The sequence below is a fragment of the Pseudomonas sp. MDT2-39-1 genome (assembly GCF_054898085.1).
Genome location: NZ_CM142716.1, coordinates 5072454 through 5128923, shown reverse-complemented (window position 1 = coordinate 5128923; position 56470 = coordinate 5072454). Strand labels below are relative to the sequence as shown.

Sequence of the window (56470 nt, the reverse complement as noted above, 5' to 3'; positions counted from 1 at the left end):
GATTGCCGGGTCAGGCTTTTGTCTCGAATCGCCTGTCCCGGTGCTTTCTCCTACTTTGTACGCGGAATTGAACCTGCAAACGGCGACCACCTTGCTGATTCCGACCGAGCATGAAGAGCGGGCGCTGTATGTGCTCAGTGGCGAAGCGCAGCTTGATGGCGAGCTATTTGAGCAGAATGCGCTAGTGGTACTGCCTGCCGGAGAGGAAATGACGTTGTTCGCCGAAAGCGACTGTCATGCGGTGCTGTTTGGTGGGGCACCGCTGGACGGGCCGCGGCGAATCAACTGGAATTTTGTTGCGAGCGATCCGGCCGCGATCGATGAAGCGCGGCGACGCTGGGCGGCCGGGGATTGGCCGACGGTGCCCGGGGAAGTTGAGCGGATCGAACTGCCCTAGGACCTTCGACATCAGTTACACCGCCATCGCGAGCAGGCTCACTCCTACAGGGGGAATGCGTTCCAATGTAGGAGTGAGCCTGCTCGCGATGGGGCCAGCACTAACAGCAAAAGTGTCAGGGCAAAGAACAGCTGTCAGCCCTTGAACACTTCATCCAGCAAATTGTGCATCGAGGTAAACGCACGCCTCGCCGTCTTCGCGTCATACATCATCTTCCCCGGCACATTCGCATGCGGATCAGTAAACGAATGCACCGCGCCACCGTAGCTCAGCAGCTGCCAATCCACGCCCGCCGCATTCATTTCCTCTTCAAACGCCGGCAATTGCTCTTTCGGCACCAGTGGATCGGATGCACCGTGCAGTACCAGCACCGAGCCCTTGATGTTTTTCGCATCATTGACGTTCGGCGTATCCAGCGTGCCATGGAACGAAACGGCCGCTTTTACCGGCGCGCCCGTGCGGGCCAGCTCCAGCGCGCAGCAACCCCCGAAGCAGAAACCGAAGGTCGCCAGCTTCGAGGTATCAACCGCCGCCTCGCCCTGCCCTTGCAACTGGTCGAACGCCGCCTGCATGCGCTTGCGCAGCAACGCGCGGTCGTTCTTCAGCGGCATCATGGCTGCACCCGCCTCGTCGCCGTTCTGCGGTCGCACCGACTGGCCGTACAGGTCCGCGATCAGCACCACATAACCCTTGGCCGCCACCGACTTGGCGATCTCCTCGGCACCGGCGCTGACGCCCATCCAGTTCGGCGCCATCAACAAGCCAGGGCGCGGGCCTTTGTGGTCGGCATCGAACGCCAGACGGCTTTCATACGACTGGCCATCAATCTGATAAGCGACAGAACGAACAGTGATTTGGCTCATGACTAACTCCCAGTAAAAGACACCAGAATGAAAAAACCCGCCGAAGCGGGTTTTTGTACAGCGCCGTTAAACCGACAGTTCAACCAGCAGCTTGTTGAGGCGGCGCACATACGCGGCCGGGTCTTTCAAGCTGTCGCCGGCCGCCAGGGCCGCCTGATCGAAGAGGATGTGCGACAGGTCGCCGAAGCGCTCGTCGCTCTGCTCGTTGTCGAGTTTCTCGATCAGCGGGTGAGCCGGGTTGAATTCGAAGATCGGCTTCGAGTCCGGAACCTTCTGACCGCTGGCTTCGAGGATCTGACGCATCTGCATGCCCAGGTCCTGTTCGCCGATGGCCAGAATCGCCGGGGAATCGGTCAGGCGGTGGGAAACCCGTACTTCGGCGACGGAATCGCCCAGTGCAGTTTTCAGACGCTCAACCAGGCCTTCTTTGGACTTGGCGACTTCTTCCGCGGCTTTCTTGTCCTCTTCCGAGTCCAGGTTGCCCAGGTCCAGGTCACCGCGCGCCACGTCGACAAAGCCCTTGCCGTCGAAGTCGCTGAGGTAGCTCATCAGCCACTCGTCGATGCGATCGGTCAGCAGCAGCACTTCGATGCCTTTCTTGCGGAAGACTTCCAGGTGCGGGCTGTTTTTGACTTGCGCGTAGGTTTCGCCGGTCAGGTAGTAAATCTTGTCCTGACCTTCCTTGGCGCGAGCCAGGTACTCGGTCAGACCTACCACTTGCTCGCCTTCATCACCGTTGGTCGATGCGAAACGCAGCAGGCCAGCGATTTTCTCTTTGTTGGCGAAGTCTTCTGCCGGGCCTTCTTTCATGACCTGGCCAAAGTTTTTCCAGAAACCTTTGTATTGCTCAGGCTCGTTCTTCGCCAGTTTTTCCAGCATGTCGAGAACGCGCTTGGTCAGCGCCGACTTCATGGAATCGATGATCGGGTCTTTCTGCAGGATTTCCCGCGACACGTTCAGTGACAGGTCGTTGGAATCGACCACGCCTTTGATGAAGCGCAGGTACAGCGGCAGGAACGACTCGGCCTGATCCATGACGAATACGCGCTGTACGTACAGTTTCAGGCCTTTCGGCGCTTCACGCTGGTACAGGTCGAACGGCGCACGGGTCGGCACGTACAGCAGCGAGCTGTATTCGAGTTTGCCTTCGACCTTGTTGTGGCTCCAGCTCAGCGGATTTTCGAAATCGTGAGCGATGTGTTTGTAGAACTCCTGGTATTCCTCGTCCTTGATCTCGGTGCGAGGACGGGTCCACAGGGCGCTGGCGCGGTTGACGGTTTCCCATTCAACGGCGGGCTTCTCTTCGCCCTCGGCAGCGGCCACTTCTTTCGGCAACTCGATCGGCAAAGCGATGTGGTCGGAGTACTTCTTGATGATGTTGCGCAGACGCCAGCCGTCGGCGAATTCGTCTTCACCGGACTTCAGGTGCAGGACGATACGGGTGCCGCGCTCGGCTTTCTCAACGGTGGCAACTTCAAAATCGCCCTCACCCTTGGACGACCAGTGCACGCCTTCGCTGGCGGCAGCGCCGGCACGGCGGCTGAACACGTCAACTTTATCGGCGACGATGAACGCCGAGTAGAAACCGACACCAAACTGACCGATCAGGTGCGAGTCTTTCTTCTGATCGCCCGACAGGTGCTTCATGAAGTCGGCAGTGCCGGATTTGGCGATGGTGCCCAGATGGGTGATCGCGTCTTCACGGCTCATGCCGATGCCGTTGTCTTCGAGGGTGACGGTTTTCGCGTCCTTGTCGAAGCTCACACGGATTTTCAGTTCGGCGCCACCTTCCAGCAATTCAGGCTTGGACAGGGCTTCGAAACGTAATTTGTCGACAGCGTCAGAGGCGTTCGAGATCAATTCGCGAAGGAAAATTTCCTTGTTGGAATACAGCGAATGGATCATGAGGTGCAGCAGTTGCTTCACCTCGGTCTGGAAGCCCAGGGTTTCCTTTTGAGTTTCCACACTCATGGTCATCAAACTCCAATCAGATGGCAGTGGCCGCGACCTTCAGGGTCGACAGCGGGTTGTCATCAGAGTTTGGGGCTGAGTTCAGGATTTCAAGGGCTCTTCAATTTTGAAATGAGCCCGGGCCGTGGCAATCGGTTCGGCTTCGGTGGTTTGCCAGGCCGTAATCGCTACGTTTGCGACGCGTCGGCCCTGGCGGCAGACCTGACATTTGGCCCAGGTATCGCGAAACTGCCCGGTTCGCAGGTAATCGAGAGAAAAGTCGATGATCTTTGGTACACCGGGCGAACCGGTGAAAATCAGCAGGTGCAGCGCTGCGGACAGCTCCATGAAACCGGCGATCACCCCACCATGGATAGCGGGCAGCAAAGGGTTGCCAATGTTGTCCTTGTTGGCCGGCAAGCTAAACAGCAGCTCATCCCCGACACGCGAACACTCGACACCGATCAGTTTGGCGTAGGGAAGCAGGTGCAGCAGCGAGGCGTAGTCCCCCTGCTCATGGGCCTGCTGAAGTTGCTCCTTGAAAGTCTCAGTCATTTCGTACCTCCGGCGATCGCGCCACCAAAACCCTTGGTGCCTTTGACGGCTTTGCCCATGCGCATGAACGTGCCGACGACATGAGCGATGGGCTGCTCGGGATCGTCCTGGTAGGCAAAGCCTCGAGCGAAGATCACATCGGTGGTCACCCGGTAGCATTGGGCGAAACCGTAGACATCCTTGTGAGGCTCGGCGGCGTGCATGTAGTCGATGCGCAGATCGAGGGTCGGGCAGACTTCGAATTCGGGCAGGACGCAGAGGGTCGACATGCCGCACGCAGTGTCCATCAAGGTCGTCAGCGCCCCGCCATGGATCACTCCAGTCTGCGGATTGCCGACAATTTGCGGGCTGTACGGCAGGATGACCGTCAGTCCGTCGTTGCTGGCGCTGTGAACGCGCAAACCCAGTACCTGACAATGCCTGAGCGCCGAAAGAAATCGCGTCGCGCGCTCAAAAACGGGGTTTTCGGCCATGTGATATACACTCTTCTTAGTATTCGGAGATCGTATTCAGCGTATTCGTAAAAGTTCCCGTGGGAATAATCTTATATATCTGAACGAATTGAGGAACTTAACCCTATTGGCCGTGCTCGAAAGACCAGTAGATATTTTCCATAAGGAGATACACCCCATGCGTAAGACTTTAGCTATTGCCTTGATGTTGACCGCTTCCCTCGGTCTCGCTGCCTGCGATAAAAAATCCGAGGACAAAGCTCAAGATGCAGCCAAACATGCTGAGCAAGCTCAGCAAGACATGAACAAAGCTCAGGATAAAGTGAACGACGCTGCGAAAGAAAACGCCGAAGCCGCCAAAGCTCAGGCTGAATCGGATGCAGCTGCAGCAAAAGAAGCACCTAAAAACTAAAGCAGTTTTTAGCGTGATAAAGAAAACCCGCCAAGTGCGGGTTTTCTTTTGCCTGTGATTTGCTCGGCTAGAGCAAAATAGCTCTAAAAGTCGGACTAATCATCAGCAGCAATGAACACACTAATCCGACGAACCACACCAGACTCCGCTGCCAGGCAAGATCAGCCCAATAGCACAGTAAATAAACGACTCGGGTAATCACAAAGATGATTGCCAGCGAATCGATCAGCCACCCCGCCGTTTGCGTGGTGTGCGCCATCAGCACTCCCACCGCAAATAACATGAACGCCTCGAAGCAGTTCTGATGCGCCGCCACCGCACGGGCGCCGAAGCCTGTCAGTTGCGCCTGTTGCTGACGCGGCAGATGGTTGTCGTAACCGCCCTGCTCGTTCATCGCTTTGGCCACGGGAATCTTTGCCACGAAAATCAGCAAGGCACTGATAAACACACACCAGAACGGAATACTCATCAAACAGCCTCTTTGTTCGCCTCGGGCAATGGCGCCTCTGTAGGGGTATAGACCATCACATCGAGGACGTCGGAATGAAACTCCCGGCGATACAACACCAGCACCACGCCGGCACTCATCAACATGAACAGCCACGGGCTGACGAACCAGGCCAGCATGGTCATGCCGAAGTAGTAAGAGCGCAGGCCAAAGTTGAACTGGTTGGCGGCCATGGAGATCACTCGGGCCGCGCGGGCAGCGAAGGCTTTACGCTCTTGTTCGGAAACGTGGCGCTCACCGATCATCGGTGCCGAGCCAATCAGAATCGCGGCGAAGTTGTACTGACGCATGCACCAACTGAACGTAAAGAACGCATAGACAAACACCAGCGCCAGGCACAGCAACTTGATCTCGGACATGCCCTGTGACGCCTGCTGCACCATCGGAATATCCGCCAGCAACGACACGGCTCGCTCGGACGCGCCGAGCACCGTCAGAATACCGGCCAGGATAATCAGTGTGCTGGAGGCGAAGAACGAGGCGTTACGCTCTAGATTGCCGACCACGCTGGCGTCCGCGATGCGGTTGTCACGCAGCAACATGCGGCGCATCCAGTCTTCACGGTACAGGTGCAGCACACTGGCCAGGCACGCGGTGTCGCGGCCCTTCCACGAGGCATACCGGGTGTAACCGCCCCAGCAAATGACAAACCAGACGGCGGCGAGGAGGTGGATGATGTTGGCGTGGATGAACGACATGCAGGTCCTTGTGATGTGTTTGCGGGGAACCGCCCTCTGTGGGAGCGGGCTTGCTCGCGAAGACGGCTTATCATTCAACATTGATGTCGACTGACCCACCGCCTTCGCGAGCAAGCCCGCTCCCACATGTGATTTGCAGTGCTTCGACGTTAGCTGACAAAAAAAGACACTGCATCACGCGCATAAAAAATGCCCCGTATCGATTGATACGGGGCATTTCTATTGATGCTCAAGACCCGCTTGTGGCCGGTCGTGAAGCGGCTTAAGCCAGCTCTTCTTCGCGCTTGCCCAGCAGACGGTCGCACACCACCGCGACCACCAGGGTCATGACCGATGGCACCAACCACGCCAGACCCTGCTCGCTCAGCGGCAGATGGGACAGCTGAGTCGGCATCCAGTCCGCCAGACCCGCGCCCTTGAGCGCATCGATCAGGCCGAAAATGAACGAAACCAGCATTACCGGGCCAACGATGCGGCCATGTTCATGCCAGAAATCCTTGCAGAAGCTCAGCGCTACCAGGGCGATGCAGGGCGGGTAAATCGCCGTCAGGACCGGGATCGAGAACGCAATCAGCTTGGTGAGGCCCAGATTGGACACAAACAGCGAGAACACCGCCAGGATGATCACCAGTGTCTTGTAAGACAGCGGCAAAACACGGCTGAAGTACTCGGCGCAGGCGCAGGTCAGGCCGACAGCCGTCACCAGGCAAGCCAGCGAGATCAGCACGGCAAGAAAGCCGCTGCCCAACGAACCAAAGGTGTGCTGAACGTAAGCGTGCAATACCGCCGCGCCATTAGTAGCACCGGCCGCCACTTCATGGCTGCCGGAACCGAGACGGAACAGGCTGACGTACACCAGCGCCAAGCCCACGCCGGCAATCAGACCGGCAATGATCGCGTAACGGGTGATCAGCACCGGCGATTCGACGCCACGGGAGCGGATCGCGTTGACGATGACGATGCCGAACACCAGTGCGCCGAGGGTATCCATGGTCAGGTAACCATTGATGAAACCCTGGGAGAATGGTGCCGCCACGTATTCCGGGGTCGCCACGCCGATGTCGCCGGCAGGCAACGCGAACGCGGCGATGCCGAGTGCGGCCAGGGCGATGATCTTCAGGGGGGCAAGGAAACGTCCTACGGTATCCAGCAAACGGCCCGGATAGAGCGAAATGAAGAACACCAGCAGGAAGTACACCGAGCTGTAGAGGAACAGCGCGAGCGGGCTCTCGCCGGTCAACGGCGCCAGACCCACTTCAAACGACACGGTCGCGGTGCGCGGCGTGGCGAACAGCGGGCCAACGGCGAGGTAGCACGCGGCGGCCAGCAGGCCACCGGCGATTTTGCCGATCGGGCTGCTCAACGCATCCATTGCACCACCGACCTTGGCCAGCGCAACCACGGTGATCACTGGCAGACCGACCGCGGTGATCAGAAAGCCCAGCGCCGCCATCCAGACATTAGGCCCGGACTGCAAACCGACGATAGGCGGGAAGATGATGTTGCCAGCCCCGACGAACAGGGCAAACGTCATAAAACCAAGTGCCAGGATGTCCTGACCTTTCAAAACTTTCATTAAGGAAATACCACACTACTGAATCGGAATTTAGAGAGGGATTTCCCTTGTGGGTGAGGGAAATGCTGTCGGTCCGTATAGGACTGACCCTTTAGCGCGTCGCTTCCTTGTGGGCCGCGTTCGCAAAATGGCTGCTAGCCTAACGAATTTGCCCGACAAACGCACTGTTAAGGGGCGATCTATCCGATACGCGACATTTCTGTGTCGCGTTTACATATCTAATTTACCTGCACAGAACCCTGTGGCGAGGGGATTTATCCCCGTCCGGCTGCGCAGCAGACGTAAAACCATCGTATGCGGTGTATCTGATGTACCGCGGGTGCAGGTTTTGGGGCCGCTTCGCGACCCAACGGGGATAAATCCCCTCGCCACAAAGGCCCAACAGAAACACCAGAAACGACAAAGGCCACCCGAAGGTGGCCTTTGTCTGGTGAAGCGTCAGCTAAGCGCGAGGCTTACTTGACAGCCCAACCGGTCAGCTCGGACAAAGCCTTGCCGATGTCTGCCAGCGAACGCACGGTTTTAACGCCTGCGTCTTCCAGGGCAGCAAACTTCTCGTCTGCAGTGCCTTTGCCGCCAGAGATGATTGCGCCAGCATGGCCCATGCGCTTGCCTGCAGGGGCAGTCACACCAGCGATGTAGGAAACAACCGGCTTGGTCACGTGTGCCTTGATGTAGGCAGCCGCTTCTTCTTCAGCCGAACCGCCGATCTCACCGATCATCACGATCGCTTCGGTCTTCGGGTCTTCCTGGAACAGCTTCAGGATGTCGATGAAGTTCGAACCCGGGATCGGGTCACCACCGATGCCGACGCAAGTCGACTGACCGAAACCGGCGTCAGTCGTCTGCTTAACAGCTTCGTAGGTCAGGGTGCCGGAACGGGAAACGATACCGACTTTACCTGGCAAGTGAATGTGACCTGGCATGATGCCGATCTTGCATTCGCCTGGAGTGATCACGCCTGGGCAGTTAGGACCGATCAGGATTACACCCAGCTCGTCGCACTTGACCTTGGCATCCAGCATGTCCAGGGTAGGAATGCCTTCAGTGATGCAAACGATCAACTTGATGCCGCCGAATGCTGCTTCCAGGATGGAGTCCTTGCAGAAAGGAGCTGGAACGTAGATCACGCTGGCGGTGGCGCCAGTGGCAGCTACAGCGTCTTTCACGGTGTTGAACACTGGCAGACCCAGGTGCTCGGTGCCGCCTTTGCCAGGCGTTACACCACCCACCATCTTGGTGCCGTATTCGATGGCTTGCTGGGTGTGGAAACTACCTTGCGAACCGGTAATACCCTGGCAGATAACTTTGGTGTCTTTATTGATCAGGACGCTCATTATTTGCCCTCCGCAGCTTTGACAACTTGTTGAGCAGCGTCGGTCAGGCTGGTAGCAGCGATGATGTTCAAACCGCTTTCTGCCAATACTTTAGCGCCCAGCTCAGCGTTGTTGCCTTCAAGGCGAACAACAACCGGGATTTTCACGCCGACTTCTTTCACTGCACCGATGATGCCTTCGGCAATCATGTCGCAACGAACGATGCCGCCGAAGATGTTGACCAGTACTGCAGCGACGTTAGTGTCGGACAGAATGATCTTGAACGCTTCGGTAACGCGTTCTTTGGTAGCACCGCCGCCCACGTCGAGGAAGTTGGCTGGCTTGCCGCCATGCAGGTTGACGATGTCCATGGTACCCATGGCCAGGCCAGCACCGTTGACCATGCAACCGATGTTGCCTTCCAGCGCTACGTAGTTCAGTTCGAACTTGGCAGCGTGCGCTTCGCGCGGATCGTCTTGCGACGGATCGTGGAAAGTTTTCAGCTTAGGCTGACGGTACATGGCGTTGGCGTCGATGTTGATCTTGGCATCGAGGCAATGCAGATCGCCGTCAGCCTTGATCACCAGCGGGTTCACTTCCAGCAGAGCCAGGTCGTGATCCTTGAACAGCTTGGCCAGACCTACGAAGATCTTGGCGAACTGAGCAACTTGCTTGCCTTCCAGACCCAGCTGGAATGCCAGCTCGCGACCCTGGAATGGCTGAGCACCAACCAGTGGATCGATAGTGGCTTTCAGAATTTTTTCTGGAGTGTCGTGAGCGATTTTCTCGATGTCCACGCCACCTTCGGTGGAAGCCATGAACACGATGCGACGGCTCGAACGGTCAACGACAGCGCCCAGGTACAGCTCTTTAGCGATATCAGTGCACGACTCAACCAGGATCTTGGTGACTGGCTGACCATTGGCATCAGTCTGGTAAGTCACCAGACGCTTGCCCAACCACTGTTGAGCGAATGCTTTGGCGTCTTCTTTGCTGCGAACCAGCTTTACGCCGCCCGCTTTACCGCGACCACCTGCGTGAACCTGGGCTTTGACAACCCATTCGGTCCCGCCGATCTTGTCGCACGCTTCTGCTGCTGCTTCCGGGGTGTCTACGGCGAAACCCTGGGATACTGGCAGGCCGTATTCAGCGAAGAGCTGCTTACCCTGATACTCGTGAAGATTCATGCTTATTACCGTCTTCGTTAGGTACTGCGCATTCGGTGCTGCACTTGTTCAAGTGCCGCACCACCTGTGACTGCTGCTCGTGTAGCCTTTCCGGTCAACCGGTGCAACTACGCGAGACTGCGTCCAGCGGATATTCCGCGGTGAGTCTTGCATGCAAGGCTCACGACGGGCCATTCCGCCGTGGTTTCTTATTGTCTTAACGCTTCTTGCGGTTGGCGATGTGAATGGCGCCGCCATTCACTGCCAGAGCTGCTTCGTGCAAGGCTTCGGACAGGGTCGGATGGGAGAAAACCATCATGCCCAGGTCTTCCGCGCTGGTGCCGAATTCCATACCGATTGCGCCCTGCTGAACCAGTTCTGCAGCGCTCGGGCCAATCACGTGGACGCCCAATACGCGGTCAGTCTTGGCATCGGCAATGACTTTCACGAAACCACCGGTGTCGTTGGCTGCCATGGCACGGCCGCTGGCTGCGAACGGGAAGGTGCCAACGTTAACTTCAACGCCTTCAGCCTTCAAGACCTGCTCGGTTTTACCGACCCACGCGATTTCCGGGTGAGTATAAATAACAGACGGGATCAGGTCATAGTTGATCTGGGCTTTGTGGCCCTTGATGCGCTCTACAACCATGATGCCTTCTTCGGACGCCTTGTGCGCCAGCATCATGCCGCGAACCACGTCGCCGATCGCGAAAACGCCCGGAACGCTGGTGGCGCACTGGTCGTCAACGAAAACGAAACCACGTTCGTCGATGTTTACACCGCTGTCAGCTGCCAGCAGCTCGGTGGTCACTGGACGGCGACCGACGGCAACGATCAGCTTGTCGAAGGTGATGTTCTGTTCGCCATTGGCATCGGTGTAGTTCACGACAACTTCGTTGCCGTTCACTTTGGAACCGGTGACGCGAGCGCCCAGCTTGATGTCCAGACCTTGTTTGGTCAGGGTCTTGTAGGCTTCTTTGGAAACGGCATCATCAGCCGCTGGCAGGAACTTCTCCAGTGCTTCCAGGACAACCACTTCCGAACCCAGACGCGACCAGACCGAACCCAGTTCCAGACCGATCACGCCAGCGCCGATCACGCCCAGACGCTTAGGTACCGATTGGAATTCCAGCGCGCCAGTCGAATCGACGATCACGTTCTGGTCAACCGGAGCCGGTGGAATGTCAATCGGACGCGAGCCCGACGCCAGAATCACGTTCTCGGCTTCGATGATTTCAACGGTGCCGTCTGGCTTGGTCAGTTCAACTTTCTTGCCGGCCAGCAGTTTGCCGTGGCCTTGCAGGGAAGTGACGCCGTTCGCCTTGAACAGGGTGGCAACGCCAGAGGTCAGGCCTTTGACGATGTTGGCTTTACGGCCAACCATTGCCGCCACGTCCATGGTCACGCCAGCGTGATTGATACCGTGGATCGCGAAGCCTTCTTTGGCTTCCTTGTATTTCCAGGAGCTGTCCAGCAGCGCCTTGGATGGAATGCAGCCGACGTTCAGGCAAGTACCGCCGAGGGCCAGTTTGCCTTCCTTGTCGGTGTATTTCTCGATGCAGGCAGTGGAGAGGCCCAGTTGCGCTGCTTTAATGGCAGCCACGTAGCCGCCAGGGCCCGCGCCAATCACTACCACGTCGAATTTCTGAGTCATGTGTCATTCCTTCTCGAATCAAACCGGACACTCCCTTTTGGGGATTGTCGTGGGACGAAGCTGGTCATTACAGGAGGGCCGCCCATCATTGAACGGCCCGTGCAACGTAATCAGATATCCAGCAGCAAACGAGCCGGGTCTTCCAGCAGGTTCTTGATGGTAACCAGGAAGGTCACAGCTTCTTTGCCATCGATCAGACGGTGATCGTAGGACAGCGCCAGGTACATCATCGGACGGATAACGACCTGACCGTTGATCGCCATAGGACGCTGCAGAATGTTGTGCATGCCCAGGATGGCCGCTTGCGGCGGGTTGACGATCGGCGTCGACATCATCGAACCGAAGGTACCACCGTTGGTGATGGTGAACGTACCGCCGGTCATCTCGTCCATCGACAGTTTGCCGTCACGAGCCTTCTTGCCGAAGGTGGCGATGCCGCCTTCGATTTCAGCCAGGCTCATCAGTTCGGCGTTACGCAGAACCGGTACAACCAGGCCGCGGTCGCTGGAAACAGCCACACCAACGTCGGCGTAGCCGTGGTAAACGATGTCGGCACCGTCGATCGACGCGTTGACAGCCGGGAAGCGTTTCAGCGCTTCGGTGGCGGCTTTCACGAAGAACGACATGAAGCCCAGGCGTACGCCGTTGTGGGACTTCTCGAACAGGTCCTTGTACTTCGAACGCAGGGCCATGACTTCGGTCATGTCGACTTCGTTGAACGTGGTCAGCATCGCCATGTTCGACTGGGCTTCTACCAGGCGCTTGGCCACGGTAGCGCGAACGCGGGTCATCGGAACGCGCTTCTCGATGCGGTCGCCAGCGGCGAACACAGGAGCAGCGGCAGCCGGAGCAGCAGCCTTGGCAGGCGCGGCAGCCGGAGCGGCTTTCTTGGCAGCAACGGCTGCAACCACGTCTTCCTTGGTCACACGACCGCCTTTGCCAGTGCCGGCAACGGAAGCAATGTTGATACCGTTTTCTTCAGCCAGCTTGCGAGCAGCCGGTGCAGCAACAGGATCGTCTTCGCCTTCAGCGGCTGGAGCAGCAGCTTGTGCAGCAGCCGGAGCAGCGGCAGCAGCTGGAGCGGCAGCAGCGCCGCCCGCTTCGATGGAGCCCAGGACTTCGTCGGACAGAACGGTGTCGCCTTCGTTCTTGACGATAGCGCCCAGCACGCCGTCAGCGGTGGCCAACACTTCCAGTACGACTTTGTCGGTTTCGATGTCGACGATCAGATCATCGCGCTTGACGGCGTCGCCCGGCTTTTTGTGCCAGGTGGCAACGGTGCCATCGGCAACCGATTCCGGGAAAGTGGGGGCTTTGATTTCGATAGCCATTATCTGTGAGTCCTTAAATTCGGTTTCAGGTGCGCGAAGGCGTTAAACAGTAAAGGCGTCTTGCAGCAGTTTTTCCTGCTGCTCAGCGTGCATCGATGCATAACCACAAGCAGGTGCAGCAGAAGCATCACGGCCGGCGTACTCAAGTACGAGCGCCTTGTTGTGATTGCCAACGATGCGGCGCATGTGATGCTGGCTGCAGTACCAGGCACCCTGGTTCATCGGCTCTTCCTGACACCAAACGATATGTTTGAGGTTGGTGTACGGAGCCAGGACTTCGTTCAAGTCGTCCTCAGGGAATGGGTACAGCTGCTCGATACGCACGATGGCGATGTCATCACGACCTTCGGCACGGCGTTTTTCCAGCAGGTCGTAGTAGACCTTGCCGCTACACAGAACAATGCGCTCGACCTTTTTCGGGTCTTGGGCATCGATTTCCGGGATCACGGTCTGGAACGAACCTTCGGCCAGATCTTCCAGGGTCGAGATGGCCAGTTTGTGACGCAGCAGCGACTTCGGAGTCAGAACGATCAACGGCTTGCGCAGCGGGCGAATCACCTGACGGCGCAGCAAGTGGTAGATCTGAGCCGGGGTAGTCGGTACCGCCACCTGAATGTTGTGCTCGGCGCACAGCTGCAGGTAACGCTCCAGACGAGCCGACGAGTGCTCCGGCCCCTGACCTTCATAACCGTGCGGCAGCAGCATGGTCAGACCGCAGAGACGGCCCCACTTGTGCTCGCCACTGGTGATGAACTGGTCGATAACCACCTGGGCACCGTTGGCGAAGTCGCCGAACTGGGCTTCCCAGATCACCAGCGCCTCAGGCGTGGTGGTCGAGTAACCGTATTCGAACGCCAGCACGGCTTCTTCGGACAGGAACGAATCGTACAGGTCGAAACGTGGCTGGCCCTTGTACAGGTTTTGCAGCGGGACGTAGGTACCCGCGTCTTTCTGGTTGTGCAAGACAGCGTGACGGTGCGAGAACGTACCGCGACCGATGTCCTGACCCGTCATGCGAATCGGGTGACCTTCGAACGCCAGGGTCGCGTACGCCATGGTTTCGGCGTAACCCCAGTTGATCGGCAGGCCGCCGGCTTGCATCTTCTGACGGTCTTCGTAGATTTTCGAGACCTGGCGCTGAACCACGAAGCCTTCCGGAATTTCCAGCAGCTTGGCGGACAGTTCCTGCAAGGTTTTCAGATCGAAACGGGTGTCGTGACGCGCAGTCCAGGCGTGGCCCAGGTACGGACGCCAATCCACGAACAACTCTTTGTTCGGCTCTTTGACCAGGCTTTTTACAACATGCAGACCATTGTCCAGCGCGTTGCGGTATTCATCGACTTTCGCCTGAACACGCTCAACGTCCAGCACACCGCTCTGAGTCAGGCGATCGGCATACAGTTCACGGGTGGTGCGCTGTTTGGTGATCTGCTGATACATGATCGGCTGGGTGCCGCTAGGCTCGTCGGCCTCGTTGTGGCCGCGACGACGGTAGCAGACCAGGTCGATCACCACGTCACGCTTGAACTGCATGCGGTAGTCGATGGCCAGCTGGGTCACGAACAATACGGCTTCCGGATCATCACCATTCACATGGAGGATCGGCGCCTGGATCATTTTCGCAACGTCGGTCGCGTACTCGGTGGAACGCGAGTCCAGCGGGTTGCTGATGGTGAAACCAACCTGGTTGTTGATCACGATGTGCACGGTGCCGCCGGTCTTGAAACCGCGGGTCTGCGACATCTGGAAGGTTTCCATCACCACGCCCTGACCGGCGAATGCCGCGTCACCGTGGATGGAGATCGGCAGAACCTTCTCGCCGGTAGGGTCGTTACGACGATCCTGACGGGCGCGAACCGAACCCTCGACCACTGGAGATACAATTTCCAGGTGGGACGGGTTGAACGCCATGGCCAGGTGAACTTCACCGCCAGTGGTCATGACGTTGGACGAGAAGCCCTGGTGATATTTAACGTCACCGGAACCCAGCTCGACCTTCTTCTTGCCTTCGAACTCGTCGAACAGCTCGCGCGGGTTCTTGCCGAAGGTGTTGACCAGCACGTTCAGACGGCCACGGTGGGCCATGCCGATGACGATTTCCTTGGTGCCGTAGGAACCGGAACGCTGGATCAGCTCGTCGAGCATCGGAATCAGGCTCTCGCCGCCTTCCAGACCGAAACGCTTGGTACCCGGGTATTTGGTGCCCAGGTATTTTTCCAGGCCTTCGCCGGCCGTGACGCGCTCGAGCAGATGACTCTTGATGTCGGCGGAGTACGTCGGACGACCACGCACGCTTTCCAGACGCTGCTGGAACCACTGGCGCTGCTCGGAATCGGTGATGTGCGTAAATTCAGCGCCGATGGTGCGGCAATATGTCTGCTGCAACGCTTCGTGAATTTCGCGTAGGCTCGCCTCCTCTTTGCCGATGAACAGGTCGCCGGCACGGAAGGTCGTATCAAGATCGGCATTGGTCAAGCCGTAATGATTGATCGACAGGTCTGCAGGTGCAGGACGCTGCCACAGCCCCAGCGGGTCAAGCTGGGCTGCCTGGTGGCCACGCATACGGTAGGCCTGGATCAATCGCAGCACTTCAACTTGCTTCTTCTCGTGCTCACTGCTCACGCTCCCGGCGGAAACCGGTTGGGCGCGGCGCTGGTTCTTTGCCAGCAAGACGAAATGATCGCGAATTGTGGAGTGCGAAACATCGGTGGCAGTGTTGCCGTCAGCCGGCAACTTCTGGAAGTAGGTGCGCCACTCTTCTGGCACAGCGTTAGGGTCGTGCAGGTAGAGCTCGTAGAGCTCTTCCACATAGGCAGCGTTACTACCGGATAGGTAGGCGCTGTTCCACATGCGCTGCATCACGCTTTCTTGCATGCTTGGTCACCCTCGGTTAGGGGAACACCACCGGCGTCGACACCGAGCAAACTTGCAGAAGTCCGAATGCAGCGACCAAAACAAGCCACTTAGGATCACGCTGATAGTCCGGGTACCAGCCCGGATGCCCCTGCTTGTCTCATTTCTTCAAAATAAGAGCCGCAGCCTTATAAGCTGCTGCTCAGGTTAAGACTACGGCGCCGGTTGAAGCCTGCGCCGTAGCATCTACGGGTACAGCGGTCCTACCTTTACAGCTGAATCACACGCCGCTTTGCAGCAACATGTTACGTACGTGACCGATGGCCTTAGTCGGGTTCAGGCCTTTCGGGCAGACGTTGACGCAGTTCATGATTCCGCGGCAGCGGAATACGCTGAACGGGTCATCCAGCGAAGCCAGACGCTCGGCAGTCTTGGTGTCGCGGCTGTCTGCCAGGAAGCGGTACGCTTGCAGCAGTGCAGCCGGGCCCAGGAACTTGTCCGGGTTCCACCAGAAGGACGGGCAAGAGGTCGAGCAGCAAGCGCACAGGATGCACTCGTACAGACCGTCGAGTTTTTCACGCTCTTCCGGGGTCTGCAGACGTTCGATGGCCGGAGCCGGCGTGTCGTTCTGCAGGTATGGCTTAACCTTCTCGTATTGCTTGTAGAAGATGCTCATATCGACGACCAGGTCACGGATAACCGGCAAACCTGGCAGAGGACGAACAATCAGCTTGTTACCTTTTACGACAGCGGACAGCGGCGTGACGCACGCCAGCGCGTTTTTGCCGTTGATGTTCATGCCGTCGGAACCGCAAACACCTTCACGGCAAGAGCGACGATAGGAGAAACCTTCGTCCTGCTCTTTGATCAGGGCCAGCACGTCCAGCACCATCAGGTCTTTACCACCGGTATCGACCGAAAATTCCTGCATGAACGGCGCAGCGTCCTGATCAGGGTTGTAGCGATAAACACTGACTTGCAACATGGCGGCCACCCTTAATAAGTCCGAATCTTAGGTTCAAAAGTCGGAACAGTCTTCGGCGAGAAGTTCACGGCACGCTTGGTCACGCGCTTGTCACCCGGGAAGTACAGGGTGTGGCACAGCCAGTTTTCGTCGTCGCGATCTTCATAGTCTTCACGGGCGTGTGCGCCGCGGGACTCTTTGCGGATCTCTGCAGCGATGGCGGTGGCTTCGGCCACTTCCAGCAGGTTCTGCAGTTCCAGCGCTTCGATACGAGCCGTGTTGAACGCCTGGCTCTTGTCGTTGATCTTGACGTTGGCGATACGGCCACGCAGATCAGCCAGCTGGGCAATACCCTTCTGCATGTATTCGCCAGTACGGAATACACCGAAGTAGTTCTGCATGCAGCTTTGCAGCTCTTTACGCAGGGTGGCGACGTCTTCGCCTTCGGTACGCGAGTTCAGGCCATCGAGACGTGCCAGGGCAGCGTCGATGTCGGACTGGCGAGCGCGAGTGTAATCGACGCCTTCTTTCAGGGTCTGTTCCAGGAACAGGCCGGCAGCACGACCGAATACCACCAGGTCGAGCAACGAGTTACCGCCCAGACGGTTGGCACCGTGAACCGATACGCAGGCCACTTCGCCTACTGCGAACAGGCCCGGGATGATCTGGTCAACGCCGTCGGCGTCCTGAGTGATCGCCTGACCGTGAATGTTGGTCGGCACGCCGCCCATCATATAGTGGCAGGTTGGAACGACCGGAATCGGCGCCACGGCTGGATCGACGTGGGCGAAGGTCTTGGACAGCTCCATGATGCCTGGCAGACGGCTGTGCAGAACTTCCTCACCGAGGTGATCGAGTTTCAGCATTACGTGGTCGCCATCCGGACCGCAACCGTTGCCGGCGATGATTTCTTTAACCATCGAGCGAGCAACCACGTCACGACCAGCCAGGTCTTTGGCGTTCGGAGCATAGCGCTCCATGAAACGCTCGCCGTGCTTGTTGATCAGGTAACCGCCTTCACCGCGGCAGCCTTCAGTAACCAGTACACCCGCGCCGGCGATGCCGGTTGGGTGGAACTGCCACATTTCAATGTCTTGTACCGGCACGCCAGCACGCAGAGCCATGCCGACGCCGTCACCGGTGTTGATCAGGGCATTGGTGGTGGACGAGTAGATACGACCTGCACCGCCGGTCGCCAATACGGTGGCGTTAGCGCGGACATAGGAAGTTTCGCCGGTTTCGATGCAGATGACGATCATGCCGACAAAGGCACCGTCCTCGTTCTTCACTAGGTCGACGCCGTAGTATTCGTTAAGGAATACGGTGCCGGCCTTGAGGTTGGCCTGGTACAAAGTGTGCAGCAGAGCGTGACCGGTACGGTCGGCAGCGGCGCACGTACGTGCAGCCTGGCCACCTTTACCGAAGTCTTTCGACTGACCGCCGAACGGACGCTGATAGATGCGGCCTTGTTCGGTACGGGAGAACGGCAAGCCCATATGCTCGAGCTCGAAGACCGCTTCCGGGCCTACGGAACACATGTATTCGATAGCGTCCTGGTCACCGATGTAGTCGGAACCCTTGACGGTATCGTACATGTGCCAGCGCCAGTCATCGTTCGGATCTGCCGAAGCGATGGCGCAGGTGATGCCACCCTGGGCGGATACAGTGTGTGAACGAGTCGGGAAAACCTTGGTAACTACGGCAGTCTTGTGACCACCTTGTGCCAGCTGCAGCGCAGCGCGCATGCCAGCACCGCCGCCGCCAATGATGATGGCGTCGAACGAAAGCGTATTAACGGTAGTAGACATGAATCAGATACCCCAAAGAATCTGCACACCCCAGACGAAGTAGGCGAACATCGCAACGCCGCATACTGCCTGGAAGAGGAAACGTATTGCAGTCGCGGACTTGCCGAACGCCATTGGCGTCAGGTAGTCGGTCGCGATGGTCCACATGCCGACCCAGGCGTGAGCGCCGAGGGCAACGAGAGCCAGGAGACTGAAAATACGCATCCAGTTGCTTGCGAACAGTTCATGCCATTGGGCGTAGCCGATGCCAGGGTTGGCGACGACGTATCCGATCAGGAAAATGAAGTAAGCCGCGAGAACGACCGCAGACACACGTTGTGCCATCCAGTCATAGAGGCCCGAACGCGACAGGTTCGTGACGTTAGTTACCATATCCAAACTCCTGCCAGAACGATTACCACCACGGAAACGGCGATAACGATTTTCGAGCCCAGTTTGCCGCCCTCAAGCGACTCGCCGATGCCCATGTCCATCATCAAGTGGCGCACACCGGCAACCAAGTGATACAGCAAGGCGGACAGGATGCCCCATGTCACTAGCTTGGCTAGCGGACTGGTCAGACACGCTTTCACCTGGCCGAAGCCTTCTTCCGAGTCGAGCGACTTGTCCAATGCATAAAGCATGATGGCCAGGCTGACAAAGAGGATGATTCCGGAGATTCGGTGAAGAATGGACGTGTAAGCAGTGACTGGGAGTTTGATGGTCCTTAGGTCTAGGTTTACAGGTCGTTGGCTATTCACGGCTTTTTTTCACACTGAAGAGCCCCTAACAATCAGGGCAAAGTTGTTGGGGAGTGCACTGGTCAGGTACCCACCACCCAGGGAGTGCGACCCCCAATAAAGCAGGCCCAAAAGCCCCTGGCGGTCGGAGGCCGAGTATAGACAGTTAGGCTACTAATGACAACGCGTTCACCTTCCCCTAATAGCTCATTGCACAAGTTGGATAAAAGGCGTAAATGGCAGTCAATTTCGAGGAAAAAGTCCGGTTAAAGCCTTCTGGAGCAAGACTTTAGGCAAATTGACATTCGAATTTATCTCACTATAGTGGTGCGGGCCCTGCGTGGGGGGTCTGTCTGATGATTTCAAGCATAAATAGGAGGCCACATGGCTGACAAAAAAGCGCAGTTGATCATCGAGGGCGCAGCCCCCGTCGAGCTGCCCATTTTAACCGGCACCGTTGGTCCCGATGTAATCGATGTTCGGGGCCTGACGGCCACGGGCCGTTTCACCTTTGACCCTGGTTTCATGTCGACAGCTTCCTGCGAGTCGAAGATCACCTATATCGACGGCGACAACGGCATTCTGCTGCACCGCGGTTACCCGATCGAACAGCTGGCTGAAAAGTCGGACTACCTGGAAACCTGCTATCTGCTGCTCAACGGCGAATTGCCGACCGCAGAACAGAAGGCCCAGTTCGTCAGTACCGTAAAGAACCACACCATGGTTCACGAGCAGCTGAAGACCTTCTTCAACGGCTTCCGTCGCGACGCCCACCCAATGGCCGTCATGTGCGGCGTAGTCGGCGCCCTCTCGGCCTTCTACCACGACTCCCTCGACATCAATAACCCGCAGCATCGCGAAATCTCCGCGATCCGCCTGGTTGCCAAGATGCCGACGCTGGCAGCGATGGTTTACAAGTACTCCATGGGCCAGCCCATGATGTACCCGCGCAACGACCTGACGTACGCGGAAAACTTCCTGCACATGATGTTCAACACCCCGTGCGAGATCAAACCGATCAGCCCGGTACTCGCCAAGGCCATGGACAAGATCTTCATCCTCCATGCCGACCACGAGCAGAACGCATCGACCTCCACCGTACGCCTGGCCGGCTCTTCGGGTGCCAACCCGTTCGCCTGTATCGCCGCCGGCATCGCTGCACTGTGGGGCCCTGCCCACGGCGGCGCGAACGAAGCTGTTCTGACCATGCTTGATGAAATTGGCGATGTGTCGAACATCGACAAGTACATTGCCAAGGCCAAGGACAAGAACGATCCGTTCAAGCTGATGGGCTTCGGTCACCGGGTTTACAAAAACCGCGACCCGCGCGCTACCGTGATGAAGCAGACCTGCGACGAAGTGTTGAAGGAACTGGGCATCAAGCACGACAAGCAACTCGAACTGGCCATGCGCCTGGAAGAGATCGCGCTGACCGACCCGTACTTCATCGAACGCTCGCTGTACCCGAACGTCGACTTCTACTCGGGGATCATCCTCAAGGCGATCGGCATTCCAACCAGCATGTTCACCGTGATCTTCGCCTTGGCGCGGACTGTCGGCTGGATCTCCCACTGGAAAGAAATGCTCTCCAGCCCGTACAAGATTGGCCGTCCGCGCCAGTTGTACACCGGCTACGAGTCGCGTGACATTACCAAGCTGGAAGACCGCAAATAAGACCTGTCTTGCGATAACGTCTTAACGTTGTACCGGGAACGGCCTCTATTTATATAGCGGTCGTTTTTGTTTGTGCGGTCTCAGAAGTCTCAGCGGCCTGAGGGCCGACTGGGTTTTTGGTTGGGTACATATCCGTTTCTGCGGTAACGGCGGCTGGCGGTTTCGCTCTTACAGCGAGTCCCTTTTTCAAACGCCAAAAAGGAACCAAAAGGCTTCGCCCCGGCGTACGGCGCCTCGCCTAGGCTCCGCGTTCCCTCGCTACGGTGTCCATCAGGGGGCATCGCCTACGGTCTGCTTCGCGACGACCTCCTCTCGATGCGTGCGGCTTCGCCGCACGGCGCTGCGCGCCTACCCCCCTGATGAACACCTACGCTCGGCCTGCCGAAGGGGCGAGGGATCAAGATCAAAAGCCAAAGCCAAAGCCAAAGCCAAAGCCAAAGCCAAAGCCAAGCATCCTCACACCTGTAGGAGCGAGCCTGCTCGCGATTGCGGTAGTTCGATCAACATTGCTTTGCCTGACACACCGCCATCGCGAGCAGGCTCACTCCCACAGTGGATTGATGTACACCTGCAAGAAATCGGTCGGCTGTCAGGCCGCCTTCGCGGGCAAGCCTCGCTCCTACAAAAAGCAAGCAGAGCAGCGTACGGCTTTTGCTTCTCACCACTCATCAGGCCGAGCGTTAGCTCGCCTTCAGCTTTTGATCTTGATCCACCCGCCCCTTTCGGGAGGCTGAGTGGAGGTGTTCATCCGGGGAGTGGCGCAAAGCGCCGTTCGACGCAGTCGAACACGCTGCATGTAGGTCGTCGCGAAGCAGACCGGAGGGCAGTGTCCCCGGATGGATACCGGAACGAAGGAACGCCGAGCCTAAGCGAGGGGCCGGACGCTTGGGGCGAGCCTTTTTTTGCTTACTTTTTTTTGGCGTTTGAAAAAAAAGTGAGTCGCCGTAAGGGCTAAACCCTAAGCCGCCGTTACCGCAGGAATGGATATGTACTCAGTCAACAACAGCATGGTCGGCCCGAAGGCCGCCTTCGCGGGCAAGTCGGGACGCCGCACCGCTCGCCCCTACAAGGGCCGATAACCGCCCAACAAAAAAAATGCCCCGATCTCTCGACCGGGGCATTTTTCGTTTAACGCAACTTACACAGACAATCTCGAAGCCTTAGTGAGAAACCGCCCCACTCGCCCCCAACCCAGTCTGCGAACGAACAAACTGCGGGAAGAACAGCGCACGCTCTTTAACGCCAGCCGCGGACTTGTCAGTGATCGAGAAGAACCAGATCCCGATAAATGCAATAGCCATCGAGAACAGCGCAGGATACTCATACGGGAAGATAGCCTTCTCGTGATGCAGGATCTGCACCCAAATGGTTGGCCCAAGTACCATCAAACCTACCGCACTCACCAGACCCAACCAGCCACCGATCATCGCACCGCGAGTGGTCAGCTTCTTCCAGTACATGGAAAGCAACAGTACCGGGAAGTTACAGCTCGCTGCGATGGAGAACGCCAGGCCCACCATGAATGCGATGTTCTGGCTTTCGAACAGAATGCCCAGGCCAATCGCCAGCACCGCCAAAGCGATGGTGGTGATTTTCGAGACACGGATCTCGTCCTTCTCGTTGGCCTTGCCTTTCTTGATCACGCTGGCATACAGGTCATGAGACACCGCCGAAGCACCGGCCAGAGTCAAACCGGCAACCACTGCCAGAATGGTCGCGAACGCTACCGCCGAGATGAAGCCAAGGAAAATGCTGCCACCCACCGCGTTGGCCAGGTGCACCGCCGCCATGTTGTTACCGCCCAACAGCGCGCCAGCCGCATCTTTAAAGGCCGGATTGGTGCTGACCAGCAGGATCGCGCCGAAGCCGATGATGAAGGTCAGGATGTAGAAGTAGCCAATGAAGCCGGTTGCATACAGCACGCTCTTTCGAGCTTCCTTCGCGTCACTCACGGTGAAGAAGCGCATCAGGATATGCGGCAGGCCAGCGGTACCGAACATCAGTGCCAGCCCCAGGGAGAACGCGGAAACCGGATCTTTCACCAGACCGCCCGGGCTCATGATCGCTTCGCCTTTGGCGTGAACCTTGATCGCCTCGGAGAACAGTGTGTTGAAGTCAAAGTTGACGTGCTTCATCACCATCAGCGCCATGAATGAGGCACCGGACAACAACAGCACTGCCTTGATGATCTGCACCCAAGTGGTCGCCAGCATGCCGCCGAACAGAACGTACATGCACATCAGGACGCCGACCAGGATCACCGCTACGTGGTAATCCAGACCGAACAGCAACTGGATCAGCTTGCCGGCCCCGACCATTTGCGCGATCAGGTAGAACGCCACCACCACCAGCGAACCGCAAGCGGACAGCGAGCGAATCTGGGTTTGCCCAAGGCGATAGGACGCCACATCGGCAAAGGTGTACTTACCCAGGTTACGCAGGCGCTCGGCGATCAGGAACAGAATGATCGGCCAGCCCACCAGGAAGCCGATCGAGTAGATCAGGCCATCGTAGCCGGAAGTGAACACCAGGGCGGAAATACCCAGGAAGGACGCCGCGGACATGTAGTCACCGGCAATCGCCAGACCATTCTGGAAACCGGTGATCTTGCCGCCGGCCGCATAATAGTCAGCTGCCGAGTTATTTTTCTTGGACGCCCAGTAGGTGATATACAAAGTCGCGCCGACGAACGCCACGAACATCAGGATCGCGGCGACGTTCAGCGGTTGTTTCTGAACGGCGCCGGTCAGGGCTTCAGCCGCCCAGGTACCCGGTGCGAAGACTGCAACACTCAATAAAGCCAATAGACGCCGGATCATTGCTGAGCCTCCTTGAGAATCAGATTGTTCAGGTCGTCGAATTCGCCATTGGCGCGTCGTACGTAGATTGCAGTCAGCACAAAGGCCGAGAGAATCAACCCGACACCAATCGGTATCCCCCAGGTAATCGAAGATTCGGGGCTGATTTTCGCCCCCAGAATATGCGGCCCGTAAGCAATCAAAAGGATGAATCCGGAGTAAAGCCCAAGCATGATCGCTGAAAGAATCCAGGCGAACTTTTCTCGCTTACTAACCAGCTCCTTGAAGCGCGGGCTGTTTTGAATCGAGAGGTAAATGCTGTCGTTCATTGTTTTTATCCTCGCAGCACAGATTAAAGTTGGAACGTTATCCACTCTATGCGGCTGCGGAACAGGTTCCAGACGACCTTAGTATTAGAACGACATGACAGAATCGCCATTTCCCAGCATCCCCCTTAAACATTGTGGAAGCGGGCTTGCTCCGGGCGGCGTTCCGACGAATGCGGTGTGTCAATCAACATTATCTGTGACTGATACACCGCATTCGTCGGAACGCCGCCCGGAGCAAGCCCGCTCCCACAGGGGAAAAGCAAAAGGCCCCTTGGCAAATATGCCAAGGGGCCTTGAGAGGTACTGACTAGAGCCGTCAGCTCAAATCATTTGGTCCAGTCTGCAACGCGTTCCGGGTGTTTGGCCACCCAGTCCTTCGCGGCGGCTTCAGGCTTGGCGCCATCTTGAATCGCCAACATGACTTCGCCGATTTCGTCTTTCGACGCCCACTGGAAGTTCTTCAGGAACTTGGCCACTTCCGGTGCTTTGGTCGCCAGTTCTTTGCTGCCGATGCTGTTCACGGTTTCAGCCGCGCCATAAACGCCTTTCGGGTCGTCCAGGAAGCGCAGTTTCCACTTTGCGAACATCCAGTGCGGCACCCAACCGGTCACAGCAATGGATTCGTTTTTCTTCTCGGCACGGGTCAGCTCGGCAATCATGCCGGCGCCGGAACTGGCCTTGAGCTGATACCCGGTCAGGTCGTAATCCTTGATTGCCTGTTCAGTCTTGAGCATCACACCTGAACCTGCGTCGATGCCGACGATGCGTTTTTTGAAGCTGTCATCGGTTTTCAGGTCATCAAGGGTTTTTGCCTTCACGTACTCCGGCACGATCAAGCCGATTTTTGCATCCTTGAAGTTCGGACCGTAATCGACGACTTGATCCTTGTTCTTGGTCCAGTAGTCGCCGTGAGTCACCGGCAGCCAGGCAGACAACATGGCGTCGAGTTTGCCGGTGGCCACGCCCTGCCACATGATCCCGGTGGCGACGGCTTGCAGTTTCACGTCATAACCCAGCTTCTGCTTGATCACTTCGGCGGCCACATGCGTGGTCGCGACGCTGTCGGACCAACCGTCAACGTAACCGATGCTCAGGGTTTTGCTCTCGGCATTGGCCATCGTGGAGCCAATCGCAAGCACCAGAGCGGCACCTGCGCCTAAAAGTCGTCGCATCTTCATCGTTACTTCCCCGAAAGTGCTGCGCTCGACGGGTGCCGAGTCGCGTCAACGTATTGTTATGGTGCACAGCGCCCCCATCACGCTCACCGCAAACTCGTTCGAACATCAGCGTGATTTATCTTGGGAGCACTGATGCGTCGATAATCAACCTGACGACAACCACGACCTGTGCTGTCAGCGACCTCAAGGCATCGAGAAACGACATCAGAACGCCATTAATCACGACCGCCTCGGACGCGCCTGCCAATCCGCCCGAACTTTGCATGTCAAAATCATGCAAGGCCCCTAGCGCGGGGCAAATACAGGTAACATGCGCGGCTTTGCTCCCAGACGGCCTGACCATGCCCGCGACATCCCGCTTTCCTTTTCTGGCTTATCTTTTCGCTTGTCTGCTGGGGCTGTTTGCCCTTGGCGGCTTCTGGTACGGCCTCGGCAAACCGGTGATTCTGCCGGACGTAGCCAGCGCGACGCACAAGCTGCAATGTGCCTCCTACACCCCGTTCGACAAGGACCAGTCGCCGTTTGATGTGCCGTTCAAGTTGCGCCCCGAGCGCATGGACGCTGACCTCGCGCTGCTCGCCAAAAGCTTCGAATGTATTCGCACCTATTCCATGACCGGTCTCGAGGCCTTGCCCGATCTGGCGCGCAAGCATGGTCTGAAACTGATGATCGGTGCCTGGGTCAATAGCAACCCGGTGGACACCGAGAAAGAAGTCGACCTGCTGATCGCCTCGGCCAACGCCAATGCGGACGTGGTGACCTCGGTGATCGTCGGCAACGAAACCCTGCTGCGCAAGGAAGTCACGGGTGCGCAGTTGGCGAAGCTGATCAACAAAGTCAAAAGCCAGGTCAAGCAGCCGGTCACTTACGCGGACGTTTGGGAGTTTTGGCTCAAGCACCCGGAAATCGCCCCGGCGGTGGATTTCCTGACCATCCATTTGCTGCCGTACTGGGAAGATGATCCCTCGAACATCGACGCCGCGTTGCAGCATGTGGCTGAAGTGCGTCAGGTGTTCGGCAACAAATTCGCGCCTAAAGATGTGGTGATTGGCGAAACCGGCTGGCCGAGTGAAGGCCGTCAACGCGAGACCGCCCTGCCGAGCCGGGTCAATGAAGCCAAGTTTATCCGTGGTTTTGTCATCATGGCCGAGCAGCAACGCTGGCATTACAACCTGATCGAAGCCTTCGACCAGCCATGGAAACGTGCCAGCGAAGGTGCGGTCGGCGGTTACTGGGGGCTGTTCGATGCTGATCGTCAGGACAAGGGTGTGCTGGCCGGTCCCGTGTCGAACGTGCCGTACTGGTCGCAGTGGCTGGCCGTTGGCGGCTTGATCTTCCTGGGCACGCTGTTCCTTGGCGGGCGTGTACGCACCACGCGCGCTGCATTGGTGCTGCCGCTGCTCGGCGCGCTGGCGGCTTGCTCGATTGGTGCCTGGGGCGATCTGGCGCGTGTCACTACGCGTTTTGCCAGTGAATGGCTATGGGTGGCGTTGCTGACGGGTTTGAATCTGTTGGTGCTGGCCCACGCGGCACTGACCTTGAGCGCTCGTACCGGTTGGCGTGAGCGGGCGTTCAATGCACTGGAGCGTCGAGCGGGCTGGCTGGTCGCGGCGGCAGGTTTTGCGGCGGCGGTGATGATGCTGGAGCTGGTGCTCGATCCGCGATATCGCAGCTTCCCGAGCGTCGCGTTCATTCTGCCGGCGCTGGTTTACCTGTGCCGTCCGGTGAGCGTGCCGCGTCGTGAAATCGCCCTGCTGACCTTCATCATCGGCGCCGGCATTGCGCCGCAGCTGTATCAGGAAGGATTGCAGAACCAGCAAGCCTGGGGTTGGGCGCTGGTGAGTGTGTTGATGGTGGCGGCGTTGTGGCGCAGTTTGCGGGTTCGTAAGGGGTAAATTTTCAGCGCTGCTGCTGGCCTCTTCGCGGGCAAGCCTCGCTCCTACAGTATTGAGTCGTTCATCAATTTCATGAACGACTCAATACTGTAGGAGCGAGGCTTGCCCGCGAAGAGGGACTATCAGGCGCTACGAGACGCCCGAACCAGACGCAACCCCGCAATCACCACCGCAAACACCGCCAACGTCGTGTTGTACAACGCCAGCGCCGGAAACCCGAACACCAACGCCAGCACCGCCAGCCACCACCCGGCCCGGCCCGGCACGACAAAACCGATGATCGCGGCGGCCAATGCGGCGAAGCCCAACACCTTGAAGTGAATCATCAAGCCCAGGTTCGAACGAATCAGGCATTCCCAGCGGCTCGCCTCGTCCACGCAGAGGCCAACCCACTGCGCATCCTCCATAAAGCCATAACGCGCGCTATAACTGGCGGCCAGCCATAACGGCAGCAGAACGAGCAGCAGAATCACAGGCAGACGGCGGGACATGTAGCACTCCAGTAAACGAAAACGGCGGCCAGCTTAATCCCCCGACAGCGCTAAGCAAACGCGCTTAACAGATAAATGGTCACGAAATAGCTGCAAAGTGTATCGTCCAGCTACTATTGATCCGAAATTCGCCCTGATTGGTGCCGCAGCATGGCACTTTGGCGCAAACCCCGTGGTCATAGCCTGCGAACTTTATTCGACACCTTCCTCTAAGGGATCTAGTCATGCTCCGTTCCTTGCGCTTCGCCGCCCTGTTTGGCGGCCTTATTTTGAGTGCGTCCGCACTGGCGGTCGATATCGACGCCGCCAGTTATGGCTACCCATTGACCAACCCGTTCGAGGCGACCATCGCCACGACTCCGCCGGACCTGCGTCCGGAGTTGCCACTGGACGACGACATCGATCAGCAGACACGCAGCGTGACTCTGCGCCCGGAGCGTGCATTCGAACTGCCGGACAACTTCTGGCCGGTCAAAAAGCTGACCTACCGCATAGCCACGCAGGACAAGGCAGCCCCGCTGATCTTCCTGATCGCCGGCACCGGCGCGCGTTATGACAGCAGCCACAACGAGTACCTGAAAAAGCTCTACTACAAGGCCGGTTATCACGTGGTGCAACTGTCGTCGCCCACCAGCTTCGACTTCATGAGCGCGGCGTCACGTTTTGCCACGCCGGGGATCACCAAGGAAGATGCCGAAGACATGTACCGGGTGATGCAGGCCGTGCGGGCGCAAAACCCGAACGTCGCTGTCACCGATTACTACCTGACCGGTTACAGCCTCGGTGCGCTGGACGCAGCATTCGTCGCGCACTTGGACGAAACCCGCCGCAGCTTCAACTTCAAGAAAGTCTTGCTGCTCAACCCGCCGGTCAACCTTTACACCTCGATCACCAACCTGGACAAGTTGGTCCAGACCGAGGTCAAGGGCATTAACAACAGCACCACTTTCTATGAACTGGTGCTGAACAAACTGACCCGCTACTTCCAGCAAAAAGGCTACATCGACCTCAACGATGCCCTGCTCTACGACTTCCAGCAGTCCAAGCAGCACCTGACCAACGAACAGATGGCCATGCTGATCGGCACCTCGTTCCGCTTCTCGGCGGCCGACATTGCCTTCACCTCGGACCTGATCAACCGTCGTGGCCTGATCACCCCGCCAAAAACCCCGATCACCGAAGGCTCCAGCCTCACGCCGTACCTCAAGCGTGCGCTGCAGTGCGACTTCGACTGCTACATCACCGAACAAGTGATCCCGATGTGGCGTGCACGAACCGATGGCGGGAGCCTGCTGCAACTGATCGATCAGGCCAGCCTCTACGCCTTGAAGGATTACCTGCATGACAGCCCGAAAATCGCTGTCATGCACAACGCCGACGACGTGATCCTCGGCCCGGGTGACCTCGGCTTCCTGCGCAGGACCTTCGGCGATCGTTTGACCGTTTATCCACTGGGCGGCCATTGCGGCAACCTTAATTACCGCGTCAACAGCGACGCCATGCTGGAGTTTTTCCGTGGCTAAATACCTCCTGCTTATCGCAGCGTTACTCTGTGCAGGCGTCGCCAATGCCGACAACAGCAAAGCCAACGCACCGGTTGTTATCGACAGTGACGGCTTCAAGGAGCCGCTCAGCAAACTCAAATTCAACCCGGGGCTGGATCAGCGCGAGTTCGAACGCTCCACGCTCAATGCGCTGAACGTCTACGACCCGCTGGAAGAGTGGAACCGCCGGGTTTATCACTTCAACTACCGCTTCGACCAATGGGTGTTCCTGCCGGTGGTCGACGGTTATCGCTACATCACCCCGAGTTTCCTGCGCACCGGCGTGAGCAACTTCTTCAATAACATCGGCGATGTGCCGAACCTGATGAACAGCCTGCTGCAGTTCAAAGGCAAGCGTTCGATGGAAACCACCGCGCGCCTGCTGCTCAACACCACCGTCGGCATCGCCGGCCTGTGGGACCCGGCCACCGCCATGGGTCTGCCACGTCAGGCCGAAGACTTCGGTCAGACTCTCGGCTTCTACGGTGTACCGGGCGGCGCCTACTTCGTGTTGCCGATCCTCGGCCCTTCGAACATCCGCGACACGGGCGGCCTGGTGGTGGACTTCAGCGCAGAATCGGCGATCAACTTCCTGAACGTTTCGGAAGTCAGCTCCAACCATCCTGAGGTCTGGGTCCTGCGGGGCGTCGACAAGCGCTACCAGAACAGCTTCCGCTACGGCCAGCTGAACTCGCCGTTCGAGTACGAGAAAGTGCGTTACGTTTATACCGAGTCACGCAAGTTGCAGATCGCCGAGTAATTCCGGCGGTAACAAAAAAGGCCATTCGATGCAGATCGAATGGCCTTTTTTCATACGCGAAACCCCAAACACCACAAAACCAATGTGGGAGCGGGCTTGCTCGCGAAGGCGTCATGTCAGTCAACTTTTCAGTCAACTGACAGACCGCCTTCGCGAGCAAGCCCGCTCCCACAGTTGGTCAGTGCCAGGCTTTAGCCTTTAATCGTCTTGTAAATCTTGCTGACTACCACCACAACCGCCAACACCACCGCCCCCGCCACAATCCCCGCCACCGCATTCAGCAACGTCGGCACGATAAACCCGGCACCGCCAGCCCCCGCGCTGACACTTTCAATCCAGTGATGAACCACCGGCACGCCGTGAGTGAGAATCCCGCCACCCACCAAAAACATCGCCGCAGTCCCGATCACCGACAGGCTTTTCATCATGTACGGCGCCGCACGCAGAATCCCGCCGCCGATGCTTTTGGCCATCTGCCCGGGCTTCTGGGTCAGCCACAGGCCGAGGTCATCGAGTTTGACGATGCCCGCGACCAGTCCATAGACGCCGACGGTCATGACGATGGCGATGCCTGAGAGCACGATGACCTGCTGGGTCAACGACGCACCTGCCACAGTGCCTAGGGTGATGGCGATGATTTCCGCCGACAGAATGAAGTCAGTGCGCACGGCGCCCTTGATCTTGTCCTGCTCGAACGCCACCAGATCGACCGCCGGATCGGCCACCGCCTCGACCAGTTCAGCATGCTCGGCCTGGTCTTCAGCCTTGCTGTGCAGGAATTTGTGGGCGAGTTTCTCGAAACCTTCGAAGCACAGATACGCGCCGCCGATCATCAACAACGGCGTGACTAGCCAGGGAATGAATGCGCTGATGGCCAGGGCTGACGGCACCAGGATCAGTTTGTTGAGAAACGAGCCCTTGGCCACCGCCCATACGACCGTGATTTCCCGCTCGGCACGTACGCCGCTGACCTGCTGGGCGTTGAGCGCGAGATCGTCGCCGAGCACGCCGGCGGTCTTCTTGGCGGCCATTTTGGTCATCAACGCCACGTCGTCGAGAACCGCGGCAATGTCGTCAATCAGCAACAGCAAACTGCTTCCTGCCATTAATCAGGTGTCCTTCTGGAATGAATGCTGCGCAGCATAGCGCGACCGAGCGCCACACGGGGCATTCTTGAGCGCCGCGCGAGCCCGGTGCTACCATGCGCAACCGCCAGAACAGGCAAGGAACCCCCTGGTTTATGAGCACTATCCGCGAGCGCAACAAAGAACTGATCCTGCGTGCCGCCAGTGAAGAATTTGCGGACAAGGGCTTCGCTGCGACCAAAACCAGTGACATCGCAGCCAAGGCGGGACTGCCCAAGCCCAACGTCTATTACTATTTCAAATCCAAGGAAAACCTCTACCGCGAGGTCCTGGAAAGCATCATCGAGCCCATCTTGCAGGCCTCGACGCCGTTCAACGCCGACGGTGTGCCCAGTGAAGTGCTGAGCGGCTACATTCGCTCGAAAATCCGCATCTCCCGCGATCTGCCTTTCGCCTCCAAAGTGTTTGCCAGCGAAATCATGCACGGCGCCCCGCACCTGAGCGCCGACCTGGTCGAACAACTGAACGGCCAGGCCAAGCACAACATCGACTGCATCCAGACCTGGATCGACCGCGGCCAGATCGCTTCGATCGACCCTAACCACCTGATGTTCAGCATCTGGGCCGCGACCCAGACCTATGCCGACTTTGATTGGCAGATTTCTGCGGTTACCGGCAAGCCCAAACTGGATGAGGCAGATTATGAAGCGGCGGCGCAGACGATTATCCGGTTGGTGCTAAAGGGGTGTGAGCCGGACCGTTAAACCGCGGCGCCCCCTTCGCGAGCAAGCCCGCTCCCACAGGATCTCTGGTGTTCACAGTTTTTGTGTACACCAGAGATCCTGTGGGAGCGGGCTTGCTCGCGAAGGGCGGCAACTCGGTTTCAGATCAAACCCAGATAGCGTCCCACAACGGATAATCGCCAAGTTTCTCAACCAGCCCCGCCCGCAATGGGTTGGCGACAACATACCGAGCAAGCTTCACCAAATCCTCCTCCCGCCGCAATGCATGATCATGAAAACTCTGCTGCCAAAGACTGCCTGCCCGGCCAGTCGCCGTATTGATCGATCGAGTACTCAACGATTTGGTCTGGCACATCAATTGGGCCAGCGATCCTTTTTGTAGCTGAATCAACCAGTGAAAATGGTCAGGCATGACCACAAAGGCCAAAGAGTCGGCAAAACCCTGATCCTGTGTTTGCTTGAATTGGTGTACGACCAATCTGCCCAAGGCGTAATCCTTGAAAACAGGCTCGCGCTTCAGGGTGTTGGCGGTTAGAAGATAGATGCGGTTTTGTTCGCCATAGCGGCCGATGCGCAGGCGGTGTGAAGCTGACAGCTCAGGCATTCCTTTGCCTCTCTCATGGTTGAATTTATGAGAAGGCTAGATCAGCGAACGGAAAACTGAGTGAAGACTCTTAGCTGGATGTGTCTGTGAGATTGCCTTCGCGAGCAAGCCCGCTCCCACAGTGGATTGACGGTGTTCAGACATTTTGTGTCCACCACCGATCCCCTGTGGGAGCGGGCTTGCTCGCGAAAGCGGTCAATCATTCACCACAAATCAAGCAGTCACCCCCGCATCCGCCCGCAACCCCACCGCCTCGATCGCACTGATCGCACATTGCTCGTCAACATCCGACAAATCCCCGCTGATCCCGACCGCCCCCAGCACGTTCCCGTCCTGATCCCGAATCAACACACCACCCGGTGCCGGCACGACGCTGCCCTGTCCCAGGCTATTTAGCGCCGCGAAGAAGGCCGGACGTTGTTGGGCGTCCAGTGCCAGCAGGCGTGATCCCTTGCCGAGGGCGATGGCGCCCCAGGCTTTGCCGATGGCGACCTGCGGGCGCAGCAGGCTGGCGCCGTCTTCGCGTTGCAGGGTAATCAAGTGCCCGCCGGCATCCAGGACCGCGATGGTCAGTGGAGCCGCCGAGATTGCACGCCCTGCGGTGATGGCCTGATTGATCAGGTTGACTGCAACTTTCAAGGTTAAAGCGCTCATGGTGCCGTCCTCATTTTGTTATAGGGAAAGCCAGTGGACTGCGCGCTTGTGCCGCAGTCCGATGCAACAAATAGAACACAATGAGTTATTTTTTTGTATACAATAATTCTCGAAAAGCGCCACATGCGACGAAAAGCCACAGCAGCACGGGCTTCCGACGAATGAAACAGTCGCTTGAGAAAATGGATTGACCTGCGCCGTCCGCCGTGAATACACTCTGCGCAAAGCAACTTGTATACAATTACAAAACGTAAGAGGCACAAAACCATGAGCAAAATGAGAGCAATCGAAGCCGCCGTTCTGGTGATGCGCCGTGAAGGGGTTGATACCGCTTTTGGCATCCCGGGCGCCGCGATCAACCCGCTGTACAACGCCTTGCAGAAGGTCGGTGGCATCGATCACGTCCTCGCGCGCCACGTTGAAGGTGCCTCGCACATGGCCGAGGGCTACACCCGCACCAAGGCCGGCAACATCGGCGTGTGCATCGGCACCTCCGGCCCGGCCGGCACCGACATGGTCACCGGGCTCTACAGCGCCTCGGCCGACTCGATCCCGATTCTGTGCATTACCGGGCAAGCCCCCCGCGCCCGTATGCACAAGGAAGACTTCCAGGCTGTCGACATCACCGCGATCGTCAAGCCAGTGACCAAGTGGGCAACCACGGTCATGGAGCCGGGCCAGGTGCCGTATGCGTTCCAGAAAGCCTTCTATGAAATGCGCTCCGGCCGTCCAGGCCCGGTGTTGATCGACCTGCCGTTCGATGTGCAGATGGCCGAAATCGAATTCGACATCGACGCCTACGAGCCACTGCCGCTGGCCAAGCCGACCGCTAACCGCGTGCAAATCGAGAAGGCCCTGGCCATGCTCGATCAGGCCGAGCGCCCGCTGCTGGTTGCCGGTGGCGGCATCATCAATGCCGACGCCAGCGAGTTGCTGGTGGAGTTCGCCGAGCTGACCGGCATTCCGGTCATCCCGACCCTGATGGGCTGGGGCACCATTCCGGACGATCACCCATTGATGGTCGGCATGGTCGGTCTGCAAACCTCGCACCGCTACGGCAACGCGACGATGCTCAAGTCCGACCTGGTACTGGGTGTCGGTAACCGTTGGGCCAACCGTCACACCGGTTCGATCGACGTTTACACCGAAGGCCGCAAATTCATTCACGTTGACATCGAACCGACCCAGATCGGCCGCGTGTTCACCCCGGACCTGGGCATCGTTTCCGACGCCGCTGCCGCGCTGACCGTGTTCATCGAAGTCGCTCGCGAATGGCAAGCCGCCGGCAAGCTGAAAAACCGCAGTGCCTGGTTGCAAGACTGCCAGCAGCGCAAATCCAGCCTGCAGCGCAAGACTCACTTCGACAACGTGCCGGTCAAGCCGCAACGCGTTTACGAAGAGATGAACCAGGTGTTCGGCAAAGACACGTGCTACGTCAGCACCATCGGTCTGTCGCAGATTGCCGGCGCGCAGTTCCTGCACGTCTACAAACCGCGTCACTGGATCAACTGCGGTCAGGCAGGTCCTCTGGGCTGGACCATTCCAGCAGCGCTGGGCGTGGTCAAGGCTGATCCGACCCGCAAGGTCGTGGCGCTGTCTGGCGACTATGATTTCCAGTTCATGATCGAAGAGTTGGCGGTGGGCGCGCAGTTCAAGCTGCCGTACATCCACGTTGTGGTCAACAACTCGTACCTGGGGTTGATCCGTCAGTCTCAGCGCGGTTTCGACATGGACTACTGCGTGCAGCTGGCCTTCGATAACCTGAACGCTCCGGAACTCAACGGTTACGGTGTCGACCACGTCGCGGTCGCTGAAGGCCTCGGCTGCAAGGCGCTGCGTGTGTTCGAACCGGGTCAGATCCAGCCTGCCTTGCGCAAGGCTCAGGAAATGATCGAAGAGTTCAAGGTGCCGGTCATCGTCGAGATTATTCTGGAGCGCGTGACCAACATTTCCATGGGCACCGAGATCAACGCCGTCAACGAATTCGAAGACCTGGCGCTGGTCGGCAACGATGCGCCAACCGCGATTTCGTTGCTGGACTAACAGCTGAACGCTCCCCCTGTAGGAGCGAGGCTTGCCCGCGAAGGCGTCGTACCATTCAACATTGATGTCGACTGACACGATGCCTTCGCGGGCAAGCCTCGCTCCTACAGGGGGGCCCTCACAGATTTACGGGAGACCACCATGCCGCGTTTCGCAGCCAACCTGTCCATGCTGTTCACTGAGCAGGATTTTCTTGCCCGTTTCGAAGCGGCCGCCAAGGCCGGCTTCAGTGGTGTCGAATACCTGTTCCCCTACGACTTCAGCTCCGCCGAGATCAAGGCCAAACTCGACGCCAACGGCCTGACCCAAGTGCTGTTCAACCTGCCGGCCGGTGACTGGGCCAAGGGCGAACGCGGTATCGCGTGCCTGCCGGACCGGGTTGAAGAGTTCCGCGCCGGTGTCGATCTGGCGATCGCTTACGCACAAGTGCTGGGCAACACTCAGGTCAACTGCCTGGCGGGTATTCGTCCACAAGGCGTCGACGATGCCACCGTGGAAAAAACCTTCGTCGCCAACCTCAAGTACGCCGCCGACAAGCTGCAAGCGGCGGGCATCAAACTGGTGATGGAAGCGATCAATACCCGCGACATCCCGGGCTTCTACCTGAACAACACGGCGCAAGCCCTGTCGATTCGCGAACAGGTCGGCAGCGCCAACCTGTTCCTGCAATACGACATCTACCACATGCAAATCATGGAGGGCGACCTGGCCCGCACCATGGCTGCGCACCTGGGCGAGATCAACCACATCCAGTTGGCCGACAACCCTGGGCGCAACGAACCGGGCACGGGTGAAATCAACTACCGCTTCCTGTTCGAACACCTCGACCGCATCGGTTATCAGGGTTGGGTTGGCTGTGAATACAAGCCGCTGACCACTACTGAAGCGGGTCTGGGCTGGCTTAAAACCCATAACGCGATCTGATCGAACACCGCGTCATCGTTCTTCGCGGGCAAGCCTCGCTCCTACAGGATCAGGTTGATACGCAATTGGGCGACCGACACATACCCGTAGGAGCGAGGCTTGCCCGCGAAGGCGCCCTCGCTGACACCCCACGAATTTTGCGAACAGAGCAATAAAAACAAGAGGAATTTCTCATGGCTAAAATCGGATTTATCGGCACCGGCATCATGGGCCACCCAATGGCATTGAACCTGCAGAAAGCCGGTCACAGCCTGTTCCTGTCGGCGCATCACGACCCAGCCCCGGCCGACTTGGTTGCAGGTGGCGCCGTCGCCCTGGCGAACCCGAAAGAAGTGGCACAAGAAGCCGAATTCATCATCATCATGGTGCCGGATACCCCGCAGGTCGATGACGTGCTGTTCCGCGCCGACGGCGTTGCGGCCGGTGTCGGCAAAGGCAAAGTCGTGATCGACATGAGCTCGATCTCGCCGACCGCCACCAAAGCCTTCGCGGCCAAGGTCAACGAAAAAGGCGCGCAGTACCTCGACGCGCCAGTGTCCGGCGGTGAAGTCGGCGCCAAGGCGGCGACCCTGAGCATCATGGTCGGCGGCGATGCCGATGCCTTCGAACGCGTACTGCCGCTGTTCCAGGCCATGGGCAAGAACATCACCCTGGTCGGTGGCAATGGCGACGGTCAGACCGCGAAAGTGGCGAACCAGATCATCGTGGCGCTGAACATCCAGGCTGTGGCCGAAGCCCTGCTGTTCGCCTCGAAAAACGGTGCCGACCCAGCCAAGGTGCGTGAAGCGCTGATGGGCGGTTTCGCATCGTCGAAGATCCTCGAAGTGCACGGCGAGCGCATGATCAAAGGCACCTTCGACCCAGGCTTTCGCATCAGCCTGCACCAGAAGGACCTCAACCTGGCCCTGGCCGGCGCGCGCGAGTTGGGCATCAACCTGCCGAACACCGCCAACACCCAACAAGTGTTCAGCACCTGCGCGGCCATCGGTGGCAGCAACTGGGACCACTCGGCGCTGATCAAAGGCCTGGAACACATGGCGAACTTCTCGATTCGCGATAAGTAAGCCCTGCCCCGGCACTGATCGTTCCCACGCTCTGCGTGGGAATGCAGCCCGGGACGCTCCGCGTCCCTGCCGAAGCGGACGCGGAGCGTCCATTGAGGCATTCCCACGCAGAGCGTGGGAACGATCAACAGTGATCTGTGTTGCCCTTCGAATAACAAGAAATCCGGGAGCCCGCCATGTCGGTCAATCCGCAACAATTCCTGCGCGAGCTGTTTGCCACAGCCATCGACGCGGCCCATCCGCAGCAAGTCCTTGAAGCCCATTTACCTAAAGATCGCAGCGGTCGGGTGATCGTCATCGGCGCCGGCAAAGCCGCCGCGGCCATGGCCCAGGTCGTCGAGCGTTGCTGGCAGGGTGAAGTGTCCGGTCTGGTGGTGACACGTTACGGTCACGGCACCCCGTGCGAAAAAATCGAAGTCGTCGAAGCTGCTCACCCGGTGCCTGACGCGGCCGGTCTAGCCGTCGCAAAACGCGTATTTGAACTGGTCAGCAACCTGACCGAAGACGACCGCGTGATCTTCCTGCTCTCGGGCGGCGGTTCTGCCCTGCTGGCATTGCCGGCGGCCGGCATCACCCTCGCCGACAAGCAATCGATCAACAAAGCCCTGCTCAAATCCGGCGCCACCATCGGCGAGATGAACTGCGTGCGCAAGCACCTCTCGGCGATCAAGGGCGGTCGCCTCGGCAAGGCCTGCTGGCCCGCCACTGTTTATACCTACGCGATTTCCGATGTGCCGGGCGACCTCGCCACGGTCATCGCCTCCGGCCCCACCGTGGCCGACCCGAGCACCTCGGCCGAAGCCCTGGCGATCCTCAAACGCTACGGCATCGAGGTTCCGGCCTCGGTGCGCAACTGGCTGCAGAGCCCGGAATCGGAGACGGTCAAACCCGGTGATCCGAGCCTGGCGCGCAGCCATTTCCAGCTGATCGCCCGTCCTCAGCAATCGCTTGAAGCGGCCGCGGTGAAAGCCCGTCAGGCCGGTTTCAGTCCGCTGATCCTCGGTGACCTGGAAGGCGAATCCCGCGAAGTGGCCAAGGTTCACGCCGGTATCGCGCGGCAAGTGGTCCTTCACGGCCAACCGTTGGCGGCGCCGTGCGTAATTTTGTCGGGCGGCGAAACCACCGTCACCGTGCGCGGCAATGGCCGTGGCGGACGCAACGCCGAATTCCTGCTGAGCCTCACCGAAAGCCTCAAAGGCCTGCCCGGCGTCTATGCCCTGGCCGGTGACACCGACGGCATCGACGGCTCCGAAGACAACGCCGGCGCAATCATGACCCCGGACAGCTACGCCCGCGCCGCCGCCCTCGGCTTGAGCGCCAGCGACGAGTTGGACAACAACAATGGCTACGGTTATTTCGAGGCGCTGGATGCACTGATCGTCACCGAACCGACCCGCACCAACGTCAACGACTTCCGCGCCATCCTGATCCTCGAGAGCCCAAAAAATGACGCCTGACAAGAAGGTTAAAATCCTCGCCACCCTCGGCCCTGCCACCGACGGGATCGACGACATCCGTGAGCTGGTCCAGGCCGGGGTCAACATCTTTCGCCTGAACTTCAGCCACGGCGATCACGCCGACCACGCTCAGCGTTATCAGTGGATTCGTGAAGTCGAGCGCCAGCTGAATTACCCGCTGGGCATTCTGATGGACCTGCAAGGCCCGAAACTGCGGGTCGGCAAGTTCGCTGAAGGCAAGGTGCAACTGCATCGCGGCCAGGCCCTGCGCCTGGACCTCGACCCGACGCCGGGTGATGAGCGCCGGGTCAACTTGCCTCACCCGGAAATCATCGCCGCGCTGGAGCCCGGCATGGACCTGCTGCTGGACGACGGCAAGCTGCGCCTTCGCGTGGTCACCAAGTACGCCGACGCGATCGACACCACCGTGCTCAACGGCGGTGAACTCTCGGACCGCAAAGGTGTGAACGTGCCGCAAGCGGTGCTGGAGTTGAGCCCGCTGACCGCCAAGGATCGTCGCGACTTGAGCTTCGGTCTGGAGCTGGGTGTGGACTGGGTCGCGCTGTCGTTCGTGCAGCGTCCGGAAGACATCCGCGAAGCCCGCGAACTGATCGGCGACAAAGCGTTTTTGATGGCCAAGATCGAGAAGCCATCGGCGGTGACTCAACTGCGGGAAATCGCCGAGTTGAGCGACGCGATCATGGTCGCTCGCGGAGACCTGGGCGTGGAAGTGCCGGCCGAAAGCGTGCCGCAGATTCAGAAAAACATCATCAGCATTTGCCGCGAACTCGGCAAACCGGTGGTGGTGGCGACGCAGATGCTCGAATCGATGCGCTTCTCCCCTGCCCCGACCCGCGCCGAAGTGACTGATGTGGCCAATGCCGTGGCCGAAGGGGCCGATGCGGTGATGCTGTCGGCCGAAACCGCGTCCGGCGAGTACCCGCTGGAAGCCGTGCAGATGATGAGCAAGATCATTCGCCAGGTGGAAAACGGTCCGGATTATCAGGCGCAACTGGACGTGAGCCGGCCGAAGGCTGAGGCGACTGTTTCTGATGCGATCAGCTGTGCGATCCGCCGCATCAGCAATGTGCTGCCGGTGGCGGTGTTGGTGAATTACAGCGAGTCGGGGACATCGAGTTTGCGTGCGGCACGGGAACGGCCGACGGTGCCGATCCTCAACCTGACGCCGAACCTGCAGACGGCGCGCCGCTTGACCGTGGCGTGGGGCGTGCATTCGGTGGTCAATGATCGGCTGCGGCAGGTGGACGAGGTCTGTTCGACGGCGCTGGAAATTGCGCAGGCGCAGGGTATGGCGCAGCGCGGGGACACATTGTTGATCACGGCGGGTGTGCCGTTTGGGCAGCCGGGGTCGACTAACTCGTTGCGTATCGAGACATTGATCTAGAGCGCCCATACCGGCCTCATCGCCAGCAGGCTGGCTCCCACATTGGTTTTGTGTCGATCACGGAATCAAGAGTGAACTGAGATTCAGTGTGGGAGCCAGCCTGCTGGCGATCAGCCGGGGTCGCGCTCGACCGACTCGCTCCCTTTGACTTTCAGAACTGCCATGCCTGCCAACCACTTCAACACCCACTGCCCCGACTGGGCGACTGCCCTGCTCAACGGCTTCAGCCAGATATTCCTCCAGCGCCATCCGCTGTGCGGTCTGCTGTGCCTGTTGGCGATTCTTTTCACCGCGCCCACCCTGCTCGGCGGTGCGCTGCTGGGCGGTGTCGCCGGTTTGCTCACCGCGCAACGCCGAAACTATGCCAAGGCCGATCGTCAGGCCGGGCTGTTCAGTTACAACGGTGTCTTGCTCGGTCTGCTGCTTAGCCTGTATTTCCCCTGGTCCGCACTGTTGCCGCCGCTGATTATCGCTGCGGGTGGACTGAGTGCGATGTTCACTCAACAGTGGCTCAAACGCGTCCGGGTCAGCCAATACCTGCCTGCCTATACGGCGCCCTTCGTGGGGCTGGGCTGGTTGTTACTGTGCTTCGCCACGCCCTCGACAACTGCGCACCTGATCGAAATCAATACGCTGAACATGCTCGCCGCACCACTCAAAGGCCTCGGTCAGGTGATGTTCCTCGGTCATCCGCTGGCCGGTGCAATGATTGCCGTGGGTTTGCTGATCGCTGATCGCCGCGCATTCTGCTGGGCGTTGTTGGCGTCTGTCGCAGGCATGGGCTGGAGCCTGCTGCATCACGACTTCTATAGCGCATTGATCGGTCTCGGTGGCTATAACGCCGTACTTGCCGCCCTCGCCTTCAGCTCGCAGCGCCAAAAGCTCTGGCTGCCGCTGATCGGTATTGCATCAGCGCTGTTGCTGACGCCGGTGTTTGCCGCCATCGGTCTGCCAACGCTGACCGCGCCGTTCATCCTCTCCTGCTGGCTGATCCGCTCGGTTGTTCAAATGCTCGGCAAGACCACGGTCGCCCGTACGCCTTGCACTCTGGAGGAGAATCAACCTAGGCTTCGCTGATCATTGGTTCAGGCGGTATCCATGGACAGCAGCAAAAACTGGCGTGAAGACCTTTACGTCATGGTTTTCCAGAGCGACACCAAGGCCGGGCGGCGCTTCGACGGCATCCTGCTGTTGATCATCCTCGCCAGCATTGTGATTGTGATGCTCGACAGCATCGACACGGTCCACAAGAACTACGCCGACGTACTGGCGTACATCGAGTGGGGCTTCACCATCATCTTCGCCATTGAATATGGCTTGCGTCTGTACTGCTCGCCCAAGCCATTGCGCTATGCGTTCAGCTTTTATGGGCTGGTGGATTTGCTGGCAATCGTGCCCGGCATCCTGGCGCTGTATTACGCCGATGCGCAGTACCTGCTGATCATCCGGATCATTCGGATGCTGCGGATTTTCCGCGTGCTCAAGCTCAGCCCGTACCTCAAGCAAGCCAACTATCTGATGTCGGCGCTGCGCGGCAGCAAGCAGAAGATCGTGGTGTTTCTGGTCAGCGTCTGCACGCTGGTGACGGTATTCGGCACGCTGATGTACGTGATCGAAGGTCCGGAACACGGCTTCACCAGCATTCCCAAGGGTATCTATTGGGCCATCGTCACGCTGACCACCGTGGGCTTCGGCGACATCGTGCCCAAGACCCCGTTGGGCCAGGTGGTCTCGTCGCTGGTGATGATCACCGGTTACTCGATCATCGCCGTGCCCACGGGAATTTTTACCGCCGAACTGGCCAACGCCATGCGTGGCGAACAACTGCAACACGACTGCCCGGTGTGCAAGAAAAACAACCACGAACACGGCGCGGCATTTTGCTCGCGATGTGGCAATCAGCTGTTCAAGAAACTGGAATAAGCACAGTACTTTTTAATCTTTAAAGGACTATGCGAGCCCGGCTATAGTCGCTCGCAAATTGCCCCACTTTCTAAATAAAAACTTCTAGAACAAGGAATGCGCAGTGAAAAAACTTTTTGGCGCCTCACTTCTGGCCGCTGGCCTGGCACTGACCAGCGTGGCTCAGGCCGCACCGACCCTGCTCAACGTTTCCTACGACGTGATGCGAGATTTCTACAAGGACTACAACACTGCGTTCCAGAAACACTGGCAAGCGGAACACAACGAGAACATCACGCTGCAAATGTCCTTCGGCGGCTCCAGCAAACAGGCGCGTTCGGTGATCGATGGCCTGCCGGCTGACGTCATCACCATGAACATGGCCACCGACATCAATGCCCTGGCGGACAACGGCAAACTGGTCCCGGAAAACTGGGTCACCCGCCTGCCGAACAACAGCGCGCCGTTCACCTCGGCCACCGTGTTCATCGTGCGCAAAGGCAACCCGAAAGCCCTGAAAGACTGGCCAGACCTGCTCAAGGATGGCGTGCAAGTCATCGTGCCGAACCCGAAGACCTCGGGTAACGGGCGTTATACCTACCTGTCCGCCTGGGGTTATGTGCTGAAAAACGGCGGTGACGAGAACAAGGCCAAGGACTTCGTCGGCAAGCTGTTCAAGCAAGCGCCGGTGCTCGATACCGGTGGCCGTGCAGCCACCACCACGTTCATGACCAACCAGATCGGTGATGTGCTGGTGACCTTCGAAAACGAAGCGGAAATGATTGCCCGCGAGTTTGGTCGTGATCAGTTTGAAGTGATCTACCCAAGCGTCTCCGCTGAAGCCGAGCCGCCCGTGTCGGTGGTGGACAAAACCGTCGACAAGAAAGGCACTCGAGCGGCGGCCGAGGAGTACCTGAAGTACCTGTGGTCGCCGGAAGGTCAGGAAATTGCTGCGGCCAACTACCTGCGTCCACGTGATCCGGCGGTGCTGGCCAAGTACACCGATCGGTTCCCGAAAGTGGATTTTCTTTCGGTTGAGAAGACCTTTGGTGACTGGCGGACTGTGCAGAAGACCCACTTCAATGATGGTGGGATCTTTGATCAGATTTACAGTGGTCAGTAATTCCTGAGCCCAACAAAAAGGCGACCTGAGAAGGTCGCCTTTTTTGTGGCCGCTGACTGATCGTTCCCACGCTCTGCGTGGGAATGCAGCCCGGGACGCTCCGCGTCCCAGAAGCGGACGCAGAGCGTCCGTTGAGGCATTCCCACGCAGAGCGTGGGAACGATCAATTGCGAGCGCAACTACATCGGTGGGGTAACGCCATCCTTGCCGGCCGAGATCGATTGCGCGGTGAGCGTACCGTCAGCACTTTGGGTCACAAACGTAACGATCCTCACGCCCACCTTCAGCAAGCTGCGATCCCCCGGCATCAGGTTCACGATCGGCACATCTTCCGGCACCAGGATTTTCTGCTGCCCGCCCTTGTAGTTGACGGTCAACACCCGGCCATTGCTGACCACCAGATCGCCCACGCTGCCGTTGGTCATGCTGCTGCCCTTGACCAGATCGAACGGCCGATGCCCGTCGCCGCTGCCCGCCAGCTCCGGTGGAAAGACGTGGACTTCCAGCGCCTTCAAGGTGCCGTCGTCTTGTGGAATGGCCGCCGAACCAATGTAGCTGCCCGGTTTGATGTCTTCGATATTGGCCAAGGTAACGGCGCGGACCTTGGTGTCGTTGGTCAGGTTGATCACCACGTTTTCGCCGCTGTTGACGTGGACTTTCAATACATTGGGGCTGACGCCGGTGATCTCGCCGCGCACACCGATGCGCATGCCCGGCGCGTCGGCGGCCTGGACCAGTCCCGCCGTGAACAAGCCAACCAGGGTAACAACTGAAGCGCTGCGTATAAGGTGACGAAACATCGCATTCATGGAAGTGCCTTCCGTTCAGGAAACGTGAAGAGAGAACATAAGCACGCTATCGAACAGGATGTAAGTGAATGTATCATCGGACCTCAATATTTTGACGCAAGGTTCGTCGATGGACATCACCCATGTCCCTCACTCATTCCGCAAAGGAATGATTGCTATCACTCCACTCCCTCTTCTGCCGAATCCGATACCTCTTTAGCCTGCGCGCATTCCCTTCTGTTCAGCGAGACACGTTATGAACCCAGCGACTCAGGTGCCCCACGGCGCCGCGACAATGACCAAAGGCATGGTGATGCTGTTCGCCTTTTGCTGTGGCGCGATTGTGGCCAACATCTACTACGCCCAACCGATCATCGGCCTGATCGCCCCGGACATTGGCCTGACCAGCACCATGGCCAGCCTGATCGTTTCGCTGACCCAGATCGGTTACGCGTTGGGTCTGTTTTTCCTGGTGCCGCTGGGTGATCTGCTGGAAAACCGCCGATTGATGATCATCACGACCGTGGTGGCGATTGCCAGCCTGTTGGGCGCGGCGTTCACCGATCAGCCGAATGTGTTTTTGCTGATCTCGTTGCTGGTGGGCTTCAGCTCGGTGTCGGTGCAGATCCTGATTCCGCTGGCCGCGCACCTCGCGCCGGAAGAGTCACGCGGCCGGGTCGTCGGCGGGATCATGGGCGGTTTGCTGCTGGGGATTCTGTTAGCGCGGCCAGTGTCCAGCGTGGTGGCTGACCACTTCGGCTGGCGCGCGATGTTTGTGATCGCGGCGGTACTGATGGCCGCGATCAGCCTGGTGCTGGCGCTGACAATTCCAAAGCGCCAGCCTGATCACAGCGCTACTTATGGCCAGTTGCTCGGTTCTCTGTGGACGCTGTTGCGCCAACAACCGGTGTTGCGTCAGCGCGCGTTTTACCAGGGTTGCATGTTCGCCACCTTCAGCCTGTTCTGGACTGCCGTGCCCCTGGAACTGGCGCGCAATCATGGCTTGTCACAAACCCAGATCGCGATCTTCGCCCTGGTCGGCGCCATCGGTGCGATCGCCGCGCCGATTGCCGGTCGACTGGCCGATGCCGGCCACACCCGCATCGCCTCATTGCTGGCCCTGCTGTTCGCCAGCCTGAGTTTCCTGCCTGCGTTCATCCACCCGGTCTACAGCGTCATCGGCCTCGCGGTCACCGGCGTGGTGCTCGACTTCTGCGTACAGATGAACATGGTCCTCGGCCAACGTGCGGTCTACGCCCTCGACGCCAAAAGCCGCAGCCGCTTGAATGCGTTGTACATGACCAGCATCTTCATCGGCGGCGCCTTTGGTTCGTCGGTGGCCAGCGCGGTGTATGAGCATGGCGGCTGGTTGTGGATCGTGATTGTGGGCAGTGCATTTGCGCTGTTGGCGTTGTTGCGGTTTTTGAGTGTTTCGGAAAAGCGTTCGCTGGCGACCGCTTGAGTCATAAAAAGCATCGCGTGCAAGTCGGATCGCCGCACCGCACGCTCCCACAGGAATCTGGCTTGCTCGTGAATGTCGAGCAACAGATGCTCCGCACTTTAAATCGTCAACATTCCCCAGCCTTTACCTGAAAACTCCGGATTGCCTCGATGCTCGCTAACCGATGTTGGCACCGGAATATCCAGCCCATGCGTCTCCATTTGTTGCAGAAGTATCTGCGCAATTTCGATGGCAGCGTCGTACGCCTCCTCGAACGTATCACCGGCAGTCACAGCACCCGGGATATCTGGTATTTGAATACCTGTCGCAGTCCTCTCATCTCCCCACTCGATAATGATTGGATAGTGCACAGCGGTACCTCCAGCAAATCTTCAACTTAATGGAGCGCCACTGCACCATAGAAACCGGATTGGATCTGTTCACGATGTTTTTCAGGATGTGAACCCCTCGCGTCGGGCTCAGGATAGATCTCGCCTGACTCGTAACGCCCGAGGTCAACCCGGATTACACTCAGCGTCCAGAGCCTGAAGCGATGCTGGATGCGATTCGCGGCTGACCCGTTCACATGCAGCCTGCCCCGGCGGTATGTTCTTTCAAGGAGTTTGCAATGACCCGACGTACCTTTCTCATTACCGGTGCCAGCAAAGGCATCGGCCGGGCAGTGGCCGAGCATCTGGACCGCGCGGGGCATCGGGTGGTCGGGATTGCCCGAACGCCGGACCTGACGTTCCCCGGCATTCTGTTTCCGCTGGATTTGAGCGACAGGGCGCTGACCCAGGAAGTGTTGGCGGATCTGGCCAGGACTTACGAATTTGATGGGTTGGTGAATAACGTCGGCCTGGTTCGTCCGCAAGTGCTGGGAGAAATCGACCTCGATACCTTCGACGACGTGATGCGGGTCAACCTGCATTCGGCGCTGCAGGCCACTCAAGCGCTGCTTCCGAGCATGCGCGCCAAGGGCTGGGGCCGGGTGGTGAACATTTCCAGCTTGACCGTCCTCGGGATCACCCAGCGCACGGCGTACGCGGCGGCCAAAGCGGCGCTGATCAGCTTCACGCGTTCCTGGGCGCTGGAACTGGCGCAAACAGGCGTGACGGTGAACGCTGTGGCGCCGGGGCCGACTGAAACCGAGCTGTTTCGCACCAACAATCCGCCAGGCAGCGAAGGTGAAGCGCGGTACCTGGCGGGTGTTCCGATGGGCCGTTTGGGGCAGCCGCATGAGATCGCGGCAGCCATCGCGTTTTTGTTGTTCGAGCAGAGCGGGTTTATCACCGGGCAAACGTTGTTTGTCGACGGCGGATCTTCAATCGGTAAAGCCGCCTTCTAACTGAATACACAAAGCCCCTGTGGGAGCGGGCTTGCTCGCGAAGAGGCCATAACAGACAACATAGATGTTGAATGCCAGTCTCCTTTCGCGAGCAAGCCCGCCCCCACAGTTTGATCTTCACAAGGACGTGAGATGGACCGCCTCGGTGCAATGGAAACCTTCGAAACCGGCTCATTTTCCGCCGCCGCGAGGCGCCTGAATATCGGCCAGCCCGCCGTGTCGAAAACCATTGCGCAACTGGAAGCGCGCCTCGCGGTTCGACTGCTGTTGCGCTCGACTCGTGGCCTGACGCCCACAGAAGCCGGGCTGGCCTTTTTCGAACGCGCCAAGTGCGCCATCGAAGAAGCCGATGAGGCCGACAACGCCGCGCGTGGTGCCGCCAGCGGCCTCACCGGCAACCTGCGCATCTGCGCCACCGTGACCTTCGGCCGACTGCACATCGTTCCGCACCTCGGACCGTTCCTCGATCAGAACCCGGACCTGAACATCGACCTGATGCTCGACGACCGCAACGTCAGTCTGGTCGAAGAAGGCGTCGACTCGCCCTGCGGCTGGGCGCCCAGAGCTACTCCGGCCTCACCGCCCGCAAAATCGCCGAGTGCCGGCGCGTAAAAGCAGCGCAATGGGAGTGAATATCCTCCATTCGCGCTGAATCCAGATCAGGCCAAAAATGCATTCTTATACACCCACTTTCATCATCTGAAAGAATGTATTTTTCGAAACCTAGTTGGTGTTTATAAGAGAGGGAGGCCACACGCTCCATACGAACAGGATCAATCAAAATTTGCGACAACAGTTCGCGAAGCTCGGCGTTGGTCGCATTTTCAATGTCCATTGCTGCCCTCATAGCCGGATGCCTTACAGGTATTAAGCTGACTAGAAAGTAACATGCTCATTGACTCCGCTTCGAAAGTTTTACTCCCCGAATTGCCGTCCCAACCCACCTGGCACACCGTGGATATTAGTCTCTTCCCACGGCCCGTTCGGGCTGATCGACCGGCTCCAGCCGTTGTTCCAGCGGTAGTAGGTGCGTTGGCGGTAGAAAGTGTTGGATTGATCATCAAGCACATAAACGCCGAGCTTGGCATCCCAATGGCTGTTACCCCCCGGTGGTGGCGCGAAGCTGGCGGAGGTGCGTGGCAGCGGCTTGGCGGGTTTGGCCGGGGTGCTTGGTTTGCTCGGCGCCGTCGAGGGCGCCGGTTTGGTGCTTGGCTGCGACGGCGGGATCGGTCGCGGGGTTGGCTGCTCAGGTGGCCGCTGGACCGCACAAGCGCTTAACCCCAAAACCAGGCTGAGAAGGGTGATACGAGCGATGGCGGTCATGGTGGCTTTCCTGTTATTTGTCCGGGCTGTCGATGGTCAGTTTTTGCGCTGCGGTGGTGCTGCTGGCCAGAGGCTGGCTGCGACCGATCCATTCGCCGGCAGTCGGTTGGCCGGCGCGGGAGATGCGCGCAACCAGTTGGACTTCAGGGAAGTTCGACAGTTTCAACTGCGGCATCATTGCGTCGGCATCGCCCAGTTCGACGGTGGCCGGCAAGTCGGCGACGGTCAGTCGCTTGGCGGCCAGCGGCGCGGGTGGCCCTGAGGTGGCGCGGGCGAAAATGAACACGCTGTCGCCGGGCTGGACCTTGGCTTTGAGCTCGGGCGCCAGATCGACGGTGACTTTAAGCTTCGCTGCCGCTTTGGCCGCTGGGGCCTGGGCGACTTTGCCGCCGCTGGCTTCAAGCTTCTCGGTCGCCCGCGTGATCCCGCCTTGCAGCGCGGCACGGGAACTGTCTTCCGGCGGCAATTGCGCCAGCAGGCGATTCCAGTAGTCGATGGCGTCCTGATAACGCTGGCTTTCAAACGCTGCGATACCCAGCAAGCCAAGGCTGGTGACTTCTTTCGGATCGGCTTTCAGTGCTTCGTCAGTCAGCGCCTGAATCTTGTCCGACCACTTTTTGCCATCGGCGAAGTACTGGGCCTGAGCCCATTGGCCGAGCAGTTCCGGCTGACGACCGGCCAGGCTCACTGTGCGTTCGAAGATTTTCGCCGCGTCGCCAGGACGATCCTGAGCCATGTACGTGCGACCGAGGAAGTACAAGCCTTCAGCCGAATCCGGCTGAGCCGCGACCGCGCGCTCCAGACGCCGGGTCATCTCTTCCATCGACTGCGGCGCCTGAGAGAATTCACGGGTCAGTTCGACTTTGTCGCTGGCGCCGAAATGCAGGTACAAGCCCAACCCCAGGACCGGCACCAGAATCGCCGCCAGCAAGGGCAACGGTTTGCCCAGGCGCGCCACGCGCGGTGCATCGACGCCTTCGGTATCGGCCAGCAATTCACGGGCCGCTTCGGCGCGACCGGTTTCCAGTTGCGCAGCGTTGAGCACGCCCTCTTCCTGCTCGGCTTGCAACTCAGCCACGCGCTCCTGATACAGCGCGACGTTCAGGGCAGTACGATCCTCTTCGAGCTGCGCACGACGGCCACGCAAAACGGGGATCAGCAGAAAACTCAGGGCAACCAGAAGTAGCAGACCTGCAGCGAGCCAGAAATCAATCATTCTTGGTTTTATCCAACAGGTGGTCGAGGCGCTCGCGCTCCTCGGCAGAAAGCTCGTCCTTGGTGTCAGTGCGTTGCACGCGACGACGGCGGACGATCACGGCGATGATCACAAAACCGCCCAGCAGCAGGCCGGCAGGGCCGAACCAGAGTAAGGCGGTCTTGGCATTCAGAGCAGGTTTATAGCGGACGAAATCACCGTAGCGATCGACCATGAAGTCGATAATCTGCTGATTGTCCTTGCCCTCGCCCAGCATGCGGAATATCTCTTTGCGCAGGTCGGCGGCAATCGGTGCGTTGGAATCGGCGATGTCCTGATTCTGGCACTTGGGGCAACGCAGCTCCTTGGTCAGCTCGCGAAAACGCTCACGATCGCCTTCTTTGGCGAACTCATAAGTGTCAATGGCCGCGTGCGCCACGCCGGCCATGCTCAAACCCAATACAACAGCGGCTATCCAGCGCTTCATGGCTTGGCCTCATCCACCAGCGCCTGATACCTGGCCGCCAGTTTTTCGCGCCAGACCTGCTCATCGATCACCCCGACAAACTTGTCGCGGATGATGCCTTTGGCGTCAATGAAGAAAGTTTCCGGCGCTCCATACACGCCGAGGTTAAGGCCCAGCGAGCCGTCCGCGTCACTGATGCCCAACTGGTAAGGGTTGTGGAATTCCACCAGCCACTTCTTCGCGTCGGCGTTGACGTCCTTGTAGTTGATGCCATAAATCGTCACGCCCTGCTGGGCCAGCTTGTTCAGTACCGGATGCTCGACCTTGCAGGCGATGCACCAAGTGGCCCAGACGTTGACCAGTGCCGGCTTGCCGAGAATGTCGGCCTTGGTCAGGGTTTTATCGCCCTCCACGGTCGGCAGGGAAAACGCCGGGAACGGCTTGCCGATCATCGCCGAAGGCAACTCGGCCGGGTCCAGGTACAACCCGCGATAAAGAAAAACAGCCACCACCAGAAAAATCGCCAGTGGCAACAGCATTAACCAACGTCTCATGCAGTGGCTCCCGTCATGCCCAGTGCTTCACGCACGCGGCTTTTCACCTTGACCCGATAACGGCGATCCAGCGCCGCCAGCAACCCGCCGAAACCTGTGAGCAGCCCGCCGAACCAGATCCAGCGCACGAACGGTTTGACATGGACACGCACGGCCCAGGCGCCATCGCCCAGCGGTTCGCCGAGTGCGACGTAAATGTCACGGGTGAAACCGGCGTCGATCCCGGCTTCGGTCATCACCGAGTTCTGCACGGTGTAGAGGCGTTTTTCAGGGTGCAGCACGCTGACTTCCTTGCCGCCCTTGATCACCCGTACGGTGCCCTTGTCCGAGGTGAAGTTCGGGCCTTCGTAGTGCTTGGCGCCTTCGAACACGAAGTGGTAACCGGCCAGGTCCATGGACTCGCCCGGCGCCAGGCGCAAATCGCGCTCGGCACTGTTCTGGCTCGACAGCACGACGCCGAGGGCGCACACGGCGATGCCGAGGTGAGCGATTTGCATGCCCCAGTAGCTGCGGGTCAGGGTCGGCAGGCCTTTGACCAGGCCTTTGTGGCGGGTTTTGTCGAAGATGTCACGCACGCCAGCAAGCAACACCCAGGCGGCGAGCATGAACGTCGCGATCACGGCCCAGTTGAAGTCGCCGTAAGCGACGCCGGCCACGACGGCCAACGCGGCACTGCCGAGCAACACCGGGGTCAGCATGTTGAACAGCCATTTGACCGGGGTGTCTTTCCAGCGCACCAGCATGCCGACCGCCATCACCATCATCAGCAACGCCATCAACGGAATGAACAACGCGTTGAAGTACGGCGGGCCGACCGACAGCTTGGCGCCGGTCATCGCATCGAGAATCAGCGGGTACAAGGTGCCGAGCAAGATCATCGACGCCGCCACCACCAGCACCAGGTTGTTCCCCAGCAGCAGGGTTTCCCGGGACCACAGATTGAAGCCGACGTGGCTTTTCACCACTGGTGCGCGCAGGGCAAACAGCGTCAGCGAACCGCCGACCACAAACAGCAGGAAGATCAGGATGAACACGCCGCGCTCAGGGTCGGAGGCAAAGGCGTGAACCGAGGTCAGAACGCCGGAACGCACGAGGAAGGTCCCCAGCAAGCTCAACGAGAACGCGGCGATGGCCAGCAACACGGTCCAGCTCTTGAACACGCCACGTTTTTCCGTGACCGCCAGCGAGTGAATCAGTGCCGTACCCACCAGCCAAGGCATGAAGGATGCGTTTTCCACCGGGTCCCAGAACCACCAGCCGCCCCAGCCGAGTTCGTAGTAGGCCCACCACGAACCGAGCGTGATGCCGATACCGAGGAAGGCCCAGGCGACGATGGTCCACGGACGCGACCAGCGCGCCCATGCCGCATCAAGACGACCGCCCATCAGCGCCGCAATGGCGAAGGCGAAGGCCACCGAGAAACCGACGTAACCCATGTACAGCATCGGCGGGTGAACGATCAGACCGATGTCTTGCAGGAGCGGATTGAGGTCCGCGCCATCGCTGGGCACTTGCGGCAGGATGCGCTTGAACGGGTTCGAGGTGAGGATCAGGAACAGCAGGAAACCGGTGCTGATCATGCCCATCACGGCCAGCACGCGGGCCAGCATCACTTGCGGCAATTGCCGGGAGAACACCGCCACCGCAAAGGTCCAGCCCCCGAGGATCAAGGCCCACAGCAGCAGCGAACCTTCGTGAGCGCCCCACACCGCGCTGAACTTGTAGTACCACGGCAAGGCGCTGTTGGAGTTGCTGGCGACGTAGGCGACAGAGAAGTCGTCGGCCATAAACGCGTAGGTCAGGCAGCCGAAGGCGAACAGCAAAAAGGCGAACTGGCCCCAGGCGGCCGGTTGGGCCAGGCTCATCCACAGACGGTCACCGCGCCAGGCGCCGAGCAACGGCACGATGGCCTGAACCAGCGCGAAACACAGCGCCAGGATCATGGCCAGGTGGCCGAGTTCAGGAATAAAAAGTGCGGATGTCATCGATCAACCCTCCTTCGCGGGCGTTGGAGCAGATTGACCGCTGTCTTTCAAAGCCTTGGTCACTTCTGGCGGCATGTACTTTTCATCGTGCTTGGCCAGCACTTCGTCGGCCACCACCACGCCCTCGGCGTTGAGTTTGCCCAGCGCCACGATGCCCTGCCCTTCGCGGAACAGGTCCGGCAGGATGCCGCGGTAGCTGATGGTCACGGATTTTTTGAAGTCGGTGACGATGAATTTCACGTCCAGCGAATCGCCGGAACGTTGCAGCGAACCTTTCTCGACCATGCCGCCCGCGCGAATGCGCGTGTCTTGCGGGGCTTCGCCGTTGGCGATCTGGGTCGGGGTGTAAAACAGATTGATGTTCTGCTGCAGGGCGCTCAGGGCCAGGCCGACGGCAGCGCCGACACCCACCAGGATCGCGAGAATGATGATAAGACGCTTTTTGCGCAGCGGATTCACTTGCCGTTCTCCCGGCGCAGACGTCGCGCCTCTTGTTGCAGATACCGCTTGCGGGCCAGGATCGGCGCCGCCACGTTGAGGGCCAGCACCGCCAGGCAGATGCCATAGGCTGACCAGACATACAGGGCGTGATGGCCCATGGCGAGGAAATCGCCGAATGAAGCAAAACTCATCGAGCGGCCTCCAGGCTGTTCTGCACTTCGGTTTTCACCCAACTGGCCCGGGCTTCGCGCTTGAGCACTTCAAGGCGCATGCGCAGCAACAGCACCGCGCCGAAGAAGCAGTAGAAACCCAGCACCGTCAGCAGCAGTGGCAGCCACATTTCGGCCGGCATCGCCGGTTTTTCGGTGAGGGTGAAGGTCGCGCCCTGGTGCAGGGTGTTCCACCACTCCACCGAGTATTTGATGATCGGAATGTTGATCACGCCGACAATCGCCAGGACCGCGCAGGCCTTGGCCGCGCTGTCACGATTGCTGATCGCGTTGCCCAGCGCAATGAGACCGAAGTACAGAAACAGCAGAATAAGCATGGACGTAAGTCGCGCATCCCAGACCCACCACGAGCCCCAGGTCGGCTTGCCCCAGATCGCGCCGGTGACCAGCGCCACGGCGGTCATCCAGGCACCGATGGGCGCCGCGCATTGCAGGGCGACGTCGGCCAGTTTCATTTTCCAGACCAGCCCGACGATGCCGCACACCGCCAGCATGACGTAGACGGACTGAGCCAGCATGGCGGCAGGAACGTGGATATAGATGATGCGAAAGCTGTTGCCTTGCTGGTAGTCAGGCGGCGCGAAAGCCAGGCCCCAGACGACACCGATGCTGATCAGCAGCAACGCGGCAATGCTCAGCCACGGCAGCAGTTTGCCACTGATGCCGTAAAACCATTTGGGCGAGCCGAGCTTATGAAACCAGGTCCAGTTCATTACTGTTTCCATCACGGTTGCTCTTCGCTTTGAAGAGCTAAAGGGTCTTTACTGATCAAATTTTGACCAGACCTCATTATTCGCCGACGCTGATCTTCAGGCCAGCAGCTATTGCAAACGGTGTCAGGGTTATCGCCAGGGCGGTCAGGCTACCAAGCCACAAGAGATAACCGGTCGCCGGCATGCCTTGCAAGGCCGCCTGCAAGGCGCCACTGCCGAGAATCAACACCGGGATGTACAGCGGCAGAATCAGCAGCGCCAGTAACAGGCCACCACGCTTCAATCCCACCGTCAGGGCCGCGCCCACCGCACCGAGCAGGCTCAGCACCGGTGTACCCAGCAACAAAGAAAGCAGCAACACCGGCAGACAGGCGGTTGGCAAACCGAGCATCAACGCCAGCAGTGGAGCGAGCAAAACCAGTGCCAGGCCAGAGAAGGCCCAGTGTGCCAGTACCTTGGCCAAAACCAGAAGAGGCAGGGGGTGCGACGAAAGGACCCACTGTTCAAGCGATCCGTCTTCGAAATCACTGCGGAAAAGCCCGTCCAGCGAGAGCAAGACCGATAAAAGGGCCGCGACCCAGACCAGTCCCGGAGACAAGGTTTGCAACAATTGAGACTCGGGTCCGACAGCCAAAGGGAACAGTGAAACGACGATCGCGAAGAATACCAGCGGATTTGCCAGTTCAGCAGGACGACGGAACAGCAGACGGGCCTCACGGGCGACCAACAGGCCGAAAACACTCATACGGCCCACTTCCCCAGATCGATGTCGCGATAGCCGGCCGGCATCCGGCTCAGCGTGTGGTGAGTGGTCAGCACCACCATGCCGCCGCGCTCGCAGTGGGCGGCCAGGTGTTCTTCGAGTTGCGCCACGCCTTGTTTATCGAGCGCGGTGAACGGCTCATCGAGAATCCACAGCGGCGGACTGTCCAGGTACAAGCGCGCCAATGCTACCCGGCGTTGCTGCCCGGCAGACAGCGTATGGCAAGGAACATCCTCGAAACCGCGCAATCCGACGGCAGTCAGCGCCTGCCAGATCGCCTCATGGGAGGCCGGTTGATGCAGGGCGCAGAGCCAGATCAGGTTCTCTTCCGGCGTCAGCAGATCCTTGATGCCGGCGGCATGCCCGATCCACAAAAGGTTGCGCGCCAGTTCAAGGCGCTGATCGTTCAGCGGCTGGCCGTTGAGCAGCACTTGACCGGCGGTCGGCTGCATCAGGCCGGATAACAGGCGCAGCAGGCTGGTTTTGCCACTGCCGTTAGGGCCGCTGATTTGCAACATTTCGCCACTGGCCAGTCTCAATTCGAGATTTTCGAAGAGCAGCCGAAGGTCTCGCTCACAAGCGAGGGCAACGGTTTGCAGGACTGGACTGGTCAAGAGATCACGGGCCTTCAGGGTTCAAGTCGGCAGTGGAGCGGCCGTTAAAGACATGCAGGATAAATGCATTGGCGGCCCGTTCTAAGGAGCTGGATCAAGTATTTGAAATGTTTTCAGCGCCCCGGATACAACGGGGCGGCATTATACATGCCATGCCCTCCTCTCAAGAGGGCAATTTCCTCAGGTTGTGACCGCGTATGACAGGCGAAATGAACATCCTCCCGCTACCGCAGACCACCCCCGCGAATTCGCGGCCATTGGTGGTGAGTGGCGATCTGCTCAAGCTGCTGACGCCGATGGAGGGCCTGATCACACCCGGCCAGACCGCCAACGCCGAAGTGCTGTCGCTCAAGCAGGCGGATCAGACCTTTCAACTGTTGCTCAAAGTCACCCTCGAGAGCGGCCGCCAGACCACAGTCCAGGCCACCAGCACCCAGCCGCTGCCCCAAGGCACCAACCTGGCGATCACTCAGCCATCAGCAAGCAACCTGGCCATCACGGTGCAACAAGCCATCGCGTCCAGCGTCGCCACCCTCACCCGCATCGACACGACGCAATTGCCGGTCGGGACGCTGTTGCAGGGCAAAGTGCTGACCTCGCAGGTTCTGCCGCAGGTGCCGGGACAGCCGACGGTGTTTCGCTCGATGGTGAGCCTGCTCAACACCGCGTTGAGCGGCAGCACCCTGAGCATCGAGAGCCCGACGCCGCTGCGCATCGGTACCTTGTTGAGTGCCTTGGTGCAGGACACGCAAACCTTGAAATTCGTACCGCTGAGCAATCGTCAGGAGCAGTTGGCGGTCACCCAGCAATTGGTCAGTCAGCAGAGCCGCCAAGGCTCGCTGGATGGTTTGATCAAAGTCCTGCAAAACCTGCCACCGTCAGATCAGACGTCCAGCGACCTGCGCGTTGCCGTGGAAAAACTGCTGGCCGGTTTGCCGGACGTTCAACAACTGAGTACGCCCAAAGGTTTGGCTCAGGCACTGGCCAATAGCGGCCTGTTCCTCGAAGCGAAACTGCTGACCGGTCAAAACCCGACACTGGCGCCGGACATGAAAGGCGATCTGCTCAAGCTGATCGCGCAACTGACGCCAGGATTGCCGGCCAACACCAATCTCAACGCGATCCTTGCGGCCAACACGCTGGTCCAGACCATGCCGAGCTTCGTGCGCAGCGCCCTCGGCATGCTCGGCCAGGTCAGCGCCAAACCGCTGCTCACCAGCTTCCCGCTTCCCGAACGGCTGCTGCAAAGCCAGGACGGTGAAAACGATCTGGAGCATTTGCTGCGTCTGGCCGCGGCGGCCGTTTCGCGCCTGCAAAGCCATCAGTTGTCGAGTCTCGAACAAACCGGCGTCACTGACGATGGACGGCTGCTCAGCACCTGGCAGCTGGAAATCCCGATGCGCAACCTGCAGGACATCGTGCCGTTGCAGGTCAAATTCCAGCGCGAAGAAGCGCCCGAAAAAGAACAACCGCACGAACGCCGGGACGAACGCGAGCCGAAACAGCAACTGTGGCGCGTGGACCTGGCGTTCGACATGGAGCCGCTGGGCCCGTTGCAGATTCAGGCGCAGCTGATCCGAGGCAGCCTGTCCAGCCAGCTCTGGGCCGAACGGCCGTACACCGCCAGCCTGATTGAAAGCAATCTGGCCGCGCTGCGCCAGCGTCTGCTGGACTCCGGACTGAACGTCGGCGATCTGGATTGCCACCTCGGCAC

Annotated in this window: 52 protein-coding genes and 2 pseudogenes (2 of these 54 only partly in view); 19 read left to right on the top strand and 35 right to left on the bottom strand. The window is 59.0% G+C overall.

Annotation, left to right across the window (positions count from 1 at the left end; translation table 11 throughout):
* Positions 1-397 carry the final stretch of a pirin family protein gene (locus ACYZTM_RS24015; RefSeq protein WP_461985004.1) on the top strand. The gene continues 464 nt to the left of window position 1, outside the view, so 397 of the gene's 861 nt are visible here — the last part of the coding sequence; its start codon lies beyond the left edge, outside the window; it ends in the stop codon at positions 395-397.
* 134 nt (positions 398-531) lie between these two features.
* Here the strand turns inward: ACYZTM_RS24015 and ACYZTM_RS24010 are convergent, their stop codons facing one another.
* The 4 genes from ACYZTM_RS24010 to ACYZTM_RS23995 form a co-directional block, all read right to left on the bottom strand.
* Positions 532-1260: a dienelactone hydrolase family protein gene (locus ACYZTM_RS24010; protein ID WP_461985002.1), complete on the bottom strand. Its 729-nt coding sequence runs from the start codon at positions 1258-1260 to the stop codon at positions 532-534.
* Positions 1261-1326: 66 nt separating this feature from the next.
* The gene (htpG, locus tag ACYZTM_RS24005; RefSeq protein WP_461985000.1) at positions 1327-3231 is read right to left on the bottom strand and encodes a molecular chaperone HtpG; all 1905 of its coding nucleotides are present in this window, start codon (positions 3229-3231) and stop codon (positions 1327-1329) included.
* An 81-nt stretch (positions 3232-3312) separates the two neighbouring features.
* Positions 3313-3765 (bottom strand): PaaI family thioesterase, encoded by a 453-nt coding sequence (locus ACYZTM_RS24000; RefSeq protein WP_461984998.1) that lies wholly within the window; start codon positions 3763-3765, stop codon positions 3313-3315.
* Positions 3762-4238 (bottom strand): PaaI family thioesterase, encoded by a 477-nt coding sequence (locus ACYZTM_RS23995; RefSeq protein ID WP_131062218.1) that lies wholly within the window; start codon positions 4236-4238, stop codon positions 3762-3764. The genes ACYZTM_RS24000 and ACYZTM_RS23995 overlap by 4 nt, the downstream gene beginning before the upstream one ends.
* 157 nt (positions 4239-4395) lie before the next feature.
* Here ACYZTM_RS23995 and ACYZTM_RS23990 point away from each other — a divergent pair, with 157 nt between their 5' ends.
* Positions 4396-4629, top strand: coding sequence for a hypothetical protein (locus ACYZTM_RS23990; protein WP_461984996.1), 234 nt, complete (start codon positions 4396-4398; stop codon positions 4627-4629).
* 67 nt (positions 4630-4696) lie between these two features.
* Here ACYZTM_RS23990 and ACYZTM_RS23985 read toward each other — a convergent pair whose 3' ends face one another.
* From ACYZTM_RS23985 to sdhC, 12 genes are all read right to left on the bottom strand, one after another.
* The gene (locus ACYZTM_RS23985; RefSeq protein ID WP_461984994.1) at positions 4697-5098 is read right to left on the bottom strand and encodes an MAPEG family protein; all 402 of its coding nucleotides are present in this window, start codon (positions 5096-5098) and stop codon (positions 4697-4699) included.
* Positions 5098-5835, bottom strand: a complete 738-nt coding sequence (locus ACYZTM_RS23980; RefSeq protein WP_131062221.1) for a DUF599 domain-containing protein — start codon at positions 5833-5835, stop codon at positions 5098-5100. Before ACYZTM_RS23980 ends, ACYZTM_RS23985 begins: the two co-directional genes overlap by 1 nt.
* A gap of 262 nt (positions 5836-6097) precedes the next feature.
* Positions 6098-7411 (bottom strand): branched-chain amino acid transport system II carrier protein, encoded by a 1314-nt coding sequence (brnQ, locus tag ACYZTM_RS23975; protein WP_131062222.1) that lies wholly within the window; start codon positions 7409-7411, stop codon positions 6098-6100.
* A gap of 455 nt (positions 7412-7866) precedes the next feature.
* The gene (sucD, locus tag ACYZTM_RS23970) at positions 7867-8748 is read right to left on the bottom strand and encodes a succinate--CoA ligase subunit alpha (protein WP_012723092.1); all 882 of its coding nucleotides are present in this window, start codon (positions 8746-8748) and stop codon (positions 7867-7869) included.
* On the bottom strand, positions 8748-9914 hold the full coding sequence (gene sucC, locus ACYZTM_RS23965) for an ADP-forming succinate--CoA ligase subunit beta (protein ID WP_008148602.1): 1167 nt from the start codon (positions 9912-9914) through the stop codon (positions 8748-8750). The genes sucD and sucC overlap by 1 nt, the downstream gene beginning before the upstream one ends.
* Positions 9915-10110: 196 nt before the next feature.
* Entirely contained in the window at positions 10111-11547 is a 1437-nt protein-coding gene (gene lpdA / locus ACYZTM_RS23960; protein WP_131062223.1) for a dihydrolipoyl dehydrogenase, read from the bottom strand.
* Positions 11548-11657: 110 nt separating this feature from the next.
* Positions 11658-12878, bottom strand: a complete 1221-nt coding sequence (gene odhB / locus ACYZTM_RS23955) for a 2-oxoglutarate dehydrogenase complex dihydrolipoyllysine-residue succinyltransferase (protein ID WP_010456848.1) — start codon at positions 12876-12878, stop codon at positions 11658-11660.
* A gap of 42 nt (positions 12879-12920) precedes the next feature.
* Complete coding sequence (locus tag ACYZTM_RS23950) at positions 12921-15752, bottom strand: 2-oxoglutarate dehydrogenase E1 component (RefSeq protein ID WP_131062224.1); 2832 nt, start codon at positions 15750-15752, stop codon at positions 12921-12923.
* Between the two features lie 259 nt (positions 15753-16011).
* Entirely contained in the window at positions 16012-16716 is a 705-nt protein-coding gene (locus ACYZTM_RS23945; protein ID WP_046048041.1) for a succinate dehydrogenase iron-sulfur subunit, read from the bottom strand.
* A gap of 11 nt (positions 16717-16727) precedes the next feature.
* Positions 16728-18503 carry a succinate dehydrogenase flavoprotein subunit gene (sdhA, locus tag ACYZTM_RS23940; protein ID WP_129442284.1) on the bottom strand — a complete coding sequence of 592 codons (1776 nt, stop codon included), beginning with the start codon at positions 18501-18503 and terminating at the stop codon, positions 16728-16730.
* A 3-nt stretch (positions 18504-18506) separates the two neighbouring features.
* The gene (sdhD, locus tag ACYZTM_RS23935; protein WP_007945134.1) at positions 18507-18875 is read right to left on the bottom strand and encodes a succinate dehydrogenase, hydrophobic membrane anchor protein; all 369 of its coding nucleotides are present in this window, start codon (positions 18873-18875) and stop codon (positions 18507-18509) included.
* Positions 18869-19243: a succinate dehydrogenase, cytochrome b556 subunit gene (gene sdhC / locus ACYZTM_RS23930; protein ID WP_033053500.1), complete on the bottom strand. Its 375-nt coding sequence runs from the start codon at positions 19241-19243 to the stop codon at positions 18869-18871. The genes sdhD and sdhC overlap by 7 nt, the downstream gene beginning before the upstream one ends.
* A 363-nt stretch (positions 19244-19606) precedes the next feature.
* Here sdhC and gltA point away from each other — a divergent pair, with 363 nt between their 5' ends.
* A complete protein-coding gene (gene gltA / locus ACYZTM_RS23925; RefSeq protein WP_131062225.1) occupies positions 19607-20896 on the top strand; it encodes a citrate synthase in 1290 nt (429 codons plus the stop codon).
* A 1160-nt stretch (positions 20897-22056) separates the two neighbouring features.
* Here gltA and ACYZTM_RS23920 read toward each other — a convergent pair.
* The 3 genes from ACYZTM_RS23920 to ACYZTM_RS23910 form a co-directional block, all read right to left on the bottom strand.
* Positions 22057-23715 carry a cation acetate symporter gene (locus ACYZTM_RS23920; protein ID WP_461984990.1) on the bottom strand — a complete coding sequence of 553 codons (1659 nt, stop codon included), beginning with the start codon at positions 23713-23715 and terminating at the stop codon, positions 22057-22059.
* On the bottom strand, positions 23712-24023 hold the full coding sequence (locus ACYZTM_RS23915; RefSeq protein ID WP_131061562.1) for a DUF485 domain-containing protein: 312 nt from the start codon (positions 24021-24023) through the stop codon (positions 23712-23714). Before ACYZTM_RS23915 ends, ACYZTM_RS23920 begins: the two co-directional genes overlap by 4 nt.
* 326 nt (positions 24024-24349) lie before the next feature.
* The gene (locus tag ACYZTM_RS23910; RefSeq protein ID WP_131061563.1) at positions 24350-25201 is read right to left on the bottom strand and encodes a glycine betaine ABC transporter substrate-binding protein; all 852 of its coding nucleotides are present in this window, start codon (positions 25199-25201) and stop codon (positions 24350-24352) included.
* 299 nt (positions 25202-25500) lie between these two features.
* On the opposite strand from ACYZTM_RS23910, the gene ACYZTM_RS23905 reads away from it, so the two are divergent.
* Positions 25501-27096 carry a glycoside hydrolase family 17 protein gene (locus ACYZTM_RS23905; protein ID WP_461989196.1) on the top strand — a complete coding sequence of 532 codons (1596 nt, stop codon included), beginning with the start codon at positions 25501-25503 and terminating at the stop codon, positions 27094-27096.
* A gap of 122 nt (positions 27097-27218) precedes the next feature.
* On the opposite strand, the gene ACYZTM_RS23900 is transcribed toward ACYZTM_RS23905, so the two are convergent.
* Entirely contained in the window at positions 27219-27587 is a 369-nt protein-coding gene (locus ACYZTM_RS23900; RefSeq protein ID WP_461984988.1) for a hypothetical protein, read from the bottom strand.
* A 224-nt stretch (positions 27588-27811) separates the two neighbouring features.
* On the opposite strand from ACYZTM_RS23900, the gene ACYZTM_RS23895 reads away from it, so the two are divergent.
* A complete protein-coding gene (locus ACYZTM_RS23895) occupies positions 27812-29110 on the top strand; it encodes a serine/threonine protein kinase (RefSeq protein ID WP_131061566.1) in 1299 nt (432 codons plus the stop codon).
* Positions 29103-29891: an MlaA family lipoprotein gene (locus tag ACYZTM_RS23890; protein WP_461984985.1), complete on the top strand. Its 789-nt coding sequence runs from the start codon at positions 29103-29105 to the stop codon at positions 29889-29891. The genes ACYZTM_RS23895 and ACYZTM_RS23890 overlap by 8 nt, the downstream gene beginning before the upstream one ends.
* Before the next feature lie 191 nt (positions 29892-30082).
* On the opposite strand, the gene ACYZTM_RS23885 is transcribed toward ACYZTM_RS23890, so the two are convergent.
* The gene (locus ACYZTM_RS23885; RefSeq protein WP_461984983.1) at positions 30083-30997 is read right to left on the bottom strand and encodes a DUF808 domain-containing protein; all 915 of its coding nucleotides are present in this window, start codon (positions 30995-30997) and stop codon (positions 30083-30085) included.
* A 134-nt stretch (positions 30998-31131) separates the two neighbouring features.
* On the opposite strand from ACYZTM_RS23885, the gene ACYZTM_RS23880 reads away from it, so the two are divergent.
* On the top strand, positions 31132-31740 hold the full coding sequence (locus tag ACYZTM_RS23880; protein ID WP_461984981.1) for a TetR/AcrR family transcriptional regulator: 609 nt from the start codon (positions 31132-31134) through the stop codon (positions 31738-31740).
* A gap of 124 nt (positions 31741-31864) precedes the next feature.
* Here the strand turns inward: ACYZTM_RS23880 and ACYZTM_RS23875 are convergent, their stop codons facing one another.
* The gene (locus ACYZTM_RS23875; protein WP_461984979.1) at positions 31865-32323 is read right to left on the bottom strand and encodes an REP-associated tyrosine transposase; all 459 of its coding nucleotides are present in this window, start codon (positions 32321-32323) and stop codon (positions 31865-31867) included.
* Positions 32324-32536: 213 nt separating this feature from the next.
* Positions 32537-32977, bottom strand: coding sequence for a GlcG/HbpS family heme-binding protein (locus ACYZTM_RS23870; protein WP_131061571.1), 441 nt, complete (start codon positions 32975-32977; stop codon positions 32537-32539).
* Positions 32978-33244: 267 nt separating this feature from the next.
* On the opposite strand from ACYZTM_RS23870, the gene gcl reads away from it, so the two are divergent.
* From gcl to ACYZTM_RS23830, 8 genes are all read left to right on the top strand, one after another.
* On the top strand, positions 33245-35020 hold the full coding sequence (gene gcl / locus ACYZTM_RS23865) for a glyoxylate carboligase (RefSeq protein WP_461984977.1): 1776 nt from the start codon (positions 33245-33247) through the stop codon (positions 35018-35020).
* A gap of 141 nt (positions 35021-35161) precedes the next feature.
* On the top strand, positions 35162-35944 hold the full coding sequence (gene hyi / locus ACYZTM_RS23860; protein ID WP_131061573.1) for a hydroxypyruvate isomerase: 783 nt from the start codon (positions 35162-35164) through the stop codon (positions 35942-35944).
* Between the two features lie 173 nt (positions 35945-36117).
* Positions 36118-37008 carry a 2-hydroxy-3-oxopropionate reductase gene (locus tag ACYZTM_RS23855; RefSeq protein WP_461984974.1) on the top strand — a complete coding sequence of 297 codons (891 nt, stop codon included), beginning with the start codon at positions 36118-36120 and terminating at the stop codon, positions 37006-37008.
* A 176-nt stretch (positions 37009-37184) separates the two neighbouring features.
* Positions 37185-38465 (top strand): glycerate kinase type-2 family protein, encoded by a 1281-nt coding sequence (locus tag ACYZTM_RS23850; RefSeq protein ID WP_461984972.1) that lies wholly within the window; start codon positions 37185-37187, stop codon positions 38463-38465.
* A complete protein-coding gene (pyk, locus tag ACYZTM_RS23845; protein ID WP_131061576.1) occupies positions 38455-39870 on the top strand; it encodes a pyruvate kinase in 1416 nt (471 codons plus the stop codon). Before ACYZTM_RS23850 ends, pyk begins: the two co-directional genes overlap by 11 nt.
* A gap of 162 nt (positions 39871-40032) precedes the next feature.
* Positions 40033-40947, top strand: a complete 915-nt coding sequence (locus ACYZTM_RS23840; RefSeq protein ID WP_131061577.1) for an urea transporter — start codon at positions 40033-40035, stop codon at positions 40945-40947.
* 21 nt (positions 40948-40968) lie between these two features.
* On the top strand, positions 40969-41793 hold the full coding sequence (locus ACYZTM_RS23835) for an ion transporter (RefSeq protein ID WP_131061578.1): 825 nt from the start codon (positions 40969-40971) through the stop codon (positions 41791-41793).
* 103 nt (positions 41794-41896) lie between these two features.
* Positions 41897-42895 carry a sulfate ABC transporter substrate-binding protein gene (locus ACYZTM_RS23830; protein ID WP_131061579.1) on the top strand — a complete coding sequence of 333 codons (999 nt, stop codon included), beginning with the start codon at positions 41897-41899 and terminating at the stop codon, positions 42893-42895.
* 179 nt (positions 42896-43074) lie between these two features.
* On the opposite strand, the gene ACYZTM_RS23825 is transcribed toward ACYZTM_RS23830, so the two are convergent.
* Positions 43075-43704, bottom strand: coding sequence for a hypothetical protein (locus tag ACYZTM_RS23825; protein ID WP_461984969.1), 630 nt, complete (start codon positions 43702-43704; stop codon positions 43075-43077).
* Between the two features lie 235 nt (positions 43705-43939).
* Here ACYZTM_RS23825 and ACYZTM_RS23820 point away from each other — a divergent pair, with 235 nt between their 5' ends.
* Positions 43940-45145 (top strand): MFS transporter, encoded by a 1206-nt coding sequence (locus tag ACYZTM_RS23820; RefSeq protein ID WP_131061582.1) that lies wholly within the window; start codon positions 43940-43942, stop codon positions 45143-45145.
* A 101-nt stretch (positions 45146-45246) separates the two neighbouring features.
* Here ACYZTM_RS23820 and ACYZTM_RS23815 read toward each other — a convergent pair.
* A pseudogene (locus ACYZTM_RS23815) lies at positions 45247-45495 on the bottom strand (type II toxin-antitoxin system HicB family antitoxin); the annotation flags it as partial.
* Between the two features lie 257 nt (positions 45496-45752).
* Here ACYZTM_RS23815 and ACYZTM_RS23810 point away from each other — a divergent pair.
* Both ACYZTM_RS23810 and ACYZTM_RS23805 read left to right on the top strand, forming a co-directional pair.
* On the top strand, positions 45753-46472 hold the full coding sequence (locus ACYZTM_RS23810) for an SDR family oxidoreductase (RefSeq protein ID WP_461984967.1): 720 nt from the start codon (positions 45753-45755) through the stop codon (positions 46470-46472).
* A gap of 132 nt (positions 46473-46604) precedes the next feature.
* A pseudogene (locus tag ACYZTM_RS23805) lies at positions 46605-47083 on the top strand (LysR family transcriptional regulator); the annotation flags it as partial.
* 304 nt (positions 47084-47387) lie between these two features.
* Here ACYZTM_RS23805 and ACYZTM_RS23800 read toward each other — a convergent pair.
* The 10 genes from ACYZTM_RS23800 to ccmA form a co-directional block, all read right to left on the bottom strand.
* A complete protein-coding gene (locus tag ACYZTM_RS23800) occupies positions 47388-47795 on the bottom strand; it encodes a hypothetical protein (RefSeq protein WP_131061585.1) in 408 nt (135 codons plus the stop codon).
* A 13-nt stretch (positions 47796-47808) separates the two neighbouring features.
* Entirely contained in the window at positions 47809-49011 is a 1203-nt protein-coding gene (ccmI, locus tag ACYZTM_RS23795; RefSeq protein WP_131061586.1) for a c-type cytochrome biogenesis protein CcmI, read from the bottom strand.
* Complete coding sequence (locus ACYZTM_RS23790; protein WP_109628611.1) at positions 49004-49477, bottom strand: cytochrome c-type biogenesis protein; 474 nt, start codon at positions 49475-49477, stop codon at positions 49004-49006. Before ACYZTM_RS23790 ends, ccmI begins: the two co-directional genes overlap by 8 nt.
* Positions 49474-50010, bottom strand: a complete 537-nt coding sequence (locus tag ACYZTM_RS23785; RefSeq protein WP_083375996.1) for a DsbE family thiol:disulfide interchange protein — start codon at positions 50008-50010, stop codon at positions 49474-49476. Before ACYZTM_RS23785 ends, ACYZTM_RS23790 begins: the two co-directional genes overlap by 4 nt.
* On the bottom strand, positions 50007-51995 hold the full coding sequence (locus tag ACYZTM_RS23780; protein WP_131061587.1) for a heme lyase CcmF/NrfE family subunit: 1989 nt from the start codon (positions 51993-51995) through the stop codon (positions 50007-50009). The genes ACYZTM_RS23785 and ACYZTM_RS23780 overlap by 4 nt, the downstream gene beginning before the upstream one ends.
* 3 nt (positions 51996-51998) lie before the next feature.
* The gene (gene ccmE, locus ACYZTM_RS23775) at positions 51999-52454 is read right to left on the bottom strand and encodes a cytochrome c maturation protein CcmE (protein ID WP_131061588.1); all 456 of its coding nucleotides are present in this window, start codon (positions 52452-52454) and stop codon (positions 51999-52001) included.
* Positions 52451-52627: a heme exporter protein CcmD gene (gene ccmD / locus ACYZTM_RS23770; protein WP_008145547.1), complete on the bottom strand. Its 177-nt coding sequence runs from the start codon at positions 52625-52627 to the stop codon at positions 52451-52453. The genes ccmE and ccmD overlap by 4 nt, the downstream gene beginning before the upstream one ends.
* Positions 52624-53379 (bottom strand): heme ABC transporter permease, encoded by a 756-nt coding sequence (locus ACYZTM_RS23765; protein ID WP_461984963.1) that lies wholly within the window; start codon positions 53377-53379, stop codon positions 52624-52626. Before ACYZTM_RS23765 ends, ccmD begins: the two co-directional genes overlap by 4 nt.
* A gap of 76 nt (positions 53380-53455) precedes the next feature.
* On the bottom strand, positions 53456-54124 hold the full coding sequence (gene ccmB / locus ACYZTM_RS23760) for a heme exporter protein CcmB (protein WP_090188533.1): 669 nt from the start codon (positions 54122-54124) through the stop codon (positions 53456-53458).
* Positions 54121-54756, bottom strand: coding sequence for a cytochrome c biogenesis heme-transporting ATPase CcmA (gene ccmA, locus ACYZTM_RS23755; RefSeq protein WP_461984961.1), 636 nt, complete (start codon positions 54754-54756; stop codon positions 54121-54123). The genes ccmB and ccmA overlap by 4 nt, the downstream gene beginning before the upstream one ends.
* Positions 54757-54953: 197 nt before the next feature.
* Here ccmA and fliK point away from each other — a divergent pair, with 197 nt between their 5' ends.
* Positions 54954-56470 carry the 5' portion of a flagellar hook-length control protein FliK gene (gene fliK, locus ACYZTM_RS23750; RefSeq protein WP_461984959.1) on the top strand. The gene runs 58 nt beyond the window's last position, so only the first 1517 of its 1575 coding nucleotides appear in the window; the start codon lies at positions 54954-54956; the stop codon falls past the right edge of the window.

What these genes read in the sequence shown, in the direction of transcription:
- hyi (WP_131061573.1), top strand. Translation starts at nt 35,162, where the DNA reads ATGCCGCGTTTCGCAGCCAACCTGTCCATGCTGTTCACTGAGCAGGAT.
- ACYZTM_RS23990 (WP_461984996.1), top strand. Translation starts at nt 4,396, where the DNA reads ATGCGTAAGACTTTAGCTATTGCCTTGATGTTGACCGCTTCCCTCGGT.
- ACYZTM_RS23825 (WP_461984969.1), bottom strand. Translation starts at nt 43,704, where the DNA reads ATGAATGCGATGTTTCGTCACCTTATACGCAGCGCTTCAGTTGTTACC.
- ACYZTM_RS23995 (WP_131062218.1), bottom strand. Translation starts at nt 4,238, where the DNA reads ATGGCCGAAAACCCCGTTTTTGAGCGCGCGACGCGATTTCTTTCGGCG.
- ACYZTM_RS23835 (WP_131061578.1), top strand. Translation starts at nt 40,969, where the DNA reads ATGGACAGCAGCAAAAACTGGCGTGAAGACCTTTACGTCATGGTTTTC.
- ACYZTM_RS23765 (WP_461984963.1), bottom strand. Translation starts at nt 53,379, where the DNA reads ATGAACTGGACCTGGTTTCATAAGCTCGGCTCGCCCAAATGGTTTTAC.
- sucD (WP_012723092.1), bottom strand. Translation starts at nt 8,748, where the DNA reads ATGAGCGTCCTGATCAATAAAGACACCAAAGTTATCTGCCAGGGTATT.
- brnQ (WP_131062222.1), bottom strand. Translation starts at nt 7,411, where the DNA reads ATGAAAGTTTTGAAAGGTCAGGACATCCTGGCACTTGGTTTTATGACG.
- ACYZTM_RS23985 (WP_461984994.1), bottom strand. Translation starts at nt 5,098, where the DNA reads ATGAGTATTCCGTTCTGGTGTGTGTTTATCAGTGCCTTGCTGATTTTC.
- ACYZTM_RS23895 (WP_131061566.1), top strand. Translation starts at nt 27,812, where the DNA reads ATGCTCCGTTCCTTGCGCTTCGCCGCCCTGTTTGGCGGCCTTATTTTG.
- ACYZTM_RS23800 (WP_131061585.1), bottom strand. Translation starts at nt 47,795, where the DNA reads ATGACCGCCATCGCTCGTATCACCCTTCTCAGCCTGGTTTTGGGGTTA.
- ACYZTM_RS23780 (WP_131061587.1), bottom strand. Translation starts at nt 51,995, where the DNA reads ATGACATCCGCACTTTTTATTCCTGAACTCGGCCACCTGGCCATGATC.
- ACYZTM_RS23785 (WP_083375996.1), bottom strand. Translation starts at nt 50,010, where the DNA reads ATGAGACGTTGGTTAATGCTGTTGCCACTGGCGATTTTTCTGGTGGTG.
- ACYZTM_RS23850 (WP_461984972.1), top strand. Translation starts at nt 37,185, where the DNA reads ATGTCGGTCAATCCGCAACAATTCCTGCGCGAGCTGTTTGCCACAGCC.
- ACYZTM_RS23950 (WP_131062224.1), bottom strand. Translation starts at nt 15,752, where the DNA reads ATGCAAGAAAGCGTGATGCAGCGCATGTGGAACAGCGCCTACCTATCC.
- ACYZTM_RS23875 (WP_461984979.1), bottom strand. Translation starts at nt 32,323, where the DNA reads ATGCCTGAGCTGTCAGCTTCACACCGCCTGCGCATCGGCCGCTATGGC.
- ACYZTM_RS23915 (WP_131061562.1), bottom strand. Translation starts at nt 24,023, where the DNA reads ATGAACGACAGCATTTACCTCTCGATTCAAAACAGCCCGCGCTTCAAG.
- lpdA (WP_131062223.1), bottom strand. Translation starts at nt 11,547, where the DNA reads ATGACTCAGAAATTCGACGTGGTAGTGATTGGCGCGGGCCCTGGCGGC.
- ccmB (WP_090188533.1), bottom strand. Translation starts at nt 54,124, where the DNA reads ATGAGTGTTTTCGGCCTGTTGGTCGCCCGTGAGGCCCGTCTGCTGTTC.
- ccmD (WP_008145547.1), bottom strand. Translation starts at nt 52,627, where the DNA reads ATGAGTTTTGCTTCATTCGGCGATTTCCTCGCCATGGGCCATCACGCC.
- odhB (WP_010456848.1), bottom strand. Translation starts at nt 12,878, where the DNA reads ATGGCTATCGAAATCAAAGCCCCCACTTTCCCGGAATCGGTTGCCGAT.
- ACYZTM_RS23855 (WP_461984974.1), top strand. Translation starts at nt 36,118, where the DNA reads ATGGCTAAAATCGGATTTATCGGCACCGGCATCATGGGCCACCCAATG.
- ACYZTM_RS23910 (WP_131061563.1), bottom strand. Translation starts at nt 25,201, where the DNA reads ATGAAGATGCGACGACTTTTAGGCGCAGGTGCCGCTCTGGTGCTTGCG.
- ACYZTM_RS23810 (WP_461984967.1), top strand. Translation starts at nt 45,753, where the DNA reads ATGACCCGACGTACCTTTCTCATTACCGGTGCCAGCAAAGGCATCGGC.
- ACYZTM_RS23945 (WP_046048041.1), bottom strand. Translation starts at nt 16,716, where the DNA reads ATGTTGCAAGTCAGTGTTTATCGCTACAACCCTGATCAGGACGCTGCG.
- htpG (WP_461985000.1), bottom strand. Translation starts at nt 3,231, where the DNA reads ATGAGTGTGGAAACTCAAAAGGAAACCCTGGGCTTCCAGACCGAGGTG.
- sucC (WP_008148602.1), bottom strand. Translation starts at nt 9,914, where the DNA reads ATGAATCTTCACGAGTATCAGGGTAAGCAGCTCTTCGCTGAATACGGC.
- sdhD (WP_007945134.1), bottom strand. Translation starts at nt 18,875, where the DNA reads ATGGTAACTAACGTCACGAACCTGTCGCGTTCGGGCCTCTATGACTGG.
- ACYZTM_RS23920 (WP_461984990.1), bottom strand. Translation starts at nt 23,715, where the DNA reads ATGATCCGGCGTCTATTGGCTTTATTGAGTGTTGCAGTCTTCGCACCG.
- ccmI (WP_131061586.1), bottom strand. Translation starts at nt 49,011, where the DNA reads ATGATTGATTTCTGGCTCGCTGCAGGTCTGCTACTTCTGGTTGCCCTG.
- ACYZTM_RS24000 (WP_461984998.1), bottom strand. Translation starts at nt 3,765, where the DNA reads ATGACTGAGACTTTCAAGGAGCAACTTCAGCAGGCCCATGAGCAGGGG.
- gcl (WP_461984977.1), top strand. Translation starts at nt 33,245, where the DNA reads ATGAGCAAAATGAGAGCAATCGAAGCCGCCGTTCTGGTGATGCGCCGT.
- sdhA (WP_129442284.1), bottom strand. Translation starts at nt 18,503, where the DNA reads ATGTCTACTACCGTTAATACGCTTTCGTTCGACGCCATCATCATTGGC.
- ACYZTM_RS23980 (WP_131062221.1), bottom strand. Translation starts at nt 5,835, where the DNA reads ATGTCGTTCATCCACGCCAACATCATCCACCTCCTCGCCGCCGTCTGG.
- ACYZTM_RS23870 (WP_131061571.1), bottom strand. Translation starts at nt 32,977, where the DNA reads ATGAGCGCTTTAACCTTGAAAGTTGCAGTCAACCTGATCAATCAGGCC.
- ACYZTM_RS23790 (WP_109628611.1), bottom strand. Translation starts at nt 49,477, where the DNA reads ATGAAGCGCTGGATAGCCGCTGTTGTATTGGGTTTGAGCATGGCCGGC.
- ACYZTM_RS24010 (WP_461985002.1), bottom strand. Translation starts at nt 1,260, where the DNA reads ATGAGCCAAATCACTGTTCGTTCTGTCGCTTATCAGATTGATGGCCAG.
- ACYZTM_RS23880 (WP_461984981.1), top strand. Translation starts at nt 31,132, where the DNA reads ATGAGCACTATCCGCGAGCGCAACAAAGAACTGATCCTGCGTGCCGCC.
- ACYZTM_RS23885 (WP_461984983.1), bottom strand. Translation starts at nt 30,997, where the DNA reads ATGGCAGGAAGCAGTTTGCTGTTGCTGATTGACGACATTGCCGCGGTT.
- ACYZTM_RS23900 (WP_461984988.1), bottom strand. Translation starts at nt 27,587, where the DNA reads ATGTCCCGCCGTCTGCCTGTGATTCTGCTGCTCGTTCTGCTGCCGTTA.
- ACYZTM_RS23840 (WP_131061577.1), top strand. Translation starts at nt 40,033, where the DNA reads ATGCCTGCCAACCACTTCAACACCCACTGCCCCGACTGGGCGACTGCC.
- gltA (WP_131062225.1), top strand. Translation starts at nt 19,607, where the DNA reads ATGGCTGACAAAAAAGCGCAGTTGATCATCGAGGGCGCAGCCCCCGTC.
- ACYZTM_RS23820 (WP_131061582.1), top strand. Translation starts at nt 43,940, where the DNA reads ATGAACCCAGCGACTCAGGTGCCCCACGGCGCCGCGACAATGACCAAA.
- pyk (WP_131061576.1), top strand. Translation starts at nt 38,455, where the DNA reads ATGACGCCTGACAAGAAGGTTAAAATCCTCGCCACCCTCGGCCCTGCC.